The sequence below is a fragment of the Pedobacter alluvionis genome, assembly GCF_003664035.1.
GTDB lineage: Bacteria > Bacteroidota > Bacteroidia > Sphingobacteriales > Sphingobacteriaceae > Pedobacter > Pedobacter alluvionis.
The window spans coordinates 1038090-1095760 of the sequence record NZ_RCCK01000011.1 but is presented as its reverse complement, the minus strand read 5'-3'; the positions used below and the strand labels follow the sequence as shown (position 1 = coordinate 1095760).

The 57671-nt window shown below is 37.8% G+C and carries 55 protein-coding genes (2 of these 55 cut by a window edge); 37 read left to right on the top strand and 18 right to left on the bottom strand.

All coding sequences use genetic code 11. The features are described from left to right. Positions 1-493 carry the 5' portion of an REP-associated tyrosine transposase gene (locus BCL90_RS12510; protein ID WP_121284297.1) on the bottom strand. The gene continues 50 nt to the left of window position 1, outside the view, so 493 of the gene's 543 nt are visible here — the first part of the coding sequence; the start codon lies at positions 491-493; its stop codon lies off the left edge, out of view. A gap of 428 nt (positions 494-921) precedes the next feature. Here BCL90_RS12510 and BCL90_RS12505 point away from each other — a divergent pair, with 428 nt between their 5' ends. Next, positions 922-1281: a hypothetical protein gene (locus tag BCL90_RS12505; RefSeq protein WP_121284296.1), complete on the top strand. Its 360-nt coding sequence runs from the start codon at positions 922-924 to the stop codon at positions 1279-1281. Between the two features lie 227 nt (positions 1282-1508). Here BCL90_RS12505 and thrC read toward each other — a convergent pair whose 3' ends face one another. From thrC to thrA, 4 genes are all read right to left on the bottom strand, one after another. Then, positions 1509-2822, bottom strand: a complete 1314-nt coding sequence (gene thrC, locus BCL90_RS12500; RefSeq protein WP_121284295.1) for a threonine synthase — start codon at positions 2820-2822, stop codon at positions 1509-1511. A gap of 79 nt (positions 2823-2901) precedes the next feature. Further along, positions 2902-3834 (bottom strand): homoserine kinase, encoded by a 933-nt coding sequence (locus tag BCL90_RS12495; protein WP_121284294.1) that lies wholly within the window; start codon positions 3832-3834, stop codon positions 2902-2904. Positions 3835-3855: 21 nt separating this feature from the next. After that, positions 3856-4308, bottom strand: coding sequence for a DinB family protein (locus tag BCL90_RS12490; protein ID WP_121284293.1), 453 nt, complete (start codon positions 4306-4308; stop codon positions 3856-3858). A gap of 4 nt (positions 4309-4312) precedes the next feature. Continuing rightward, positions 4313-6766: a bifunctional aspartate kinase/homoserine dehydrogenase I gene (gene thrA, locus BCL90_RS12485; RefSeq protein ID WP_121284292.1), complete on the bottom strand. Its 2454-nt coding sequence runs from the start codon at positions 6764-6766 to the stop codon at positions 4313-4315. A 936-nt stretch (positions 6767-7702) separates the two neighbouring features. Here thrA and pckA point away from each other — a divergent pair. The 29 genes from pckA (at position 7703) to BCL90_RS12335 (ending at position 33824) form a co-directional block, all read left to right on the top strand. After that, positions 7703-9298, top strand: coding sequence for a phosphoenolpyruvate carboxykinase (ATP) (gene pckA, locus BCL90_RS12475; RefSeq protein WP_121284290.1), 1596 nt, complete (start codon positions 7703-7705; stop codon positions 9296-9298). 298 nt (positions 9299-9596) lie between these two features. Further along, positions 9597-10427 (top strand): MotA/TolQ/ExbB proton channel family protein, encoded by an 831-nt coding sequence (locus BCL90_RS12470; RefSeq protein ID WP_121284289.1) that lies wholly within the window; start codon positions 9597-9599, stop codon positions 10425-10427. Between the two features lie 78 nt (positions 10428-10505). After that, a complete protein-coding gene (locus BCL90_RS12465) occupies positions 10506-11120 on the top strand; it encodes a biopolymer transporter ExbD (protein WP_121284288.1) in 615 nt (204 codons plus the stop codon). Between the two features lie 3 nt (positions 11121-11123). Then, positions 11124-11630 carry an ExbD/TolR family protein gene (locus tag BCL90_RS12460; RefSeq protein WP_121284287.1) on the top strand — a complete coding sequence of 169 codons (507 nt, stop codon included), beginning with the start codon at positions 11124-11126 and terminating at the stop codon, positions 11628-11630. Positions 11631-11647: 17 nt separating this feature from the next. Continuing rightward, positions 11648-12466, top strand: a complete 819-nt coding sequence (locus BCL90_RS12455) for an energy transducer TonB (RefSeq protein ID WP_121284286.1) — start codon at positions 11648-11650, stop codon at positions 12464-12466. Between the two features lie 6 nt (positions 12467-12472). Beyond that, positions 12473-12700, top strand: a complete 228-nt coding sequence (locus BCL90_RS12450) for a hypothetical protein (protein WP_121284285.1) — start codon at positions 12473-12475, stop codon at positions 12698-12700. Between the two features lie 36 nt (positions 12701-12736). Continuing rightward, positions 12737-13615, top strand: a complete 879-nt coding sequence (locus BCL90_RS12445) for a PstS family phosphate ABC transporter substrate-binding protein (RefSeq protein ID WP_244094988.1) — start codon at positions 12737-12739, stop codon at positions 13613-13615. Positions 13616-13693: 78 nt separating this feature from the next. Continuing rightward, on the top strand, positions 13694-15415 hold the full coding sequence (locus tag BCL90_RS12440; RefSeq protein WP_121284283.1) for a tetratricopeptide repeat protein: 1722 nt from the start codon (positions 13694-13696) through the stop codon (positions 15413-15415). 82 nt (positions 15416-15497) lie between these two features. Further along, a complete protein-coding gene (locus BCL90_RS12435) occupies positions 15498-15869 on the top strand; it encodes an NADH-quinone oxidoreductase subunit A (RefSeq protein WP_029274758.1) in 372 nt (123 codons plus the stop codon). A 222-nt stretch (positions 15870-16091) separates the two neighbouring features. Next, positions 16092-16634 carry an NADH-quinone oxidoreductase subunit B gene (locus BCL90_RS12430; RefSeq protein ID WP_057931427.1) on the top strand — a complete coding sequence of 181 codons (543 nt, stop codon included), beginning with the start codon at positions 16092-16094 and terminating at the stop codon, positions 16632-16634. Further along, complete coding sequence (locus BCL90_RS12425; protein WP_121284282.1) at positions 16634-17134, top strand: NADH-quinone oxidoreductase subunit C; 501 nt, start codon at positions 16634-16636, stop codon at positions 17132-17134. Before BCL90_RS12430 ends, BCL90_RS12425 begins: the two co-directional genes overlap by 1 nt. A gap of 3 nt (positions 17135-17137) precedes the next feature. Further along, the gene (locus BCL90_RS12420) at positions 17138-18352 is read left to right on the top strand and encodes an NADH-quinone oxidoreductase subunit D (protein ID WP_121284281.1); all 1215 of its coding nucleotides are present in this window, start codon (positions 17138-17140) and stop codon (positions 18350-18352) included. After that, a complete protein-coding gene (locus BCL90_RS12415) occupies positions 18345-18857 on the top strand; it encodes an NADH-quinone oxidoreductase subunit NuoE family protein (RefSeq protein ID WP_121284280.1) in 513 nt (170 codons plus the stop codon). The genes BCL90_RS12420 and BCL90_RS12415 overlap by 8 nt, the downstream gene beginning before the upstream one ends. 80 nt (positions 18858-18937) lie before the next feature. After that, positions 18938-20305, top strand: coding sequence for an NADH-quinone oxidoreductase subunit NuoF (nuoF, locus tag BCL90_RS12410; protein ID WP_121284279.1), 1368 nt, complete (start codon positions 18938-18940; stop codon positions 20303-20305). Between the two features lie 88 nt (positions 20306-20393). Further along, positions 20394-20933: an ORF6N domain-containing protein gene (locus BCL90_RS12405; RefSeq protein WP_121284278.1), complete on the top strand. Its 540-nt coding sequence runs from the start codon at positions 20394-20396 to the stop codon at positions 20931-20933. A gap of 73 nt (positions 20934-21006) precedes the next feature. After that, positions 21007-22017, top strand: a complete 1011-nt coding sequence (locus BCL90_RS12400) for a 2Fe-2S iron-sulfur cluster-binding protein (protein WP_121284277.1) — start codon at positions 21007-21009, stop codon at positions 22015-22017. Then, positions 22017-23054 carry an NADH-quinone oxidoreductase subunit NuoH gene (gene nuoH, locus BCL90_RS12395; RefSeq protein ID WP_121284276.1) on the top strand — a complete coding sequence of 346 codons (1038 nt, stop codon included), beginning with the start codon at positions 22017-22019 and terminating at the stop codon, positions 23052-23054. Before BCL90_RS12400 ends, nuoH begins: the two co-directional genes overlap by 1 nt. A gap of 2 nt (positions 23055-23056) precedes the next feature. Next, positions 23057-23560 carry a NuoI/complex I 23 kDa subunit family protein gene (locus BCL90_RS12390; RefSeq protein WP_025146332.1) on the top strand — a complete coding sequence of 168 codons (504 nt, stop codon included), beginning with the start codon at positions 23057-23059 and terminating at the stop codon, positions 23558-23560. Between the two features lie 52 nt (positions 23561-23612). Beyond that, positions 23613-24116 (top strand): NADH-quinone oxidoreductase subunit J family protein, encoded by a 504-nt coding sequence (locus tag BCL90_RS12385; protein ID WP_121284275.1) that lies wholly within the window; start codon positions 23613-23615, stop codon positions 24114-24116. Then, the gene (nuoK, locus tag BCL90_RS12380; protein ID WP_055908793.1) at positions 24116-24445 is read left to right on the top strand and encodes an NADH-quinone oxidoreductase subunit NuoK; all 330 of its coding nucleotides are present in this window, start codon (positions 24116-24118) and stop codon (positions 24443-24445) included. Before BCL90_RS12385 ends, nuoK begins: the two co-directional genes overlap by 1 nt. A gap of 13 nt (positions 24446-24458) precedes the next feature. After that, positions 24459-26360, top strand: a complete 1902-nt coding sequence (nuoL, locus tag BCL90_RS12375) for an NADH-quinone oxidoreductase subunit L (protein ID WP_394341704.1) — start codon at positions 24459-24461, stop codon at positions 26358-26360. 20 nt (positions 26361-26380) lie between these two features. Next, positions 26381-27844 (top strand): complex I subunit 4 family protein, encoded by a 1464-nt coding sequence (locus BCL90_RS12370; RefSeq protein ID WP_121284274.1) that lies wholly within the window; start codon positions 26381-26383, stop codon positions 27842-27844. A 3-nt stretch (positions 27845-27847) separates the two neighbouring features. After that, on the top strand, positions 27848-29218 hold the full coding sequence (locus tag BCL90_RS12365) for an NADH-quinone oxidoreductase subunit N (RefSeq protein ID WP_121284273.1): 1371 nt from the start codon (positions 27848-27850) through the stop codon (positions 29216-29218). A gap of 47 nt (positions 29219-29265) precedes the next feature. Further along, on the top strand, positions 29266-29925 hold the full coding sequence (locus tag BCL90_RS12360; protein WP_121284272.1) for a DedA family protein: 660 nt from the start codon (positions 29266-29268) through the stop codon (positions 29923-29925). A gap of 2 nt (positions 29926-29927) precedes the next feature. Further along, positions 29928-30479, top strand: coding sequence for an inorganic diphosphatase (locus BCL90_RS12355; RefSeq protein WP_055908779.1), 552 nt, complete (start codon positions 29928-29930; stop codon positions 30477-30479). Further along, complete coding sequence (locus tag BCL90_RS12350; protein ID WP_121284271.1) at positions 30479-31903, top strand: hemolysin family protein; 1425 nt, start codon at positions 30479-30481, stop codon at positions 31901-31903. Before BCL90_RS12355 ends, BCL90_RS12350 begins: the two co-directional genes overlap by 1 nt. A gap of 8 nt (positions 31904-31911) precedes the next feature. Beyond that, positions 31912-32616: a 16S rRNA (uracil(1498)-N(3))-methyltransferase gene (locus BCL90_RS12345; RefSeq protein ID WP_121284270.1), complete on the top strand. Its 705-nt coding sequence runs from the start codon at positions 31912-31914 to the stop codon at positions 32614-32616. Positions 32617-32702: 86 nt separating this feature from the next. After that, on the top strand, positions 32703-33320 hold the full coding sequence (locus BCL90_RS12340; protein ID WP_121284616.1) for a DUF4159 domain-containing protein: 618 nt from the start codon (positions 32703-32705) through the stop codon (positions 33318-33320). Between the two features lie 3 nt (positions 33321-33323). Beyond that, on the top strand, positions 33324-33824 hold the full coding sequence (locus BCL90_RS12335) for an acetyl-CoA carboxylase biotin carboxyl carrier protein subunit (RefSeq protein ID WP_121284269.1): 501 nt from the start codon (positions 33324-33326) through the stop codon (positions 33822-33824). Between the two features lie 340 nt (positions 33825-34164). Here BCL90_RS12335 and BCL90_RS12330 read toward each other — a convergent pair whose 3' ends face one another. Beyond that, positions 34165-35844: an SUMF1/EgtB/PvdO family nonheme iron enzyme gene (locus BCL90_RS12330; protein WP_121284268.1), complete on the bottom strand. Its 1680-nt coding sequence runs from the start codon at positions 35842-35844 to the stop codon at positions 34165-34167. A gap of 644 nt (positions 35845-36488) precedes the next feature. Here BCL90_RS12330 and porV point away from each other — a divergent pair. After that, the gene (porV, locus tag BCL90_RS12325) at positions 36489-37676 is read left to right on the top strand and encodes a type IX secretion system outer membrane channel protein PorV (RefSeq protein WP_121284267.1); all 1188 of its coding nucleotides are present in this window, start codon (positions 36489-36491) and stop codon (positions 37674-37676) included. Positions 37677-37697: 21 nt separating this feature from the next. Beyond that, a complete protein-coding gene (ispF, locus tag BCL90_RS12320) occupies positions 37698-38174 on the top strand; it encodes a 2-C-methyl-D-erythritol 2,4-cyclodiphosphate synthase (RefSeq protein WP_121284266.1) in 477 nt (158 codons plus the stop codon). Between the two features lie 151 nt (positions 38175-38325). On the opposite strand, the gene BCL90_RS12315 is transcribed toward ispF, so the two are convergent. The 11 genes from BCL90_RS12315 to BCL90_RS12255 form a co-directional block, all read right to left on the bottom strand. Further along, positions 38326-41727 (bottom strand): glycosyltransferase, encoded by a 3402-nt coding sequence (locus tag BCL90_RS12315; protein WP_121284265.1) that lies wholly within the window; start codon positions 41725-41727, stop codon positions 38326-38328. 805 nt (positions 41728-42532) lie between these two features. Then, positions 42533-43402, bottom strand: coding sequence for a pirin family protein (locus tag BCL90_RS12310; protein ID WP_121284264.1), 870 nt, complete (start codon positions 43400-43402; stop codon positions 42533-42535). A gap of 67 nt (positions 43403-43469) precedes the next feature. Then, positions 43470-44000 carry a YceI family protein gene (locus BCL90_RS12305; protein ID WP_121284263.1) on the bottom strand — a complete coding sequence of 177 codons (531 nt, stop codon included), beginning with the start codon at positions 43998-44000 and terminating at the stop codon, positions 43470-43472. A 235-nt stretch (positions 44001-44235) separates the two neighbouring features. After that, a complete protein-coding gene (locus tag BCL90_RS12295) occupies positions 44236-44823 on the bottom strand; it encodes a Crp/Fnr family transcriptional regulator (RefSeq protein ID WP_121284261.1) in 588 nt (195 codons plus the stop codon). A gap of 12 nt (positions 44824-44835) precedes the next feature. After that, on the bottom strand, positions 44836-44994 hold the full coding sequence (locus tag BCL90_RS12290) for a FeoB-associated Cys-rich membrane protein (protein WP_121284260.1): 159 nt from the start codon (positions 44992-44994) through the stop codon (positions 44836-44838). 67 nt (positions 44995-45061) lie between these two features. Next, positions 45062-45613 carry a hypothetical protein gene (locus tag BCL90_RS12285; RefSeq protein WP_121284259.1) on the bottom strand — a complete coding sequence of 184 codons (552 nt, stop codon included), beginning with the start codon at positions 45611-45613 and terminating at the stop codon, positions 45062-45064. Positions 45614-45680: 67 nt separating this feature from the next. Further along, positions 45681-46868: a hypothetical protein gene (locus BCL90_RS12280; RefSeq protein WP_121284258.1), complete on the bottom strand. Its 1188-nt coding sequence runs from the start codon at positions 46866-46868 to the stop codon at positions 45681-45683. A 183-nt stretch (positions 46869-47051) separates the two neighbouring features. After that, positions 47052-47906: a type 1 glutamine amidotransferase gene (locus BCL90_RS12270; RefSeq protein WP_121284256.1), complete on the bottom strand. Its 855-nt coding sequence runs from the start codon at positions 47904-47906 to the stop codon at positions 47052-47054. Between the two features lie 7 nt (positions 47907-47913). Further along, positions 47914-49014: a carboxylate-amine ligase gene (locus tag BCL90_RS12265; protein WP_121284255.1), complete on the bottom strand. Its 1101-nt coding sequence runs from the start codon at positions 49012-49014 to the stop codon at positions 47914-47916. Positions 49015-49042: 28 nt separating this feature from the next. Then, the gene (locus tag BCL90_RS12260) at positions 49043-50116 is read right to left on the bottom strand and encodes an ATP-grasp domain-containing protein (RefSeq protein WP_121284254.1); all 1074 of its coding nucleotides are present in this window, start codon (positions 50114-50116) and stop codon (positions 49043-49045) included. Positions 50117-50240: 124 nt separating this feature from the next. Then, entirely contained in the window at positions 50241-50948 is a 708-nt protein-coding gene (locus tag BCL90_RS12255; RefSeq protein WP_121284253.1) for an esterase family protein, read from the bottom strand. 179 nt (positions 50949-51127) lie between these two features. Here BCL90_RS12255 and BCL90_RS12250 point away from each other — a divergent pair, with 179 nt between their 5' ends. Beyond that, on the top strand, positions 51128-51940 hold the full coding sequence (locus BCL90_RS12250; RefSeq protein WP_121284252.1) for an alpha/beta hydrolase: 813 nt from the start codon (positions 51128-51130) through the stop codon (positions 51938-51940). 132 nt (positions 51941-52072) lie between these two features. Here BCL90_RS12250 and BCL90_RS12245 read toward each other — a convergent pair whose 3' ends face one another. Continuing rightward, positions 52073-52750 carry a TIGR02117 family protein gene (locus BCL90_RS12245; RefSeq protein ID WP_121284251.1) on the bottom strand — a complete coding sequence of 226 codons (678 nt, stop codon included), beginning with the start codon at positions 52748-52750 and terminating at the stop codon, positions 52073-52075. A 143-nt stretch (positions 52751-52893) separates the two neighbouring features. Between BCL90_RS12245 and BCL90_RS12240 the strand changes: the two genes are divergently transcribed. From BCL90_RS12240 to BCL90_RS12225, 4 genes are all read left to right on the top strand, one after another. Continuing rightward, positions 52894-53343: a VOC family protein gene (locus tag BCL90_RS12240; RefSeq protein WP_121284250.1), complete on the top strand. Its 450-nt coding sequence runs from the start codon at positions 52894-52896 to the stop codon at positions 53341-53343. 258 nt (positions 53344-53601) lie between these two features. Then, positions 53602-55398, top strand: coding sequence for a translational GTPase TypA (gene typA / locus BCL90_RS12235; RefSeq protein ID WP_121284249.1), 1797 nt, complete (start codon positions 53602-53604; stop codon positions 55396-55398). Positions 55399-56054: 656 nt separating this feature from the next. Continuing rightward, positions 56055-56981: a lysophospholipid acyltransferase family protein gene (locus BCL90_RS12230; RefSeq protein WP_121284248.1), complete on the top strand. Its 927-nt coding sequence runs from the start codon at positions 56055-56057 to the stop codon at positions 56979-56981. Positions 56982-57064: 83 nt separating this feature from the next. Beyond that, a protein-coding gene (locus tag BCL90_RS12225) for a serine hydrolase domain-containing protein (RefSeq protein ID WP_121284247.1) crosses the window boundary here: on the top strand, positions 57065-57671 show its 5' portion. 584 nt of this gene lie beyond the right edge of the window; the window shows 607 of its 1191 coding nt (coding positions 1-607); the start codon lies at positions 57065-57067; the stop codon falls past the right edge of the window.

The following is a 57671-nucleotide window of genomic DNA, read 5'->3' as shown; positions in this document are numbered from 1 at the left end:
CCGAACTATAGTTATAATGTTCTGCTTCCAAAACAATTCCCGACTCAATGGGATTATTATGAATGTAATCTAATTTTTGATCTTTAAATTCATTTGAATATAAAGCAATTGAATGGAAGCCATCCTGCCAAAATTTATATTCTTTGTTTTTGATATTGATTCGGGCAGCAAATGAAAACTTATCTAAGAGCCATTCTCTACTTTCATTAATTTCTCCAATCGTTTTTATTATCTTTTTAGAGGTGAATTTTTTAAAATCTCTGATAATGTCCGAAAGTTTGTAATTTTCTTTAGCACTAACAATCATGTGTAAGTGGCTTGGCATTAAACACCATGCATAAATAATTAATCCCTTCTCAGATTGGCAGTATTTCAGGCTTTCAATAATAACTTCCGCAAGTTCTTTACGTGTAAAGGCATCAATCCATCCAACTACTGTTGTAGTAATGAAGTAAATGTCGTTTTGATCAGTTATGGAATATTTGAAAGCCATTATCAGTGCCTATTTACCTGTAAGATAAACATTACAAATCTTTAGTCAAAGTTTGTGTTGGACTGAATTTATAATCTGAACCTAGCGTACTCCAAATTTGTAATCTGGTTAAAGGGTAAGGATTACAAATCCTTAGTTCAAAAGTCGGGATTACAAATCCCGACCAACGCTACTTTATATTACCCTTTAAACCCCTCAAAATCCACACCTAACTGAAGTATAAAAGCAAATAAAACAATTAAGGGCAGCAGTAAACAGTTTAAAATCCAGAAATACAAAATAGCTTTTTCAGTTTTATAGCTGATTCAGGCCGGAGTAATGTTCAGGCCTTTTTTTTATTTTTATAAGTAAAACGATCCTACGTAACGCTTAAATTTTTATTTTTATATAATTAACCAAATATAAATCTACAATTAAAAACAATTATTATGAAAAAGCTTATTCAATTATTCCTGTTTTGTACAGTGCTGGCTGTGTTACCTTTGCAAAATACTAAGGCTGAAAATAATGCCAGTAAATTTTTTAGCATTGGTTTAAATTTAGGTAATGGAACTGGTGATAACGGATCTATTTACCTGTACGGACCTACTCCTGTTAGTGCTTATTTTGGCCCAAGTGGAGGTTCATATGGTCCGTTGACGGCCGGCACCTATACTGTTATTATTTATACTGCAGCACCAGGTTCGCGCACTTTTAGATTTAATGGACAAGCGATTACCACCACTGCGGGGAGTGCGACATTTAATAATGTTAGCATTACTGCTACAGCTTTCGCTTCTGTTAATTAAATAAATATTTTCAAGTTGGTCCGGATTTTTAGTCCGGACCTTTGTGCTATTTGACTTTTTTTGGTTAAGGATTACAAATCCCGACTAACTTTAGAGATAGGTCATAAGTTGGTATGGATTTGTATTTTTATAAATCGTCATCTCGACTGTAGCGCAGAGGAACGGAGAGATCTATCTCTAGACAGATTTCTCGGCTTCGTTGCACTCCGCTCGAAATAACGATCAATCTAATTATTACCCTTTAAACAATAACTTTTAAATCCTTCAAAGTCTGTCGCCAATTGATCTGCATGTGTAGGTTTACTTTCCAAAGCTTTTACCTGTTCAGGGATTTCGATTTTAGCTGCAATATCCGCCGGGAAAATATCCGGGAATTTACAGGCGTGTGCAGTAGATAAGAAAACGGCCGCACTTTCATCTGTTGGGTTTTCGTTTCTGTATTTTTCAATTGCCAAATACGCAATCGCTGTATGCGGACAGGCAACATAATTTAGTTTATTGTCAAGTTCTTTAATGCCTGCTAGTGTTTCATCATCAGTAAAACGGTAAGATGTAACCATATTTTTAATTGCCTTTACATCCTGATTAAACAAGTCCATAATACGTACCCAATTGCTTGGCGCACCAACATCCATCGCATTTGAATAAGTTTGTGTAGATGGTTTCGTTTCATATACGCCACTTTCTAAAAAGCGTGGAACGGTATCATTCACATTGGTAGCCGCGATAAATTGTTTAACAGGTAATCCTAATTTATATGCCAGTAAACCTGCGCCAATATTTCCGAAATTTCCACTTGGTACTGAAAATATAACATCACTTAAACCTTGTTTTTTCAGTTGGGCGTAAGTATTGAAATAATAAAAGGTTTGCGGAATTAATCTCGAAATGTTAATCGAATTGGCCGAAGTCAACCTGAATTTAGCATTGAGTTCATCATCTGCAAAAGCCTGTTTTACCAAAGCCTGGCAATCATCGAAAGTACCTTTAACCTCAACTGCCCTGATATTTTCGCCATTTGTGGTTAACTGCAGTTCTTGTATAGGGCTCACTTTCCCTTCCGGATAAAGGATCGTTACCCTGGTGTTAGGTACGCCAAGGAAACCCAGGGCCACTGCGCCGCCGGTATCACCCGAAGTCGCAACTAATACATCTAGCAGCTGTTCGCCATCTTTCAAAAAATAAGCCATCACACGGCTCATAAAACGGGCACCAAAGTCTTTAAAAGCCAAAGATGGGCCATGGAACAATTCGAGTACAAAGGTTTTATCATCCAATTTTACTGCGGGGGCCTCAAAATTAATTGCATCATCAATTAAAGCCTTCAAATCTTCAGCCGGAATTTCATCTTTTAATAGTGTTGAAGCTACTTTGTAAGCAATTTCCGGTAAAGAATATTTTTCAATATTTTCGATAAAATCGGCATCAAGCTGTGGGATTTCTACTGGCATGTATAAGCCTTTATCTTGCGGCATGCTGTTAAAAACGGCTTCTTTAAAAGAAACGCGTAAATCTTTATTGTTGGTTGAGTATAGTTTCATTGTTTAGAATGGATGAGGTAAGATGGATGATGGAAAATGTGGTTTACATCATCCATCTCCCATCTCCCATTTTACATATTTACATTACTCTAGGTCCTTCCGCATTAACCGGAGAAACAAAAGCTTTGCTGTTAATATTTATTTTATGTAGGTGTTGCTGTTGCGATTTGGTTATTTTTCTGGCTGTTTCTTCGTCTTTGGTCAAGGCGAAAACAGAAGGACCGGAACCTGAGATTCCGAAACCGATAGCACCATTTTCCATCGCCAGTTTTCTCATTTCTTCAAAACCAGGGATCAGGATCGAGCGGGTAGGCTCTACCAGGACATCTTTCATGCTTCTTCCAATTAAGTCGAAATCATTCATAAACAATCCACTTACCAAACCGGCAACGTTTCCCCATTGGGTAACCGCATCCTTTAGGGCAACCTTACTGCGGATCATCTGGCGTGCATCTTTAGTCGGTACATCAACTTCCGGATAAACAATTGCCGCATACATTCCGGCAGGCGTAGGTAAAGAAATTACATCAAGTGGTTCATAACTTCTTACCAGTACAAAACCGCCCAATAATGCAGGGGCAACATTATCTGCATGGCCGTAACCACAGGCAAGTTCTTCGCCTTTCATGGCAAAAGGAACCAGCTCTTTAGCTGTTAATAAGTCGCCCATTAGCTTGTTAATGGCAAATAAACCAGCAACAGTACTGGCTGAACTTGAGCCCAGTCCACTACCAATAGGCATTTTTTTGTGCAGTTCAATTTCTACACCAACATCTAAACGGTTAATATGCTGCAGGTAATGCTGAACACTGGCACTAACTGTATTTTTAGCGGCATCTAAAGGCAGGCGGCCATCATCACCTGTAATTCTTTTGATCACCACTCCGGGTGTGTCGGTAAAACGCATCTCAACTTCATCGCCCGGTTCGTTTACGGCAAAACCCAGTACGTCGAAACCGCACACTACATTTGCAACCGTTGCCGGAGCGAAAACTTTTATACTATTTTTCATTATTAATTGGCTTAGCTCGTGTTAAGCGGTTATTTGGTTTAAATGATATTTTAAATGCACAACATAATCTTCAATAAAATAAGAAAGTGTATGCAGTTCTGTTTTTCCTTTTCCGGTATCGCAGTTATTCTGAAGCTTTTCTTCCGGAATGTTTTCAATTATCCGGCTAATCTGATTATTCAACAACTTCCAAAGCATTTTAACATCGGCGATAGCTGTCTCCTGATACTTTTGATAAAGGACCCATTCATCCTGATGATAAACAATTTTAATGCCTTGCTCATACTGACCAATAATTAACCGACGGATATTATTCGATGCACTATCGGTCAAATGACCTAATAATTCTTTTTTAGACCATTTTGAGGGTTGTGGTTTATCATTCCATGCTTCTTCCGTGATGCTTTCAAAATCAATCATTGCCTGATCAACCAAGCTTTGGATCTCATTTTTATGTGCTAAAACCGGATTCATTGTACTAGTTGTTTAAAGTACCTACGTTAATGATATCGGCAAAAACACCTGCGGCAGTAACTTCAGCGCCGGCACCGGGACCTTTTACCACCAGTGGACGTGATTTGTAGCGGTCTGTTGTGAAAGAGATAATATTATCACTTCCCGATAGCATATAAAAAGGATGGTCATCATCCACCATTTGCAGGCTGATCTCTACATTGCCATCTTCCAGTTTACCGATATAGCGTAAAACCTTTCCCTCATTGGCTGCGGTATTCTTTAGATTTTCGAAATAAGCAGCGTTCGCTTGCAGTTCAGAATAGAAATCCTCTACAGAGTTTGCATTTAAACAGGCTTCAGGTAAAATGTTATCGATTTTCACATCACTGGCTTCCAATGGATAACCCGCATCGCGTGCCAGGATCAACATCTTACGCATAAAATCTTTTCCGTTTAGGTCATCACGTGGATCTGGCTCAGTATAACCCAATTCCTGTGCTTCTTTTACGGTTTCGTAAAAACCAGCTTCACCCTTAAAATTATTGAAGATGTATGAAATAGTTCCTGATAAAATAGCCTCAATCCGGGCAACCTTATCGCCGCTCATCATTAATTCTTTTAGCGTACGTATAATAGGTAAACCAGCACCAACATTGGTTTCATAATAAAAATCGACACCGAATTTACGGGCGGTATCTTTGAATGATTTATATTGGGCATAATCTGCCGAATTTCCTTTTTTATTACAGGTTACTACGGAAATGCTGCTCTCAAAAATGCCCTGATAAAATGCTATCGGCGATTCTGCTGCGGTGTTATCGACAAAAACACAGTTGGGTAAGTTTAAAGCTTTCATTTTAGCAACAAAACCTGCTAAATCTGCCTGTTCACCATTTGCATTCAATTCCGGTTCCCAATTTTCTAACGACAGACCGTCAGAATTGAAAATCATTTTTCTTGTATTGCTAATGCCTGCAACCTTAACCTGTAAGTCGTTATTGGCTGCAAGGAATGGCATTTGCTCTTTCAATTGGTTAAATAAGGTTTTACCAATGTTCCCTGTGCCCAGGCAGAAAACATTTAATGTTCTTTTAAGGTCGGTAAAAAAAGCATCGTGTACTGCATTTACGGCTTTCGATAAATCATCTTTGCTGATAATTACCGAGATGTTATACTCTGAAGAGCCCTGTGCAATAGCCCTAACATTAATACCGTTACGGCCAAGCGCATTAAACAAACGACCGCTCATGCCTGGGGTACGTTTCATGTTTTCACCAACAATGGCCAATACCGCTAAATTATTTTCAACTTCTGGTAGTTCCAGTTTTTTCGCATCTAACTCCAGCTCGAATTCTTTTTTGATCAGGGAAATGGCCTGCGAAGCGTCCGTTGGTTTAACCGCGAAAGTAATGCTATGTTCTGATGAAGATTGGGTAATCAATACCACATTAATCTGCTCGCGCGAAAGCAGTGAGAATAATCTCCCGCTAAAACCTGCCTTACCCACCATGCCACTTCCGGTTAGGTTGATGATACTGATCTGATCGATGGAAGAAATTCCTTTTATAGGTAAGTTTGAAGTTTTTACATCACTTTTAATATAGGTTCCTGCAAAATCCGGTTCGAAAGTATTTTTGATCACAATCGGTATTTTTTTCATAAAAGCAGGGATCATGGTGGGCGGATAAATCACTTTTGCACCAAAATAACTCAGTTCCATTGCTTCAGTATAGCTCAGTTCTGGCAAAGAGAAGGCTTTTTTCACGATCCTCGGATCGGCTGTCATCATACCGTTTACATCCGTCCAGATTTCTATTTCCGTTGCATTTAAGGCTGCTCCCCAAACGGCTGCGGTATAGTCAGACCCACCACGACCTAAGGTTGTTACCCTACCTGCCGCATTACTGGCAATAAAACCGGTTACAAAAAGGACCTTGTCCTTATTTTCCTGGTAAAAATTGTTGATCAGCATTTCAGTCAATTCAGTATCTACTTTCGCCTGACCGAAGTTGCTGTCGGTTTTAATCAGTTCAGAACCGTTTACATAAAGCGCATCGCCAAAATTTTGAGATGCAATATGACTGATCATAAAAGTAGAACAACGTTCGCCATAGCTTAAAATCTGGTCTTTGGTCTGCAAGCTCAGTTCACGCAGATTGGTCACTGCCTGTAGTAGATCTTCCAGTTCGTTAAAAAAGATTTTTAAACGCGTAAACACAGGGTTCTGTGCTGCCGCGGGTAACAGCGAACGGATTACAGCAAAGTGTTTTGCTTCAATTTCTTTTAAATGGGCATCGTAATCTTCACCCCGCTCAGCCATTTCAGCCATGTCGGTAAGCAAATTGGTTACGCCGCTCATTGCCGATAATACAACTACCGGGCTGTTCTTCTTTTTTTCTTCGCCAACCAGGCGTAAGAGGGTTTTAATGTTCTCGGCCGAACCTACGGATGTGCCGCCGAATTTGAGTACTTTCATTAGTTTATATTGGGTTTAACTGTTTGTTGCTGCACCGATCTGTGGTTTAAAATGCTCGTTTGTACAGGTTTCATTCAGCATGGTTTAAAAAAAAAGCGTCCCGATTTTCATCGGGACGCTCTCTGTGTTTTATGTTTTTTCAATTTACAACAAATTAGCCCCGCTGGTTTATACCGGTGGTAATAATAATCGTTGTAATAATCGAAGTATTAAAATTCATCTTGTCTTTGTGTACTTTGTAAACCGTAAAGTAGAAGATTATTTTTTTAAAATGCAAATGTTTTTTCAATTTTATTTCGAAATTTCTATTAAAACGTTTAATTAGATAAAATAGCCGTATTATTCCCCTCCTTTGGAGGGGGTGCCCGCAGGGCGGGGTGGTTAAAGAAGACTATGGCCAATCTCCCTCTTAGGGTTTTGCATAATTGCGGACATTACAACGATGCTTTTTATTAGAAAAGATACTGCAGTAATCCTCTTTCAAGTATAGTCCTGCTAACCGCTTTAGCTCCCGATGGTGGTGCTGTTTTGTTGTGGGTGAGATCGGGAGCTGCCGCTTTTATCAGGTTTAGTTAAATTTGGGTTGTGCTACTATTGAAGTGAGTTGCCTTTCCGGCGTCTAATTATTCCCCTCCTTTGGAGGGGTACCCGTAGGACGGGTGGTAAATTGATGTTTTTACCTAAGAATCTTAACTTAAACTCAATCCCTTATAAGTAGGTGTGTATTCAGAAGAATTCAAATAGTAAAACCATTTACCAAATTTAACTTAGTGTATTTTTTTAATTTTTTTTGCGTTCAAAAATACTTTGTAATATTCTGTAAATAAGCGAATTGAGTCATAGTGTATTTGCTACAATATGTAAAAAATTATGTTTTAAAACTCGTTTTTGTGCAACAGAAGTCTTTACCTTTGCTCCACTAACTAACTTATTGTTATGAGCAAAAAGAAACTGCAAACGCCAGATTTAAACTATTTAAATCTAGGCGAGAACATTGCTGTAAAGTACCAGTTGTCTCCAAAAGAGTTGATTGATGAAGCATTATTAAATAAAGAAGGTACAATGGCGGCATCCGGAGCGCTGGCCATCGATACCGGTAAATTTACCGGACGTTCGCCTAAAGACAGGTTTATCGTGTGCGACGACGTAACCGAAGACCAGGTTTGGTGGGGTGATGTAAACATTAAAATCAGTCCTAAAAAATTTGACCAGTTATTTAATAAGCTGACCAGTTACCTTAGCGACAAAAAAATCTATGTGCGTGATGCTTCGGCATGTGCTGATCCGGATTATGCAATATCCATCCGCGTAATTACTGAAACAGCGTATCAGAATCTTTTTGCTCACAATTTATTCATCCGTCCTGATGAAGATGCTTTAACAGGCAGTCCAGAGTGGACGATTATTGCTGCTCCGGGCTTTCTGGCCAATCCTGCTGTTGATGGAACCCGTCAGGAGAATTTCTCCATCATCAATTTCACTAAAAAAATGATTTTGATCGGTGGAACCGGTTATACGGGCGAAATTAAAAAGGGAATCTTCTCCGTGCTGAATTTCATTCTTCCAGTATATAAGAATACACTTTCCATGCACTGCTCTGCAAATGTGGGAAGAGATGGAGATACTGCCATCTTCTTCGGCTTATCTGGAACGGGTAAAACCACTTTATCTGCCGATCCCGAACGCGGTTTAATCGGAGATGATGAGCATGGCTGGGGTAACGATTCCGTATTCAACTTCGAGGGCGGCTGTTATGCAAAATGTGTTGATTTAACAGAAGAAAAAGAACCTCAGATTTTTAAGGCCATTAAATTTGGCTCGTTATTAGAAAATATCAACTTCTTCCCGGGAACAAAAGATGTTGATTACTCCAATATTGAAAAAACAGAAAATACGCGTGTAGCTTATCCAATAGATTATATTGATAATGCTATCCTGCCCTCTGTTGCCGCAGTGCCGAAAAATATTTTTTTCTTAACTGCTGATGCATTTGGTGTATTGCCTCCAATATCAAAATTAAATGTAGAGCAGGCCATGTTCCACTTTATGAGTGGCTATACAGCAAAGGTAGCAGGAACCGAAACCGGGGTAACAGAACCTCAATTAACGTTTTCGGCTTGCTTCGGAAAAGCTTTTCTTCCATTGCATCCTTCAAAATACGCTGCTTTACTCGGCGAGAAAATGAAAAAGCACCAGGTACACGTTTGGCTGGTAAATACAGGATGGAGTGGGGGAGCTTACGGTGTTGGTAAAAGGATGAAATTAAGTTATACCCGGGCAATGATCAAAGCAGCATTAAACGGGGATTTAAATCACCACCATTATAAACAACATCATGTGTTTAAATTAATGATGCCCCTAATTTGTCCGGGTGTGCCAGATAATATTTTAGACCCCTCTAAAACATGGGATAATCAGGAAGAATATTTTTTAAAAGCTTATCAGCTGGCAGATGCCTTCTCAGAAAATTTTAAGCAGTTTGAACTGATAAAAGTACCAAAAAGCAGACACGAAGCGTTAAAATTATGTTAAATGCACTTTAAAATGCATTTTTTGAACGAAAAATTTGCAATTCGATTTTTTTTTAGTTTTTATTGTGAAAGAATTGCCTCGGCTGGGGCAATTTTTTTGTTATACACCCTGGTGAATTACCGAAACAAAATTCTAAGTAACGATTTAATTGCTTATTGATTTATTAATTTGTAATTTAAAATCAATTTATAAATTTGTTTTTCGCAACAATTTCGGATAAGAAACGTTGAGTGTTGTACAAAAGAAAAAAAACAGCTAAAAATTAAAAACAAGAACTAAAACTAAAATTTCAAAAAAAATGGCAAACGCACCAAAACCAACAACTGTTAAAAAAGAGAGCTCTTCTAGTGCTTCAAATGTATTTGCAACATTCGTTATTCCAATTTGTATTATCATTGGATTCTGTGTTTGGAGATTCGTATTCGGAGAAGGAAGTAACTTTATCGATGGTGACAGAGAGAAATTACCATTACCTGGTAACTATCTTGGAACAGCTTACAAAGGAGGCCCTATCGTAGCAATCTTAGTTGGATTACTATTAGTGGTAATTGTATTCTCTATCGAACGTTTCATCGTTATTGGTAAAGCAAGTGGAAAATCTAGCTTAGATACTTTCATCCGCAAAGTACAAAGTTTATTAAGCGCAGGTAACATCGAGGCTGCAAAAGCTGAGTGTGATAAACAACAAGGTTCAGTTGCTAACGTAATTAAATCTGGTTTGAAAAAATATAGCGAAGTTGAAGCTGATACCAACATGGATGTTGAGCAATCAATCGTTGCTATCCAAAAAGAGGTTGAAGAAGCTACAGCTTTAGAAATGCCAATGTTAGAGCAAAACTTAACCGTAATTGCAACTTTGGTATCAATCGGTACATTGGTAGGTTTATTGGGTACAGTAACAGGTATGATCCGTGCATTCGCCGGTTTAGCAAACTCTGGAGCACCAGATCAGTCAGCGTTAGCGGTAGGTATCTCTGAGGCGTTGATCAATACTGCAACAGGTATCTTGGTATCTACTGTGGCAATTATCATGTACAACATATTAACTTCTAAAATTGACAAGTTAACTTATGCAATCGATGAGGCTGGTTTCAGCATCGTTCAAACATACGCTAGTTCGCATAAATAAGAATTTTGAAAAAATTTTTACCGGCTTTATGGAAAACCGGAAAAAAGATCATCATTATTAAAAACTAGTAAAAATATTATGCCTAGAATTAAAGTTAAAAGAACAAGTACCGTAACAGATATGACAGCCATGTGTGATGTGGCATCATTGTTACTTACTTTCTTCATCTTAACTGCTACAGCAAGGCAACCAGAACCACTAGCCGTTTCTACACCTTCCTCAACGTATGAGTTTAAGGTACCCGTAGAAAACAATGCGATTTTAACCATTGGGCAGGGGAAAGTTTTCTTTGAAGTAGCAGGGGTCAAAGTAAGAGCGAAAACATTAGAACTAATGGGCGAACAGTACAAAATATCGTTCACTCCGTTAGAAATACAACGCTTTTCTTCGATAGGAAGTTTCGGTGTTCCGATTCAGAGTTTAAAATCTCTTATTGCCTTAAATGGTGCTGATCGTATGAAACCAGGGGTTCAACCTGGAATACCTTCAGATTCGACTGACAATCAGTTAAATTCATGGGTGTTAAACGCTCGCAAAGCAACTAAAGAGATTAATAATCAGGATATGCGTATCAGTATTAAAGGTGATGCAAAAGAAGAATATCCGGTAGTTAAAAAGATTATTGATGTACTTCAGAAACAAAGTGTAAACAAGTTTTTATTGGTTACCAACTCTGAAGCTAAAAAGAAATAAGAAATGGCAGAATTAAACACAGGCGGGAAGAAAGCCACCCCAAGGGTTGATATGACTCCGATGGTGGATCTAATGTTTCTTTTGGTAACATTCTTTATCTTAACAACAGTAATCTCTACGCCACAAGCGATGGATATTGCAAAGCCGGATAAAAACGAAAAGGTACCTGAGAACAGATTGGAACTGAAAGCAAGTAAAACGATGACTATTTTGTTAGGTAAAAGCAATAAGGTAGCATGGTACATGGGAGTAGCTGGCGAAAGCGCCCCAACTATCGAATCTGGTTCACAAATCGAAGATGCTATTGTTAAAAATAGAAAAGCAGCTGATGCCTCAGGCGTTGCTGGAGACTTTGTTGTACTGGTAAAACCAACATCAGGTTCTACATTCCAAAACTTTGTAGATATGATGGATGAGTTGGAAATTCTTAAAGTTAAGGTTCGTCAGATCGACGATGATAACATCCTTGACAATGAGAAGCAGTTCATGAAAGAAAAAGGAATTTTATAATCAGTAAAACCAATTTTATGTCGAAGTTAGATATATTCAGAAAAGAATGGCTTGAAGTGGTTTTTGCAGATAAAAACAAAAACTATGGTGCGTACCAATTGCGTAAAAGTAATGGTGCAAATACCACCAAAGCCTTAATTATTGGATCTATTATCTTCCTTGTATTATTTTTCTCTCCAAAAATCTATAGCCTGATTAAAGGTTCGATGGATCAACAGGAAGATCAGGTAAAAGCACAGGAAGTAATTTTAGCTCCACCACCACCGGTAAACCCGGAAACACCTCCACCGCCACCGGTAGAGCCACCGCCACCAAAGATTGACCAGGTGAAAATGCCACCTCCAATTGTAAAACCGGATATCGAGGTTCGTGATGAACCACCTACAGTTGAAAAATTGAAAGAAGCTGATCCAGGTCAAAGGGATATCAAAGGTGATCCAACAGCTGATATTGTTATCGCTGAACCAGTAGGTGAAGGACCAAAAAGAGAAGCTGCTGTTGCGGTTGATGATAACAAGGTTTACGACTTTGTTAGTATTGAGAAGCAACCGGAATTCCCTGGAGGTATTGCCAAATTTTATGGCTACTTAGGTAAAGCAATAAAATACCCGCCAATGGCACAGGAGAACAACGTTCAAGGTAAAGTGTTTTTATCTTTCGTTGTCGAAAAAGATGGTAAATTAACAGATATCACAGTTACCCGTGGTTTAGGTAGCGGAACTGATGAAGAAGCCATCCGTGTATTAAAAGCGAGTCCACGTTGGAACCCAGGTATTCAAAACGGTAAGCCTGTAAGGGTAAAATACAACATCAACGTTAACTTTACATTGAACTAATAGTAGATGTTAAATTTTGATATTTTTAAGCAAAAATCGCCTAAACAGCGGTTTTTGCTCATTTTAGGCCTTATCATGTTTGTGTTTTACGTGGTATTGGGTTTGGCGTTCGTATTTTATGAACCTATTGCCCTTCGTTTAAGCACTATTCCGGAATGGGGGCGTATTGCAATCGGTATCTTCTTAATTATTTATGCTTTTGTAAGACTTTTAAGCCTGGGTAGGCGCGATTAATCATTTTGAATGAAAAATTTCCTTTTAATATTTTGTATGCTAGCTTTACTCGTATCCTGCAAACGTAAAAACAAGGTAGATGCAGTTAAAGAAACCAGAACAAGTGGTACCTTAAGAATATTGGTTGATGAAAGTGTTGGACCGATAGTTCAAGATCAGATCAATATTTTTGGTTTAGATTACCCGGATGCAAAATTTGAGGCTACAGTTAAACCTGAAGAAAAATTATTACCTTCATTCCTGAATGATAGCGTAAGGGTAATTGTTTTACCAAGGTTATTAACTAAAGCAGAAGAGAAGTATTATAATCAACGTAATATTAAGATCAACTCTTCGCGGTTTGCTATTGATGGTATTGCTTTAATTACAAATCAGGGCAATATCGATAGTACAATTAACGTTAATGAGGTTATTGATATCTTACAAGGGAAGAAATCAGATAAAAAACTGGTCTTTGATAACGCCTATTCCAGTACCTTTCAGTATTTTAAGGAGTTGGCCCATATCAGCCAGTTTCCAGCTACAGGTGTTTACTCAAAAAATTCCAGCAAAGAAGTAATTAAACTTATTGCAGAAGATAAAAAATTTATTGGTATTTTGGGCGTGAATTGGATCACGGGAAAAGATACAGAGATGAGCGAATACCTTTCTAAGATAAAAGTATTGGGTGTAAAGAATGTAAAGGGAAAGGTTGGAGATGATCAGTTCTATAAACCAACTCAAGATAACTTGATTAACGGCGTTTATCCTTTCTTAAGAAATATAAATATTATAGATTGCGAAGGAAGAGATGGTTTAGGCACAGGATTTGCAACATGGTTAAGAAGTCAGAGGGGACAACTAATTGTACTTAAATCCGGACTTGGCCCACATAAGTTAATGCCAAGACAAATTAACCTGACTAAAGGAAATTAAATTAAAGTTTATAAATTGAACCACGAAGTAAATCTAAAGAGACACTTCGTTTTTATTAAATAAAAAACAGAATATCCGATGAAAATTTTAAAGAAAGCAATAACCTTAAATGTAGGTTTGGTGTTGATGGGTTCTGCAGTTTTTGCTCAAGATTTAAATGACGCGAAAAAAGCCATCGACGCGGAGCAGTATCAAAAAGCATCATCAATGCTTAAATCATTGGTGAGTTCAAAAGCATCAGATGGTGATAACTATTACAATCTTGGATTGGTTTACTTAAAAACCGGTTATATCGACTCTGCAAGAGCTGTATTTACCAAAGGTATTACCGCAGATCCTAAAAACAATTTAAATTTAATTGGTTTAGGTGAAGCAGATATGTTGTCTAATAATCCAACCTCTGCGAAAACAAACTTCGACAAAGCTGTTGAACTTGATAAAAAGAATTACAAAACTTATTTGTATATCGGTAAAGCTTATTTGGCACAGGATAAACCTAGTGATGATGTATCTAAGCCAGATTTTGCCAATGCTTTAGCTAACATTACTAAAGCAGACGAATTAGATTCTAAAGATAAAGATGCTGAAGTTTTCCTGGCGCAAGGTGATGCCTATGCTTTACAAAAGAAAAATTCTGAGGCATTAGGTCCATACATGCGTGTTGGTGATATTGATCCTAACAACAGAAGAGCTAAAACGCAGATCGGTAAAATGTATAAAGAATCCAGGGCTTTTCCTGAAGGCGAAAAAGAATTACAAGATGTGATTGCTGCTGATGCAAACTATGGCCCTGCTTACCGCGAATTAGGTGAGTTATATTTACAATGGAGTAGCTTTGGTACAGATAAAGAAAAAGCAGCCAAAGCGATTGAGAATTATAAAAAGTACATGGATTTAACAGATAAGTCTTTGGAATCTCAATTGCGTTTTGCTCAATTCTTATTTTATGCAAAAGATTTCAAAACCTTAGAACAAGTAGCGACTGCATTGCAGGTTCCTGCAAATGATCCTAAAGGAATTGTTGTTTCAAGATTAAAAGGTTGGGCGGCTTACGAGAATAAAAATTATCCTCAAGCCCTGACTTACATGACAGAATTCTTTGCTAAAGAAAAGGATAAATCTAAGATTTTGGGTAATGATTATCTATATTTAGGTAAATCTCAGTTGCAAGCAGGACAAGATAGTTTAGCCGTAATGAATATTATTGAGGCTGCAAAAATTGATTCAACAAATGCAGATGCCTTGGCTGAAGCTGGTTTGTCTTTAATGAAGGCTAAGAAGTATGGTAAATCTGCTGAACTTTTTCAAATGGCTATTAAGTACAATCCAAATGGAAAAGGATCATTAACAAATTACTATTACCTAGGTCAAACTAGATTCTACGAAGCTTACATTGCTCAGAAAGAGAAAAAACCGTTTAATACTGCTGCATTAGTTGAGGCTGACTCTGCTTTAAGCCATTTAGCTAAAGTTTCTCCAGAATTTGCTTTAGGATACTTTGTAAGAGGAAGAATTGCAAATTTAGTAGATGACAAAGCTAATCCAAAAGGAACTGGAATACCGTATTTTGAAAAATATGTTAGCCTGGTAAAACCTGAAGAAGTAGCTGCAAATAAGACTAATTTATCAGAATCTTATAATAATATTGGAGCTTGGTATTCAGATAAGGATAAAGCTAAGGCCATCGATGCTTTCACTAAAAGTTTGGCATTAGATCCTGCAGACACTTATGCTGCGGCTAGATTAAAAGAATTACAATCGCCTGCACCTGCTGCAAAAGCAAAAGGTAAAGGCAAATAATTAAAAAGTTAAATAATTTAGAAAAGGCAGAGTTTGGTTACTCTGCCTTTTTCTTTTACTTTTGCATCACAAAATAATAATTATGCAAGCGCAAAGTTCGGCTATAGATTTTTTACCAATTATATTTCAAGTAATTGTTGCTTTAGGGTTTGTGGTAACTACATTGGTTGCTACTCACTTTTTAGGGCCAAAACGCAAAACGAGTGATAAGCTAGAAACCTTTGAAGCGGGTATAAAATCAGTAGGTAATGCCCGTCAGCCTTTCTCTATCAAATATTTTGTAGTAGCCATATTATTTGTACTGTTCGATGTAGAGGTGATCTTTATGTATCCATGGGCAGTTAATTTCCGTACATTACGGATGGATGGAATGATTGAAATGTTCATTTTCATGGGTACATTATTGCTGGGTTTTATTTACGTAATCAAGAAAAAAGTTTTAGATTGGAACTAATCAGTTCTCAGTTCACAATTGGCAGTTAGTAGTTCTCGGTTTAAAACTGTAAACTGAAAATTGTCCAACTGAAAACTGAAATGTGTATCACTTACACTAACTTATGACGATTTTAGTTATTTAGAAAGGTTCTAAATCGAGTAAAACTAGTTTATTTGCCTTTAAAATATTGTAAATTTGTTGCTCATTCTGCAAAGGGATGAGCATTTTTTGTTTATAAACATGAGTGAAATTAATATAGTTGATGCGCCTCCAGGAATAGAAGGATCTGGCTTTTTTGCCACTTCTCTTGATAAAGTGATTGGTTTGGCACGCTCAAATTCATTATGGCCATTACCTTTCGCAACTTCTTGTTGTGGAATTGAGTTTATGGCAACCATGGGTTCTCATTACGATTTAGGTCGTTTTGGTGCTGAACGTTTAAGCTTTTCTCCACGCCAGGCAGATGTTTTAATGGTTATGGGTACTATCGCTAAAAAGATGGCTCCTGTATTAAAACAGGTTTATATCCAAATGGCAGAGCCACGTTGGGTAATGGCGGTTGGTGCCTGCGCAAGTAGTGGTGGTATTTTTGATACTTATTCCGTATTGCAAGGTATTGATGAAGTTATCCCTGTGGATGTTTACGTTCCGGGTTGCCCGCCAAGACCTGAAGCTATTTTAGATGGTTTTCAGCGTATTCAGGATTTAGTGAAAAGCGAATCAGGCAGAAGAAGAAATTCTGATTATTACAAGGAACTTTTAGGTCAATACGGCATTAAATAATGGAAGAAACGACACTAAATAACGATATCCACGTTAAGCTGACTGAAAAGTTTGGCGAAAAAGTTACTGCCGTTTCTGAGCCTTATGGTTTTCTAACCTTTGTAACTTATAACGATGTGATCATTAATGTGCTTTCGCATCTTAAAGAAGAATTAAAATTCAATTTCCTTACTGATATCACGGCAGTTCACTATCCAGGTAAAGACCACGGTATTGCTGTTGTTTATCATCTGCATAATATGGTAGAGAAAGTCAGGATCAGGATTAAGGTTTTCATTTCAGAGCAAAATCCAACTATCCCTACAGCGACAACCGTTTGGAAAGGTGCCAACTGGATGGAACGCGAAACTTACGATCTGTTCGGAGTTAAATTTGAAGGTCACCCGGATTTACGCCGTATTTTGAATATGGATGATTTAGGTGTTCACCCGATGTTGAAGCAATATCCATTGGAGGATCCAAACAGAGTAGATAAAAAAGACGAATTTTTTGGAAGGTAAACTATGAATCATAACCATCCGGTATTTACAGATAACGACCCGCAAAGTGAGCTGGTAACCCTAAACTTAGGTCCAACGCACCCTGCAACACACGGCGTTTTTCAAAACGTTTTACAATTAGATGGTGAACGTATTGTAAGCGGCGTTTCTACCATCGGGTATATTCACCGTGCTTTTGAAAAGATTGCCGAGCATCGCCCATTTTATCAAATTACACCGCTTACCGACCGTTTAAACTATTGCTCTTCCCCTATTAACAATATGGGATGGCACATGACGGTTGAGAAGTTGTTAAATATTCAAATGCCGAAGCGTGTAGATTATCTTAGGGTAATCATCATGGAACTTTCGCGCATTGCCGATCACATTATCTGCAACACGATTATTGGTCAGGATACCGGAGCGACCACCACTTTCTTATATCTTTTTCAGTTTCGAGAGCATATTTACGAAATCTTCGAAGAAGTTTGTGGAGCACGTTTAACAACAAATATTGGCCGTATTGGTGGTTTCGAAAGAGATTTCAATGATATCGCCTTTGCTAAAATCGATAAGTTTTTAAAAGAATTCCCTAAAGCGTTAAAAGAGTTCGAAAATCTGTTAACACGTAACCGTATTTTTATTGACAGAACGGCTGGTGTTGCAGAAGTAACTAAAGAAACCGCTTTAGAATATAGCTGGACAGGCCCATTATTGCGTGCTACTGGCGTAGATTATGATGTTCGTGTAAGCGATCCTTACTCTTCCTATCAGGATTTCGATTTTGATGTTCCGGTAGGCACAAGCGGAGATATTTACGACAGGTATTTAGTACGTAACGAAGAAATGTGGCAAAGTGTCCGCATTATCGAACAAGCGCTTGTGAAGTTAAAAACAGAACCAAAAGGTATTTTCCATGCCGATGTTCCTGAATTTTACCTTCCTCCAAAACAAGAAGTTTACAACAATATGGAAGCATTAATCTATCACTTCAAAATTGTGATGGGTGAGATTGATGCCCCAAAAGCAGAAGTTTATCACGCTGTAGAAGGCGGAAATGGAGAATTAGGATTCTATCTGATCAATGATGGAGGCCGTACACCATATCGTTTACACTTCCGCAGACCAAGTTTTATAAACTACCAGATGTTTGCACCAATGAGCGAGGGCATGTTATTGTCTGATGCCATTATCAACATGAGTAGTATGAATATTATTGCAGGAGAATTAGATGCTTAAAGTAGAAGAACAAACACCTGTAGTGTTTTCATCAGAATTGCTAGCCAAATTTGATGAAGTTAAAGGCCGTTATCCGGCAGATAAAAGCAAATCAGCATTGTTGCCACTTTTGCACCTGGTACAGGCTGAATACCTTTGGGTAAGTACACCAGCGATGGATAAAGTTGCCGAATATTTAAATATTCAGCCAATTGAAGTTTATGAAGTGGCCACATTTTATACCATGTACTTTTTAAAACCACAAGGTAAATATGCTTTAGAAGTTTGCCGTACTGGCCCTTGTTGCCTGGTTGGTGCCGAAAAAATATTAAGCCACCTGGAAAACAAGTTAGGTGTTAAAGAAGGTGAAGTTACTGCCGATGGTTTATTCAGCTTTAGAGGAGTTGAATGTTTAGCTGCCTGCGGTTACGGACCGGTGTTGCAAATAAGCCCGGAATATACTTTCTACGAAAACCTGACTGAAGCAAGTGTAGATAAATTGATTGAAGATTTGAAAAATAAATAAGATTTGAGAAACTAGATATGAGATATGAGAATAGGCAATTGGTCTAAAATCTCATATCTCACATCTCATATCTATAAACAATGAGCCGTAAATTACTACTAGAGCATATAAACGTACCGGGCATCAACACGCTTGAAGTCTATCGCCAAAAAGGCGGGTATCGTGCTGTGGAAAAAGCCCTGAAAACTTTAACACCTGAAGAGATTGTTGAAGAGGTTAAAAAATCAGGCTTACGCGGTCGCGGAGGTGCGGGTTTCCCAACGGGGATGAAATGGAGCTTTTTGGCTAAACCTGAAGGTGTTGCACGTTATTTAGTGTGTAATGCTGATGAGTCTGAGCCAGGAACTTTTAAAGACCGTTATTTGATGACTTATATTCCCCATGCATTAATTGAGGGAATGATTGTATCAAGTTTCGCTTTAGGTGCAAAGGTTTCTTATATCTATGTACGCGGCGAAATGATGCCGCAGATTCGCATTTTAGAAAAAGCAATTGCTGAAGCTAAAGCTGCCGGATGGTTGGGAAAAAATATTTTAGGAACAGGTTACGATTTAGAATTATATGTTCAGCCAGGTGGTGGCGCTTACATTTGTGGTGAAGAAACTGCTTTGTTAGAATCGCTTGAAGGTAAAAGAGGTAATCCACGGATTAAACCACCATTTCCGGCAATTGCAGGTTTGTATGGTTGCCCTACCGTGGTTAACAATGTTGAATCAATTGCTGCAGTGGTACCGATTATCAACGATGGTGGCGATGAATATGCAAAAATCGGTATCGGTAGAAGTACAGGTACAAAATTAATATCTGCATCGGGTAATTTAGTTAAACCGGGCGTTTACGAAATAGAATTGGGTTTACCGGTAGAAGAATTTATTTATTCAGATGAGTATTGTGGAGGTATTGCCAACGGTAAACGATTAAAGGCAACGGTTGCGGGTGGTTCATCCGTGCCTATTTTGCCTGCTAATTTAACCTTGAAATATGCCAACGGTGAGCCTCGTTTAATGAGTTATGAATCGTTATCAGAAGGTGGATTTGCTACAGGAACTATGATGGGTTCTGGTGGTTTTATTGCTTTTGATGAAGATCAGTGTATTGTTCGCAATACCTGGAATTTCTCTCGTTTTTATCACCACGAAAGCTGTGGACAATGTTCTCCTTGCCGTGAAGGTACCGGATGGATGGAAAAAGTATTACACAAAATTGAACATGGCCATGGCAACATGGAAGATGTTGATTTATTGTGGGATATTCAGCGTAAAATTGAAGGAAATACAATTTGTCCGCTGGGTGATGCAGCGGCCTGGCCAGTGGCCAGTGCAATTCGTCACTTCAGAGATGAATTTGAATGGCACATTAAAGAGCCTGTTAAGAGCCAAAGTCAAAACTACGGTATCGCAAATTATGCAACTCCGATTGAGAAAGCTCCGGTAACGGAAGAGAAATAAATATTTAGGTATTACGGTTTGTGATACTAAAATCCTAAGGTCGCAAAATGCGACCTTAGGAAAAGAACTTAACACAATGAATATGTAAATGAAAGAAGAAATATCACCCGCAATCATCCCCAACGAAGTAATAGTTAATAAAATATATCTTTTTAGAGGAGTGAAGGTGATGTTAGATTCTGATTTGGCAGAGCTCTTTGGCGTTGATACTAAAAGATTAAAAGAACAAGTTAGAAGAAATATAGAGCGTTTTCCGGAGCACTTTATGTTCGAACTGACGAAAGAAGAAAATGAAGTTCTAAGGTCACAATTTGTGACCTTAGAACAAGGGAAATATTCAAAGTATCTTCCGTTTGCATTTAGCGAACATGGTATTTTGCAGCTATCAAACGTTTTAAAAAGTAAACAGGCGGTAGAAGTAAGTATTAAGATTATTGATGTGTTTGTACAGCTTAGAACGATGGTTTTAAGCAATACAGAAATAAGACTAGAAGTAGAAAAGATTAAAAAGAAAGTAGATAATCAGGATAAAAATATTGAAGTTATTTTCAGATATTTTGATGAACTATTAGAACAAAAAGCACAGCCAAGAAAAGAAATTGGTTATAAAATCTCGAAAGAGAAATAATAAATTGTAAAAAAGATTGCTTCGTACCTCGCAATGACGGTAGAAGTATAAAAATAAAAGAATATCATTAACCATGAGTGAAAAAGTTAAGGTTACGATAGATGGGATAACAGTAGAGGTTGATAACGGAACAACCATTCTGAATGCTGCAAGGCAGATCGGAGGTGATATTGTTCCGCCAGCTATGTGCTATTATTCTAAGTTAGAAGGAAGTGGTGGCAAATGCCGTACCTGTATCGTTAAGGTAACAAAAGGTTCGGAAAAAGATCCTCGCCCGATGCCTAAGTTGGTGGCTTCTTGTCGTACCACGGTAATGGACGGAATGGAAGTACTTAACATCACTTCTCCAGAAGTTTTAGAAGCCCGCGCAGGTGTTGTAGAGATCTTATTGATTAACCATCCTTTAGATTGCCCTGTTTGTGATCAGGCAGGTGAATGTGATCTTCAGAATTTAGGTTATGAACATGGTTTGCAAAAAACTCGCTATGAGTTTGAGCGCCGTACCTTCGAACGTATTGATATAGGTGATAAGATCCAGTTGCACATGAACCGCTGTATCTTGTGTTACCGTTGTGTTTTTACTGCAGATCAGATTACAAACAAACGTGTTCATGGTATCTTAAACCGTGGCGATCACTCCGAAATTTCTACTTACATTACCCAGGCTGTTGATAACGATTTCTCAGGAAACGTAATCGATGTTTGTCCTGTTGGGGCCTTAACTGATAAAACTTTCCGTTTCAAAAACCGTGTTTGGTTTACCAAACCTGTTGATGCACACCGTGATTGCGATCACGAAAAATGCAACGGTAAAGTAACACTTTGGTATAAAGGAGCAGATGTTTTACGTGTTACCGCCCGTAAAGATCAGTTTGGAGAAGTAGAAGAATTTATTTGCAATACTTGCCGCTTCGATAAAAAAGCAACTGCTGATTGGGTAATTGAACATCCAACGCACATTGATGATACTTCGGTAATTGCATCTAACCACTACGAAACATTAAAACCTTTGCATGTTATTCAGCCAAACGAGGCATTACAAGCTGCAAATGAAATTGAATTACATAAAACAGTTAAATACTAATGGATAGCGCTTTTGTTATAGAAAAATTTATCCTGGTAGCTGTGATCTTCGGCATCAGTTTAGTTATTGCCATGTATTCTACTTATGCAGAACGTAAGGTTGCTGCATATTTACAAGATCGTTTAGGTCCAGATAGAGCTGGCCCTTTTGGTATATTACAGCCATTGGCTGATGGTTTAAAAATGTTTATGAAGGAGGAAATTATTCCAACCTCATCAAACCGGTTTTTATTTATTGCTGGTCCGGGTTTAGCATTGCTTTGTGCCTGTATTGGTACGGCGGTTATTCCATGGGGAAGTCCTGTATTAATTGCAGGTAAAACAGTTTCATTACAGGTTGCTGATATCAATGTAGGTGTTTTATACATCTTTGGTGTGGTTTCACTGGGAGTTTATGGTGTAATGATTGGTGGTTGGGCATCCAACAACAAATACTCTTTGTTGAGTGCCATCCGTGCAGCATCGCAGAATATCAGTTATGAAATTGCAATGGGGTTATCAATCATCGCTTTGCTTTTAATGACGAATACCTTAAGCTTAAAAGAAATTGTTGATCAGCAACATGGCTGGAGATGGAATGTTTTATATCAACCACTTGGATTTTTAATCTTTATGGTTTGTTCATTTGCCGAAACCAACCGCGCGCCATTCGATTTACCTGAATGTGAAACGGAATTAATTGGTGGTTACCATACCGAATATTCTTCAATGAAATTAGGTTTTTACCTGTTTGCTGAGTATATTAATATGTTTGTATCATCGGCTGTAATGGCGGCGTTATATTGGGGTGGTTACAATTACCCTGGTATGGATTCGATGGCGGTATGGTTAGGCCCCACCTGGGCACCACTTTTTGGTACAGCAGTTTTCTTCGGTAAAATATGTGCGTTCATCTTTTTCTTTATGTGGGTACGTTGGACAATCCCTCGTTTCCGTTACGATCAATTGATGAATTTAGGTTGGAAAGGTTTAATACCTTTGGCCATTGCCAATATTATAATAACAGGTGTTGTGATTGCGATTATTGAGAAGTTTTAATTATGGAATCATTAAGTAATAAGAAAAAAGTACTGGAACAAAAGCCATTGAGCTTTATGGAAAGGATGTACCTACCAGCAATTGCTAAAGGTATGGGCATTACCATCAGTCACTTATTTAAAAAAGAGGCTACTATAAGATATCCTGAAGTAGAACGCGAATTCTCTACCAACTTTAGGGGGATGCATTCGCTAAAACGCGATGAGAATGGTAAAGAACGCTGTACTGCATGTGGTTTATGTGCTTTATCTTGTCCTGCTGAAGCCATTACCATGATTGCCGCTGAACGCAAACCTGAGGAGAAAGATTTATACCGCGAAGAAAAATATGCAGCAACTTACGAAATCAATATGTTACGCTGTATTTTCTGTGGATTATGTGAAGAAGCTTGCCCTAAAGAAGCAATTTACTTAGATGGACCGATTGTACCTGCTGATTATTTACGTAAAGATTTTATTTACGGAAAAGACAAGCTGGTAGAGGCTCCATTGGAAATGAAAAAATAAAATGATGGTTCGTGAGGACACGAACCATGGATCATAAATAAATAAACAATTAATGAGTACACAAGTATTCTATTTCGTAGCCACATTAAGTATTATCTTTTCGCTGCTAGTGATTTTTGCAAAAAATCCAATCCACAGTGTATTGTACTTAATCCTTACCTTTTTTACCTTTACTGTTCACTACGTGCTGTTAAACGCACAGTTTTTGGCAGTGGTAAACTTTATTGTCTACATGGGGGCAATTATGGTGCTTTTCCTATTTGTACTGATGTTGCTTAACCTGAATAAAGATACCGAGCCGAGTAAATCACCGCTGATTAAAATTGTTGGGGTTATTGCAGGTGGTTGTTTGGTAGTAACTTTAATTGGTTCTTTAAAATCGGCAAGTATTACCAGTCCATTGATTTTGAAAAATCCGGGATTGGGATTGGTAGAAAATCTGGGTAAGGAGCTTTTTGGGCCATTCTTATTGCCTTTCGAATTGTCATCTCTATTACTATTGGCCGCAATGGTTGGAGCCGTTTTATTATCTAAAAGAGATGAGGTAGAAGCATAATGGAAAATTTAACATCACAACTTCAGGGCGTTCCGCTAAACCACTACATCTATTTAAGTGCCATTATTTTTTCTATTGGCGTGATTGGTGTACTTACCCGTAGAAATGCTATTGTAATTTTTATGTCGGTTGAGCTGATGCTTAATGCCGTTAACTTACTCTTAACTGCCTTCTCTGTGCATAGTAACGACCCATCCGGACAGGTTTTCGTATTTTTCATTATGGCATTGGCAGCTGCAGAGGTTGCAGTAGGATTAGCCATCATCGTAATGGTTTACAGAAATACGAAATCGATAGATATTAATGTTTTAAATCGCCTTAAGTGGTAAATATATAATAAGAATGACAATAGAACAATTGATTTGGTTGGTTCCATTACTTCCTTTTTTAGGGTTTGTAATTAATGGGCTAGGCAGAAACTCTTTATCTAAAGGACTTGTTGGTATCATCGGAAGTGGAGTAATCTTAGCATCCTTTATTATCAGCGTAGTTATTTTCTTTAGTTTACAAGGCGACACACAAAGATCTCACGAAGTATTTTTATTCGATTGGATTAGCGCAGGTGCATTACACATTCCATTATCTTTTCTGGTTGATCCTTTAAGCTCAATCATGCTTTTGATCATCACTGGAATTGGTTTCCTGATTCATTTATATTCCACCAGCTATATGCATAATGATGCAGGGTTCGGTAAGTTTTTCGCTTACCTAAACCTGTTTGTATTTTTCATGCTTTTATTGGTATTGGGCTCTAACTACATCGTCATGTTTATCGGTTGGGAAGGTGTAGGTTTATGCTCATACCTGTTAATCGGTTTCTGGTACACGAATAGTGCTTATGCTTCAGCAGCTAAAAAAGCATTCGTAATGAACCGTATAGGTGATTTAGGCTTTTTGTTAGGGGTGTTTTTAATCTTCACCACTTTTGGTAGTGTAGAATTTGCTAAAGTTTTCCCTCAAGCTGCAAATATGTTGCCGGGTAATGATACGCTGGTTTTAATCACCATTTTGTTATTTATCGGTGCCTGCGGTAAATCTGCTCAATTGCCTTTGTTTACGTGGTTACCTGATGCCATGGCCGGACCAACACCAGTTTCAGCTTTAATTCACGCTGCAACGATGGTAACCGCTGGTATCTATATGATTGCACGTTCAAGCGTATTGTTCGATCTTGCGCCGCTTACTCAGCACATTATTGCCATTGTAGGTGCAGCAACCGCTTTAGTGGCTGCAATTATTGCTTTAACACAAACAGACATTAAAAAAGTATTGGCTTATTCAACTGTGTCTCAATTGGGATATATGTTTTTGGGTCTTGGCGTTGGTGCTTATACAGGTTCGTTTTTCCATGTATTAACCCACGCATTCTTTAAAGCATTATTGTTCTTAGGCGCAGGTTCGGTTATCCATGCCATGCATCACGAGCAGGATATGCGTCACATGGGTGGATTAAGGGGGAAACTTAAAACTACTTTTGCCACCATGATGATCGGTACCATCGCCATTGCAGGTTTACCACCATTCTCAGGTTTCTTCTCAAAGGATGAAATTTTAGCACATGCTTTCCAGGCGAGTCCGATTTTATGGGGAGTAGGGGTATTAACCGCATTTTTGACGGCTTTCTATATGTTCAGAATGATGTTTTTAACCTTTTCTGGTAAATACCGTGGAACACATCACGAGGAAAGCCACATACACGAATCGCCAGCAGCGATGACTTTACCTTTAATCATCCTAGCTGTACTTGCTGCAATTGGTGGGGCAATTAATTTTCCTCATGTTTTTGGTGGAAACGAGTGGTTAGCACATTGGCTAGAGGGAGCAGGTGTTGCACAACACGAATTAGATTTAAGCCATACTACAGAATATTCGTTAATGGGTGTTTCGGTAGCAGCAGCTGTAATAGCTTTATTATTTGCTCACACCAGATATGTAAAGGGAGCACGCGTTCCTGTTGCTGATGAAGCGCCACGTTCACCGTTGGCAAAATTATCTTATAATAAATTCTACCTGGATGAGATTTATGATTTCATCATCATTAAACCTTTAGATGCATTATCGAAATTCTTTTATAGGATTATCGATAACAAATTTATCGATGGAATTGTGAACGGATTAGGATGGAGCACCAACGAGGCCAGTAAAGGTGTACGTTTGTTACAGAGTGGAAACGTAGGTTTCTATATATTTATGATGGTATTTGGTATCATCGCATTGCTTGCATATACATTTTATTACATATAAAAAGGGTTCAAAATTAAATAATGGAACAACTTTTACTACTTATATTTCTTCCGCTTGTAGGTGCAATTGTTACTGCATTTGCTGGTAAGTCGGCTAAAATCGTTTCTACCGTATTCTCGGTGGCTTCTTTGGTGCTGGCTTTGGTTATCGCCTGTAATTTCATTCCAAATGCAAGTACCCAGTTTGAGGTTAATTTGCCATGGATTGCTGATCTGGGCATCAACTTCCACGCAGGTATCGATGGCATTAGCCTATTGGTGGTATTGCTTACCAACTTACTGGTACCGATTATTATCTTATCGAGCTATAACCATGAGTATAAAAATCCGGCTGCATTTTATGCCCTGATTTTATTCATGCAAACCGGTTTATTATTGGTATTTACAGCATTGGATGCTTTCTTGTTCTATATCGGATGGGAAGCCGCATTAATACCAATTTATTTCATCTGTGCGATATGGGGCGGAAAAGACCGTATCCGCATCAACATGAAATTTTTTGTGTACACCATTGCCGGGTCATTATTTATGTTGATGGGGATTATTTACCTGTATCTTCAAAACCCTGCACACAATTTTGACATTCAGGCATTTTATGCTTTAAACTTGGATAGTGCACAACAAGGATGGATCTTCTGGGCTTTCTTTATCGCTTTTGCCATTAAGATGCCAATTTTTCCTTTCCATACCTGGCAACCCGACACGTATACCGCGGCACCTGCACAAGGAACCATGTTGTTATCGGGTATCATGTTGAAAATGGGTATTTATGGTGTAATCAGGTGGTTATTGCCAATTGTGCCTGCAGGAGTTCACGACTGGGGACAGTTAGTCATCATTTTATCGATCATTGGTATTGTTTATGCCTCGCTAATTGCTTTTACACAGAAAGACGCGAAACGTTTGGTAGCCTATTCATCAATTGCACACGTTGGATTAATCGCAGCAGGTATATTCGCGTTCAACCAGCAAGGTATGCAGGGCGCTATGGTGCAGATGCTGAGTCACGGTATTAACGTAGTAGGTTTATTCTTCGTTTTAGATATCATCTTTAGCAGGGTAAAAACAAATAAAATTGAAGAGTTGGGCGGAATTGCTAAGGTAGCACCTCAATTAGCCATTGCATTTTTAATTATCGTGTTAGGAACAGTTGCTTTACCGGGAACAAACGGATTTATAGGTGAATTCTTATTACTTATGGGCGTTTATAATTACGGCATCTGGGCAGCTGCAATCGCAGGTTTAACCATCATCTTCGGTGCTGTATACATGTTGCGCATGTATCAGAATGTAATGCTTGGCCAAACCAACAGTTTAACCATCACTTTCACTGATATTAAAGGAACTGAAAAATTGGTTCTTTATACAATTTGTGCACTGATTATTGTTTTGGGTGTTTATCCGAAACCAATTTTGCACTTAACAGAGGCATCTGTACAACATCTATTAGAACAGGTAAATCAAAAATTAAACACAGTAAATTAAGCAATGAATATTATTATAACCATTAGTATAACAGCTTTTATAGTGCTTTATGCAGGTTTGTTTAAGGCAAATAAAGCATTATTACCACTTACCGTTGTTGGCTTACTTACTGCACTGGGATTTACTTTCTGCGCCTGGAACGGCAATGCTGTTCATTTCGGAATGATGCAGACGGATAATTTTGCCCTGGCCTTTTCTGGGATCTGTATTATCGGTACACTTCTAATCTTTTTATTAACACAGAACTATTTTCACAGTAAAAGCGATAACATTGCCGAATATTATACCTTAATTCTTTTCGCACTTGCGGGAATGATTATGATGGTATCCTATAAAAATATGGCCATGCTGTTTGTGGGTTTGGAAATCATGTCGGTGAGTTTATACATCTTGGCGGGGATCCGTAAAAAGGATTTTGCCTCTAATGAAGCTTCTTTAAAGTATTTCCTGATGGGGGCTTTCTCAACAGGCTTCCTGTTGTTTGGTATTACCTTAATTTATGGCGCTTCAGGCTCATTCGATTTAGATAAAATACAAGCTTATCTGGTAAACAGTCAGGCAGTTTCTCCAATATTTTATCCTGGCGTTATCCTGATGATGATTGGTTTATGCTTCAAGGTTGGTGCTGCTCCTTTCCACTTCTGGACTCCGGATGTATACGAAGGTTCTCCGTCTTTAATTACCACCTTTATGAGTACGGTGGTTAAAACTGCTGGCTTCGCTGCATTCTTAAGATTATTTGCTGGTGCACTTGCCCCACTTCACGATTTTTGGGTTGCACCACTTATGGTGATTGTTTGTTTAACTTTATTCATCGGAAACGTAACTGCGCTGTTCCAAAAGAACTTCAAGCGTATGTTGGCATACTCAAGTATTTCCCATGCGGGTTACCTGTTGTTTTCGCTGATTGTACTGACCAAAAATTCTGGTAATAACGTGTTGGTTTACGCAGCGGCTTATACCTTCGCATCAATTATCGCTTTTGCAGTATTAATATTAGTGAAACAAAAAACAGGTAGCGATAGCTTCGATAGTTTCAATGGTTTGGCGAAACGGAATCCATTAGTAGCATTATGTTTAACTGTAGCCATGCTTTCATTGGCAGGAATTCCGCTCACTGCGGGCTTTATCGGCAAGTACTTAATGTTTTTGAATGTAATGACCGAATATAAAACCCTTCTTGTTGCATTTGCGATTTTAAATGCGCTGGTTGGCTTCTATTATTATTTTAGGGTAATTGTAGCCATCTGGTTTAAAGATGGCGCGGAAACAGAGCTATCAACCCCGGTACAGTACAAAGTTGTTTTATTGGTTTCTGTTGCAATTACATTGGTATTGGGTATTTATCCAGCAATTATTTTAAACCTGATATAGGTATGCTGTTGTTTAATAATTATTTGTAGTTTTACGAATAATTGAATATGCACGATTTTTGGAATAACCTGCATCAGCTACTTGATCCCGAGAAATTATTGAGGGAAGGCGGATTCTATCTAGTCGTATTCGTTATCTATGCAGAAACTGGCCTTTTTTTTGGTTTTTTTCTTCCCGGTGATTATTTATTGTTTTTAGCGGGAATGTTTGTGGCGACAGGTAAGCTTGATGTGAACATTGCGGTACTTTTAGCTGGTTTATGTATAGCGGCCATTTCTGGGAATTTTACCGGCTATTGGTTCGGGCGGAAAACTGGCCCGGTATTATACACCAGAAAAGACAGTTTCTTTTTTAAGAAGAGATATTTAAAAGCTGCAAAGGAGTATTATCAAAAACAAGGTGCCTTTGCATTAATAATGGGAAGATTTGTGCCTATTGTTAGAACTTTTGCACCGATTTTTGCTGGTGTTGTAAAATTAGATTTCAAAAAATTTGCTTTATATAATATCTTAGGTGGAGTACTTTGGATCTGTTCCTTAACTTTGCTGGGTTATTTTTTAGGCAGAAGATTTGAAAAAGAAATAAACGATTATTTATTATATATTATTATTGGCTTTATCCTTATTACAACTATACCATTATTAATTACCTTTGTAAAAAGTAAAGTAGTAAGTGGCCCTGAAGAGGATAAAACAGATTTAAATTAAAAATGGCAAAAGACGATCATCACGCATGGCATAGCGTATCTCCTGGTTCAAACCTTCCAGAGGTTGTAAACGCGATTATTGAAATTCCAAAAGGTTCAAAAGCAAAATACGAAATAGATAAAGAATCAGGTCTGATTAAATTGGATAGGGTTCTTTTCTCGTCAGTAATGTATCCTGCAAATTATGGCTTTATCCCACAAACTTATTGTGATGATAAAGATCCATTAGATATTTTAGTGCTTTGCTCAGTGGATGTATATCCAATGACATTGATTGAGGCTAAAGTAGTAGGTGTAATGCACATGGTTGATAATGGAGAACAGGATGATAAAATCATTGCTGTAGCTGCTCACGATATGTCTGTAAATTACATCAACGATTTAGATGAATTGCCTCCGCATCAAATGAAAGAGATTGTTCGTTTCTTTCAGGATTATAAAGCATTAGAAGATAAAAATGTAACTATCGAACATTTACTTGGTGTTCGTTATGCGCATAAAGTAATTAAAGAAAGCATAGAACTTTATAACACAACATTTAGAGAATTGGCTTAATGGATTTACCCACGGTATGTTTGTTTTTAAATTTTGACTTAAGTGCAATCCTGCCCACAAACGTAGTTTTGGTTGCTCTACAAGAACCTGATACAGGTTCTGTAGGCTGGCGATTATTTTTTGCATTATTTTTGGTGTTACTTAATGGTTTTTTTGTTGCAGCAGAGTTTGCAATTGTAAAAGTCCGGGCATCACAAATTGAAATTAAAGCAAAAACGGGCAGCCGTGTAGGCAAAATGGCCAAAGGCATTATTCATAACCTTGATGGATATTTAGCCGCCACACAGCTAGGCATAACGCTCGCATCACTTGGCTTAGGCTGGGTAGGTGAAGGCGTTATGCATACCATTTTCAAAAATCTTTTCGATAGTCTGGAATGGGGGTTAAGCGATGCTTCTATTCATACCGCATCTACAATCGTCGCCTTTTCGCTTATTACCGTTATGCATATTGTATTTGGTGAGCTTGCTCCGAAATCGTTCGCTATCCAAAGACCTGTGGCTACAACGCTTTTCGTTTCTATACCGCTTCAAATATTTTATGTGGTGTTTAAGCCATTTATTTGGACGCTAAATAGCCTTGCTGCCATTATCCTTAAGCCATTTGGCATTGATACCTCCGCAGGACACGAATCTATCCACAGTACTGAAGAATTACATTACCTGCTCGATCAGGGTAAAGAAAGCGGTGCATTAGATAATAATGAACATGAGCTGATTAAAAACGTATTCGATTTTAATGAGCGCGTGGTGAAGAATATCATGGTGCCTAGAACCAAGATTTCGGGTATTGAACTAACTTCTCCAAAAGAGGAAGTAATTGATACCATTATTAAGGAAGGATATTCGCGTTTGCCTGTTTATGATGATATTATGGATAAAATTGTAGGGATTATCCATGCGAAAGACATTTTACCATTGGTTGCAGCAGGTAACCAGCACTGGACATTAAATGATATCATCCGTAAACCTTATTTCGTTACAGAAACTAAAAAAATTAACGATCTGATGAGCGAATTGCAAAGTAATCGTATACAGATTGCTATTGTATTAGATGAGTTTGGCGGTACAGCGGGTATGGTTACCTTAGAAGATATTGTAGAAGAGCTTGTAGGAGAAATACAGGATGAATACGATGAAGAAAAACCACTGGTAGAAAAGGTTTCCGATAATGAGTTTATCGTAAATGCTTTCGCTACCGTATATGATGTGAATGAACATTTACCTCATGATTTACCAGAGGATGAAGATTTTGATACGGTTGGTGGATTGGTTTCTCATGTTTTTGAACGTATCCCTGAGGTAGGCGAAAGCAACGAGTCGTACGGATATCTGTTTACCATCCTTAAAAAAACAGAGCAGAATATCGAAACAATCAAGTTAGAATTGGTAATCAATAAAGCAGATATGGTTGATAATCATTAATTTCAACTATGCATATTTTTTATACACCAGATATAACCCAAAATACCTATACGCTTAACGAAGAAGAGAGTAAACATTGCGTTAGGGTGCTTCGCCTTACCATAGGCTCTATCGTTAACCTGGTTGATGGGAAGGGTGGTTTTTACACTGCTGAAATCACTTCCGATAATCCGAAAAAAGTTTCTTTATCCATTTTAAAGATAGAAACAGAGTTTCATAAAAGAAATCATTACCTGCATATTGCTGTTGCGCCAACTAAAAATATCGACCGCATAGAATGGTTTTTAGAAAAAGCTACAGAGCTGGGTATTGATGAAATTACACCAATTATTACCGATCGGTCGGAGCGCAGGGTAGTTAAAGAAGACCGCCTCAACAAAGTGATTACGTCTGCAGTAAAACAATCCATTAAAGCTTATCATCCCAAATTGAACGATGCCATTTCTTTTGATACTTTTTTAAAAGAACCATTTGATGGGGATAAATTAATAGCGCATTGTATCGATAATAACGCGAAACAATATATATCCAAACTAGTAACTCCACATCAAAAATATTTGATTCTTATTGGTCCCGAAGGCGATTTCACACCTGATGAAGTTAATTTAGCTTTGAACAAAGGCTTTAAAGCATTAACTTTAGGTGATAACAGATTACGCACAGAAACTGCTGCATTATCTGTTTGTTTTGAAATCAATTACCTTAACCGATAATCAATTTGAAGTTTTCAGTTTTCAGTTTTCAGTTTTCCAGGTTTAAGCTTTGGTCTTTCAGTTTTGGTCTTTTAGCTTTTAGCTTTATGCTTTTCGCTTTTATTCCACCAACCTACCGTATGGCTAAATTAAAGTATAATGGTGGTGGCGATTGGTATGCGGACAGGACAGCTTTGCCCAATTTAATTGCCTACTGTAATGCCAATCTGAAGACTAATTTTTATGCTGAAGAAAGCATCGTAGAAGCAGGCTCAAAAGAGATTTTCAATTACCCCTTTATTTATATGACTGGCCACGGAAACGTCGTTTTTAGTGATCAGGAAATCAAAAATTTAAGACAGTACCTCACTGGTGGAGGATTTCTTCATATAGACGATAACTATGGCTTAGACAAATTTATCAGACCACAGATGAAAAGGGTATTTCCGGAACTTAGTTTTGTCGAATTGCCTGCTAATCACGCCATTTATAATCAGAAGTTTAAGTTTCCGGGAGGCTTGCCAAAAATCCATGAGCATGATAATAAACGTCCGCAAGGATTTGCCTTGATTTACAAAGGAAGAGTAGTTTGTTATTACACCTATGAGTGCGATTTGGGCAACGGTTGGGAAGATCTTGGTACTTATCCTGAAGATACTCAAGAAACGCGGACAAAAGCACTTAAAATGGGCGCTAATTTAGTTCAGTATGCTTTAACTCAATAAGCTATGTATAAAGTAAAAGTAAACGATCAGTTTTTATTTGAGGTTGAGAATAAGGATTCGGCTTTTTTTGTAAATGGAGAACAGATCCAATTCGATCTGAGTTCAATAGCGAATAATAGTACGCATGTTATATACCAGAATAAATCTTTTAATACAGAGCTGGTTGAGCTGAACAAAGGAGATAAAACCTGTAAAATAAAGGTTAATGGTAATATTTATCAGATCAGCATTGAAGATCAGTTTGATGTTTTATTAAAACAACTTGGTCTGGATAATTTAGCAACTAATAAAGTTTCAGAAATTAAAGCACCTATGCCTGGTTTAGTACTTAAAGTTTTGGTTGAAGAAAACGCTGAAGTAAAGAAAGGCGATAACCTTTTGGTGCTGGAAGCCATGAAAATGGAAAACATCCTAAAATCATCAACCGATGGTACGGTTAAGAAGGTTTTGATTAAACAGGGGGATAAGGTAGAAAAGAACCAGATCTTAGTTCAATTTAATTAGTTTTAACTCTGGATATCGTCATTGCGAGAAGGCTTTTTCAGCCGACGAAGCAATCTTAGATTCTACGGGTTGTAACTATCGTTGTAAAATTGCTTCGTACCTAACCCTTACAGCAATGACGATCCGTCTAAATAAAAGAAGAGGAGTGCAACGCAGTTGAGAACTATAAAGTGCTCAGCGAAGCTAAATCTGTATAGATAGATCTCTCCATTCCGCTACGCTTCATCCGATAACTATCGGATCGAGATGACGATTTTCTTTGAATCCGTCAAACTTAAATTATCTAAAAAAATATAAAACCGCATTAAAAAGTCCCGATTTTATCCGGGACTTTTCTTTTTTATTTATCTCTACTTATCCTGTAAGGTTTTTGAGGAGGGGTTTTAAAACTTCTTTTGCCAAGAGTACTAATTTCTGGAGCACCAAGCATGGTCATTGCACAACGGAAGCCCACTTCAGCAGATGATTCATCTTGTTGCATAAAGCGACGTGTTGCGGGGTTTAACCAATAAGCCATATCATTCCACGAACCGCCTTTATAAACTCTTGATTTATCGTTTACAAGCGTTACACCTTCTTCATTAAGTAAAGTGTTTTGTCTATCATGATAACCTCTTTGATCGGCCTGATAACTGGTTGAGGCTACCGGAGATTGTGGATCAGTTGATTTTGAAATCGAATCAGAACGTTTTGCTTGTGCCTGTTTTTCGGCCCAGGTTTGTTTTCTTCCGGTGTAAGCATTTTCCTTAATCGGATTCCCATATTTATCTAATGCAATTTTACCGCTTTGAGAATCTTCTAACTTTTTATTGGTGAAATAATTACCACGGTAAGGGTTAAAGGCATCTGCATCAGTAAATGTAGCTGTTCTGTATACATCATTCACCCATTCATTCACGTTTCCTGCCATATTATATAAGCCGAAATCGTTTGGTGTGTATTGAATAACCGGAACGGTCAGATCTCCTTTATCGTTTAGCGAACCGCCAACACCCATATAATCACCGGGAGCTCTTTTAAAGTTGGCCTGGATCATACCTCTGGTTTTCTTTTTAGCAGAACTAACACCTAAACCATTCCAGGGGTAGATTTTATTCTGATTGATATTCTCGTATTCCGTATTGCCAATTAAACCTAAAGCAGCATATTCCCATTCTGCTTCTGTAGGTAAGCGGTAAGGTTGCATAATTACACCATCTTCAAGCGTTGCAGTTCGTCTCGGTTGGTTATTTCTTCCGCCTGTTGCAGCTGTCGCTGCTCCGGCAGTTGCTGTAGCAGCACCTGATTTGGTATTATAATCGATCGGGGCATTTTTACCTTTGTCATCATACTGGCCATTTAAATAGGCATCAGTATTAAAAGGTTTGTCTGGTTTTGGAGCCGCTGCAGCTGTAGTAGTGGCATTTCCTTTTCCGTTACGAGCTAAAGTTTTATAATCAGTTAAGATTCCCTTTTCGCGTAGAATAAATTCGTTGGCTCTTGAAGTTCTCCACTCACAATAACGTGATGCCTGCTCCCATGAAACACCTACAACAGGATAGTCACGGTAAGCCGGGTGCCTTAGATAGTTATCTACATAAGGTTCGTTATAAGATAATGCACGGCGCCATACTAAAGTATCAGGAAGCTCATTGTAATAAAACTCACGATCTTCAGGGTAGTTGTATCTGATCCAGTGTAAGTATTCTAACCAATCGGTATTCGATACTTCTGTTTCATCCATATAAAATGAAGGAACGGTAACCTGTCTTTTATAGTTGTAGATACTTGGTTCAACACCTGGTACATCGATGGCACTACCACCAACAACTAAAACCCCGCCTTCAATTGGAATTAAACCAGGCCCTGGCGCTCTTTTATATTGGGTAGCCACAGCAAAAGCACCAGATTGGTTGTTTTTACTTTTCCTATTGGCATAAGGAACACCTGTTTTGCTGGAACTCTCGCTTTTTGAGCTACAACCTGAAAGCAAGGCGGCTAATGATAAACAAGTAAAAGAATATAGTAATAGTTTTTTCATATAGTATAACGGAGGATATCGTCCCTACAGGGATTCAATCGATAAAATTAAACAATTATAAATGAATATATAAATATATGAGAATAAAATATTGATTATATACTAAGCCGTAATGTATCATTTTTAATGATGTAGAATCTGTTTTCTTCCAAACGAAATTTTCGCTAAATAATTATAAATAAGCGAGATAAAATTTTTAAACTAAAATTCTGTATTGTTTTAGTGTTCAATTAAAATTTGCTTACATGTGAATTTTATAACATTATAATTGATTAAAACTGGTTTGGTAATTTAATACATGAGCTTTGATTAAGGTTATGATAATTATGAATTAAAAATATAATACACTAACATTTTGATGAAGTTATAATGTTTACTTATTGCTTGGCCGCAATTAAATCGGATAAAACAGTAAAATAAAGATGTGAAATCGTGAAAGAAATAGATTAGATTATTTACTAAATGGCTATTAATTTTGTGCTTATAACTTTTCACTAACACCCGTGTGTAAAAAATCGTAGGTTTAATTAGTAAATAATCATAGAATTCGTATTTTGGTGAAATATAAGTTTTGGTTTTACGTTACAGATATATTCTCCGGTTATTGCTAAACACCAAGATCTAAAATTACGTACCTTTAAAGGATGAATTTCAAGTACATCAGTAAACTTGCTTTTTCTGCACTCTCTATGGCCTTGGTGTTTGGTAAAACAAACGCGCAGGTTACTATAGGCAATACTCAAACAAATGGTAGCGAGGCAAACAACATTGTAACAGCAGTTCCATTTCTGCTCATTACGCCCGATGCCCGTGCCGGTGCAATGGGTGATGCTGGCGTAGCCGTAGCTGGTGATGTAAATTCTGCCAGTATTAATGCTTCTAAACTTGCTTTTCTAGATAAACCTTATGGCTTTTCGGTGTCATATAGTCCATGGTTAAAAAGTTTGGTGCCCGATATTAATCTCGCTTATTTAAGTGGATTTTATAAATTGGATGACCGCAATACCATTGGCGCATCTTTAAGATATTTTTCTCTGGGCTCCATTCAGCTTACAGACATTAACCAGCAGGATCTTGGGATCTCCAATCCAAATGAATTGGCTTTTGATGTTTCTTTTGCCCGTAATTTTGGTAAAGAGTTTTCACTGGGAACTTCATTAAGGTATATTTATTCAAATTTGGCTTCCGGTCAGTTTTCTTCTACGGGGCAGGTACATAGTGGAAATGCAGTAGCAGTTGATGTTTCTGGTTTGTATAAAACAGCCACAACATTGTTTGGTAAACAGGCTATTATTTCTGCTGGTGCAAATATTTCCAACATCGGAACAAAAATGAGCTATTCCGATGGGGGAGAGAATTTCTTTTTACCTACCAATTTTAAAATCGGAGGTGCATCTACATTTACTGTAGACGATTTGAGTACTTTAACCTTTGCGCTTGATTTTAACAAATTGTTGGTACCAACCCAGCCTATATACGATTCGAACAATAATATTGTAAGCGGAAAAGATCCGAACCGTTCAGTACCCGCCGGAATTTTTGGCTCATTTAGTGATGCACCGGGTGGTTTTAGCGAAGAATTGAAGGAAGTCGGAATCTCAACAGGCCTTGAATACTGGTACAATCAACAGTTTGCGGTTCGCGCAGGTTACAACTATCAGAGCCCAATGAAAGGTGATAGCCGCTATTTTACTTTAGGACTTGGTTTAAAATACAATGTTTTTAACATTGATTTCTCTTATTTAATTGCAAATGCACAGACTAGTCCACTTGCAAATACCCTTCGTTTTGGTCTATTGTTTAACTTTGGCGAAAATAAAAGCAAAAGATAAAAAAGATTAAAGCAAATAAACATGAAAATTAGAGTAGGTTTCGGATTTGATGTACATCAATTAAAAGATCAGCATCCTTTTGTTGTTGGTGGTGTTACGTTAGATCATCACAAGGGTGCTTTTGGGCATTCGGACGCTGATGTTTTACTTCATGCCATTTGCGACGCACTTTTAGGGGCGGCCAATTTACGTGATATCGGTTTTCATTTTAAAAATACAGATGACAGGTGGAAAGGTATTAGCAGCTTAATCTTGCTGAAGGAAACGGTTAAATTACTGGCTGAAAAAGGTTGGAGTATTGGTAATATCGATGCCATGCTTTGTTTAGAAGCGCCAAAAATTAATCCACATATTCCTGCTATGCAGCAAAACATTGCTGATGCCATTGGAATTTCTACTGAAGATATCTCAATAAAAGCAACCACCAACGAGCAAATGGGCTTTATCGGTAGAGAAGAGGGGGTTGTTTCTTATGCGGTTTGCTTAATCGAAAAGTAAAAGCTGCTGTTTTTAGATAGTGCAGGAGTTTGGTTAAATATCTTTCCATTAATAATGATGTTATTATGGATGAGGTGATAGCCAGAGAAGTCAAGTTTTTTATAACACATTGGCTATTAAAACTTGACTTCTTTTAGAGGATCGGACTGTATTAGGCTACCTGTTCCTTAACATTTCCTGTTCTTTTTATTGTACCCCAGGTTTCCAGCTCGCCCTTTATTGCTTTTCTGAACGAACGGAAGAGCACAACATACATTAATTGTCTCCAGAAAAAACGCTGAGGGAAAATGTAAAGTAAATTGGTATACTTTTCTTTCTCCATCCGGAAAGCAATTGCAGCAAAGATCATATCGACAATGATGAAGATAATGTAATAGAAGAGTACCTGGCCAAAACCATTATGGAGGCTTAAAATTCCTGAAAATCCGGTTAGCGTTAAATTATTAATGGCGCTTAGTGAAAAGATACCGCTGATTAAAGAAATAAGCATAAAAAGGTCGGCAAGCGGCGAAAATAATGGCAAAATAATCTGATAGATCAGGATATTTGGCATTCCTACCATTCCAAAATATCCGTACTTCTTGTTAAGCAATGTTTTTCTGTTTTTCCAAAAACTTTGCATTACCCCAAAACTCCAGCGGAAACGTTGTTTTAGCAGCATATTTACTGTCTCTGGTGCTTCGGTATAGGCAATTGCACTGTCACAGTTCTTAACTTTGTAACCTGCCCTTAAAATGCGCATGGTTAAATCACAATCTTCAGCAAGGGTATCGATCGTAAAACCACCGATTTCAAGGATGACATTTTTTCTAAAGGCACCTATTGCCCCCGGTACAACAGTAATCGTATTTAATAAATCGAAGGCCCTTCTATCCATATTTTGAGCGGTGATATATTCGATTGATTGCCATTTAGTAATGATGTTATTGGCATTTCCAACTTTCACAGTTCCGGCTACGGCTGCTATTTTATCGTTATAGAAATAGCGCATCAGTTCGGTAACCGCATCATGTTTTAATTGCGTATCGGCATCTATACAGACTACAAAGTCAGCAGTAGCCTTTGATATACCATAATTTAAAGCAGACGCTTTACCTCCATTTTCTTTACGGAAAACCTTTACCATAGGGTGATTGCCAAAGTGTTCACTAATGATATCAAAGGTTTTATCTTTTGAACCGTCATCTACAAAAATCAGTTCAAAATCAGGGTAATTGGTTTTTAAAAGACTGTTAATGGTTTGCACAGCAGTAACTTCTTCGTTGTAAGCCGGAATGATAATGCTTACCTTTTCTGAAGGGTGCTGGATTAATTTACTCACAGTGCGTTTTGCTCTTTTTCGCTGTCTGATCGCTAAGTAGGCGATAAATATGGTCCTTAAGATCGCAAGTACAATCGCCACAGAAAATACAATGTTTAAAATCATATTTCCGTAGTAAAAGAAATTGATGAAAAAGTAATCACCAGAGCCAGAAAAGCCACTGTTTGCGGTAGATTTTACTGCAGGCATGAGTTCTGATCTTTTTTTACCCATTAAATCGCCTACCGTGGTAAATGTATAACCTTTTGCTTTAAAAAATTTTATAATCCGGGGTAAAGCCGCAACAGTCGCTTCACGGTTTCCGCCGGCATCATGCAATAAAAGAATATTGCCATTATCCTGTTGCTTCACTACTTCATTAAATATCTGATCGGCAGTTTTACCCGGCTGCCAATCTTCGGGATCGATATATTCTCCTATATTGATGTAATTCTCTTTGCGACTTTGTGCAACGGGTAAAATTTCAGAAATGTTTTGTGGCTCGGCATCGGCATTAAACGGAGCGCGGAAAAGGATCGTGCTGTGTCCGGTAACGGCCTCAATTAACCTACGGGTTGCATTCAGCTCAAATTTTACGCGGGTTGGACCAATAGCAGACATATCTGGATGAAAAAAGGTATGGTTTCCAATTTCGTAACCATCATTATATTCCTGCCTTAACAATTCCATGTTCTTTTCAGCCATAATGCCAACCACAAAGAAACAGCCGGGTACTTTTTCCTGTTTCAAAATATTCAACACCTGTGGGGTATAAACAGGATCGGGCCCATCATCAAAAGTTAAAGCGATTTTTTTGTCGGCCTCTCCGAACCTTTTAATTACGTATTGTTCCGGAAGTCTGATATACTTTTGATCGGCAATGGAGAAATTTTCTTTATTTAGAGTGAATTTCACACTACCTGGCGTAGGAGTAGAAATGAGATCCAGTATTTCGCCATCACCTAAATAGGAGATCCCGCCCATATTTAACGAAGCAATTTTGCGTAAATCGAAGGGCTTTTTCTTTAGTGTATCCAGACTAAGATCATTAGAAATAAATGACCATAAACGTTTATCTTCTGAACCTAAACGCCATAGGGCTATACCAGCAATATCCCAATCATCAGCTTTTCGGATTAAATTAAAATAGGTTGCTGCATCGGTAAAGTAAACTTCATGTTTAATCCCACTGCCATCGTTGTACGTATAGTTTAAATTGGCAGAAGCTGGATCGTAGTTTATTTTACTTTTATAATTAACAGCCGTTGTCATGGCCTGCTCGTAAGTAACCGGTTGCCCAATTCTATTTTTTGGCCAATCGTAACCGTAGCAAGCTAAGGCAAGGATTACTTTACCAGCATCAACTTTACTGCAAATATCGTCAAGCTTTTCTTCTACCCATTCCTGATGGGAGATATCGCCTGCATTACTTTGTTCGGTATGCTGATCATAAGCCATTACTACAAGATAATCGTTGTATTTTTGAAGGATTTCTGGCTTATAATCGTCGTTTTCGGGTGAAATATCCTGAGAAACAATCAGTTTTTTGGCATGAAACTGAGTATATAGATTCTTCATAAAAGCGTTAAAACCATCGTTATTTTGGAGGTTTAGTTCTTCAAAATCTATGTTGATCCCACTATAACCATATTTTTTGGTAATTGCTATTAGATCGTTGATCAATTTTTGCTGAGCAGGTTGATCATTTAATAATCTTCTTACTGCTGCACCATCCCAATGGTCTTTATTATAATTTGAAACCACAGCAAGAGCCGATTTTTTGCCGGCATGTATTACTTTTAACGCCGCTGTATCTGCCTTATCTACAATAGAATCACCATTTAAAAAGAACGATTCTGTAGCCACCATATCCAAATGGCTGATGTTGCGTCTTAAATCTGATATTGATTCTTTACTTCCTGCCCAACTCACGTAAAAGGCCATATTGATGCGCTTATTGTTGCCACGATGAGTTAAAATGCGGTGTTCACGATCTTTTTTGATCTTTTGCAGCTTAGATTTTTCTATGGTGAAATCTTTATACCGTTGCGATTTTTTTAATTTCTCTAATTGTTTTTGTGTTAATGGCGTATTTGTATTGATAAAAGGCAAATTGGGTGCCTGTACTGAAGACAGCGTATACGCTACGCAGATGATTGCGATAATGAAGACTAAAAAAAAAGTACGGCTTACCCATGTAAATGCATGCCAGCGCCTTTTAGTCTCAGTTTGAAATATTTGTTTTCCGGACATTTTTCTTTTCTGATTTATTAATCAAATGTCACTAACGAGTATGAAGATTGGATGAATGATTTAAAATTAAGCGCTGTGAAATTAGATCGTTAGTTCTTATCTAAGATACTAATTTATTGGTCTGTTTATCAGTTGAAAAATAAACTTTCGGATAGGAGATACTATGGCTGAAGCGAACAAGCGCAGCAAATGAATAAACGATGTTTCTTTCAAGATACTTGCACCCCTAAAACCATTTTTACAGAAAACAATTTAATTAGCGCCATATAACTTCCCGCGCCAATTGTATAAAAGGTTTTTTGGAAATGTACAGTTCTGTGCTTGTGGAGGACTGCGGCCCCGCTATCCCTACTGCCGATAGAAAAAATCGGCATTCGTACTATCGGGTTTAGATGATTCCTGTTCTTGCTACTATGAGGGGTTTTCCTTCCAAAGGCCCAACCAGTTTAGCCCTTCGCGGAGCGGTACCCTGCAGGCCCGGAGGTACTATGGCTGAAGCGTACAAGCATAGCAAAGGAACAAACGATGTTTCTTGCACAGTCCTTGCGCTCCTAAAACCATTTTTACAGAAAATAATTTAATTAGCGACATAACTTCCCGCACCAATCGGATAAGAGACTTTTTGGAAATGAACATTTCTGTGCTTTTGGAGGACTGCAGCTTATCATAACGCAACGATTGGACTCTGTTGTAATATAAAGTCACAAAAAAAGCCGACAATTACGAAAATGCCGGCTAATTTATTTATTCAGTATGATGGATGCTGAAACCATTCCAATAACTTTCGGATCAGCATGATTTTCCGTTACTCTTCTAAATAACCAAACCTGCCTTGGTTATAATCTTCAATGGCCTGATGGATTTCAGCTTCAGTATTCATTAAAAAGGGACCGTACTGAGCAATTGGTTCGTCGATTGGTTCTCCGCTCAATACTAAAATTACACTGTTTTCTAAAGCTTCGATCTTAATCTCTGTACCTTTGTTGCTGAAGTGGACAAAATTATCTGCTATAGCAGTTTCGGATGCGTTTATTTTAATCGAGCCTTCAATCACCATAAATCCGGTATTAAAATTCTCAGGGAAGTTAAACGTAACTTCGCCACCTTTCTTTAGCCGTGCATTATACACTTCTATAGGACTAAAAGTGTTTGCATTGCCTTTTATTCCTTTATAATTACCTGCGATAATTTCAATTTTTCCTCCATTTTCCGGTAAATCAAAATGGGTCATATCTGCCTGCTTAATTGCCTGATATCTTGGTTTACCCATTTTATCCTTTGCAGGAAGATTAACCCAAAGCTGAACCATTTGAAATGGACCGCCATTGAGGCTGTATTGTTCTTCGTGATATTCTTTGTGTAATATGCCGCTCGCGGCAGTCATCCATTGTACATCTCCGGGATAAATCACGCCACTGTTTCCAGAGCTATCGTGATGGGCAACCGCGCCGTGATAGGCAATCGTTACCGTTTCGAAGCCCCGATGGGGGTGAACACCAACACCCCTTGGCTCTTTCCTTGCTGAAAATTCGATCTTTGAGCCATAATCCATCAGGAAAAAAGGACTCATATTGAGTTGATATCCGCTTGGAAAAAAATTGTGTACCCTAAACCCATCGCCAACCATATGCGGCGCCGGAGCTTTTAGCACTTTTTCTATTTGTTTTGTTTCCATTACCTTTTATAGTTAGATAAGGCATGGGGCTAAGCGCATAGTGCCGCCATACGCTTAGCTCTACGCGCTACGCTTGTTTCACAAACTGTAATTCGCCTAAAATGCGAACTTCTTCACTTACCATTACGCCACCAGTTTCTAATGCAGCATTCCATGTTAAACCGAATTCAGAACGGTTAATTTTTCCACTTAAGGTAAAACCTGCTTTGGTATTTCCCCAAGGATCGGTAGCAATGCCACCAAATTCTGCGGTTAATTTTACAGGTTTAGTTTCGCCTTTAATAGTTAAATCGCCTTTAACGATATAATCGCCGCCATCTTTTTCTACTGAACTGGATTTAAATTCGATGTGTGCAAATTTTTCTGCATCGAAAAAATCGCCACCTTTTAAATGGTTATCGCGGTCAGTATTTCCGGTGTCAAGAGAGCCTATATCACCTTTGAAAGAAATCTCTGCATTTTCAAATTCATCACCTTCAGACAATAATTCTGCTGAAAAAGATTTTAAACTACCTGTTACAGTAGTAATCATTAAGTGTTTTACTTTAAATTGTAATTCGCTGTGGGTTGGATCTAATGTCCATTTTGTAGTTGCCATATCTTTTGTTTTTGAGATGTTTAATATTTACAACACAAAAGTACAGCGCAGGTTTTTATTAGATATTGATGTATGGTAAGAAAGGGAAATAATTGAATGAGAGAAGGATAGAATGATGGAATGAGAGAATGATGGAATGAGAGAATTATAGAATGAGAGAAAGGTTGAAACGTTGAAAGGTGAGATTTGACAATGCCATTCACTCATTCAAAATTCAGTCATTCAATAACTCAGTCTAAGGTCTGAAATGTTTATTCGCAAGTTCCTTTCTCACGCGGCTAAGCGATTCGGGTGTAATGCCCAGATAGGATGCGATCATCCATTGTGGTACACGGAGTGTAAGGTTAGGGTAAAGTTTAATAAAATCAAGGTATCTTTCTTCCGCTGTTGCGCTTAATAACATGTTAATTCTTTTCTGCATAAAGCGGATCGAATTATTTAACAGTTTGATTTGCATGGGCTGTAAGCAAGGTACCTTTCTGGCTGCTTCTTCCATGAAATTATTAGGCATTAATACCGCTTCGGTTGTTTCAATAGCATCGATAAAAAATATTGATGGCTCATTGTTCATGTTGTTACGATCAGAAACTAGCCAGTTTTCTGGGGCGAACTGAAGAATGTGTTCTTTACCTTTTGCATCAATCGAATAGGCACGCAACAAACCTTTGCCCACAAAATATCCGTGTTTGAAATTATCGCCGGTATATTGAACTATTTCGTTTTTTTCGAATTTTTTAATCTTTAAAACAGACGATATGCTTTCGAACTGTTCATCAGTGATCTCTATTTTTTCCTGTAAGTATTTTTGGAACTGATGAATCATAAATGTGGGATACTATTTTTTTACGGGCTTAATATCGGAAAAATCTACACCACATTTGCAATTAACACCACACCCATCTTTTTTTACCTGTAAAGATTTGAAAACCAAACGGCCAACATATACCAATGCTACCGCAAAAAGTAAAAAGACTAAAATTGTTTGAATATCCATAATACAAATATAAGGGCTTTTAGCATTTTGGTGTTCAGATGAATGTAAAAAGGTAGGGTTTTATATCTCAATCAAATTTGGATATAAGGAGTTTACATATCTTAATAGCTTCTTTAGCATTTAATTCGCAAGCATCTAGTTTAACTATAATACGGTTCGTGCTATTCTGAAATTTCACAGAATCACTGCTTCTATATATTGTAATGTCAGCATATTCAGTAGAATAATCTGAAGGAGTTTTTGCTGCTAACAAATCAATTAAACTACATAGATTATAATATTTAATAACAGCCTCATTATTTGACTTATTTTCAAAAAATAACCTATACCTTTCTGATTTTAGTATTGTAGAATGAACATTTTCACATGATTTGTAGCTAACTGATATTGTCTCAATTCCTTTTTGAGCGTGTTTTGTCATGAAAGATTTGATAGCATTTGCTGAGAAATTATAATCACTAATATCTCTAATTAAAGTAGTCAAATAATTCTTTATTAACCATTTTGTCCTAACATTATAGATGTGATCAGAAATTATTTTTTGTAAATTTTGGATTAAAAATAATATGATAGCACCTATAAATCCACTTAAAAGATTATCTAGAGTTAGTATTGGCATATATGTTAAGTGTAATATTCAATAACAATTAGATTTATATTTAAATATCTTGGAAAATTAAGATGCATTACTCCTCCATAAAACCAATCGTTCCCCCAACCCAATCAAAGTCGGCGTTGTAACGGACGCCGATCATTTTTCCTTTGCTTAACCTTGCCAGGTTAATACAAAGCTGAGGCTCACCACCGTCAGGCCATAAATACATCATCCTGATTTCGACCTTTACCCCACCATCAGGTGCCTGTACGGCTGGCTCGTAATTTACTTTTCTTTGTAAAATCCAGTTTTCAGGATCTTTGATGTTGGAAATGTCCGCTTCGGTTACATCAATAATAACGCCCATGCCGGCGAAGGAAAATAGCGGCTTTAATACATAGTTTTCTAAATCGCCGGGAATCGCTTTTTTTTCGTTTAAAAAACGTGTTTCGGGTACAAATTCGCTTTTTAAAAACGGCATAGTGTATTTGCTGATCCGGTAAAACCAATTGGGATGTGCTACCCATTCGATATCCAGTTCGTCGCGCGGATCGAAACTGTTGTTAAAAATTTCGGCGTTATCTGCTACTTCGTCAAAAATTAAACGGTTATAAATTCTTTTCAACTGGATCTTTTTGCCATCTTCTTCGTAAAAAAGCTGCTTGCCTACCTTTTTGATGTCTTCCAGTGCCAAAATCTTAATGTCCAATAATTTTTGGGTGACAAAAAAATCGATGGCTGTTTTTTGGTTAGGTGCATCCACATCCATCAAGGCCACTTCTTCTGGCTGATGTTTGCCAATAATCACTTCTTTAAGCAGCTTAATGTATTTTTCTTCGTTAAAGCCGTTTAAAAAATAATTAACCGAATGATCTATTTCAAAACTGGTTTGAAAGGTTTTTGCTAAATGATGCTGAAATCCGTACAGAGAAGGGAAGCCCTGCATTTCGATCAACATAGGGGTGAGTTCTCCATTTTTATCTTTACAAATGCCAAAATCAAAAGTTAAAAAATGAGGCTGTTCATTTTCATTAGGTACGTTCCAATCTGTTGGAATTGCTTTTTGAGTAAGCGCTTTGAAATTGGGTTGCTTAATCAGGTTTATAATTTCTTCTCCTGCTGCAATTAATTTTTCTTTTAAAGCTTTCGGAACAAAAACAGGTGTTTCTGCGACCCGGAAAGGAATTGAGGGATAGCCAATTTGTAATTCGGTAAGGAAGTTTTGATACTTCTCTTCGGTAAACTGCAGGTTATATTTTTGGCGTTGAGCAGGTATCATAGGTTTTTGTGTTTGATTTCTGTTGCAGAATCCGTCATTTCAAGAGAGTGATCGTCATTTCGACCGTAGTGGAGAAATCTTTTAAGCTTCTTTAATAGATTTCTCCATTTCGCTACGCTCCATCCGATAGTTATCGGATCGAAATGACGGCTATATGCAAGAAAGATTGCTTCACTCATTCGCTCAATCCACTTCTTCAGTTCGCAATGAAGATTGTGTTTGCAAATCTCCAATTGCTTTTTGTAAGAAATTAGGTAAAATAACGCTTTGCGTAAGCACAATCCTTGCCGGATCGTCTAAGCTGTTTAACATATCCAGGTATTTTTGTTCGCCATGCATGTCAACAATTGCTTTTTTCTTTTCTTCCTGAAGTAAGTACATCTTCATACCCACCGGATCGGCTTCTGGATGGAACTGTGTGCCAATGATTTCATCTGAAAAGCGGATCGACATCATACAGCGTTCTAAATCGACATGTTTACGTTCCTTTTCGATGGCTAACAGTTTTGCGCCTTTTTTCTCAAAAGCAGCAAAATCTGGTTCTATTACTTGCCAATCTCTGCTGTCGACAGAAAAGAAAGGGTTGGTGATGCCATTAAAAATTTCGTCTCTTTCTCCATCTTCAGTCAAGGTGATCGGGAAAATACCAAAAGCATTCGATCGTCTTTCTGTTACATTGCCCAACTCATATTTTCTACAAGCCAATTGAAAGGAATGGCAGATCAAAAAAGCATATTTTTTTCTTTCGTCGCTTTTTTGGTTAAAAACTTCAACCTGATCGAGCAGATTAAAGAAAGCATTTTCCCATTGTTCGCCCTTACTTTCAATCGGGCTTCCTGGTCCGCCGCTAGAAATATAAGCATCGTAACCAATGTCCGGGATTTCTCCTTTTTGCCTTAAATCAAAAATATCAAAGGTTAAATCGATATTGTTTTCAATTCTGAAACGGGATAAAATTTCTTGAATTCCCCGCATGCCCTGATTAGGTGCGCCGTTATTCATGTCAATAACGGCTACCTTTAACGCTCTTTTATCCATTATAAAATTACTTTGCACCAATAAGTGTTTGAGTAGTAATATAATCTACCACTGCCTCAAAGCTGCCAGTTTGCTGGTAAACAGCCAACTGTCTGTCTGCACCGGTGCCATGTTCCAAGATTTTGTGGACATAACTAATATCTTCGCGGCAGCCCAAATCATCCACCACATCATCTACAAAATCCAATAGTTCTAAAACAAGGTTCCGGCAGTTAACTTCCATTTCTTTACCAAAATCGATCAAATTGCCATCAATCCCATAACGCGCAGCCCGCCATTTGTTTTCGTTAATCAATGCTCTTGAATAACTGATAAACTCCATATTCTGCAAACGCAGTTTATACAGTTTAGCACATAAAGCCTGAAATAATGCGGTGAAAGCCATGGTTTCATCAATCAGCATTGGGCAATCGCATATTCTGAATTCTACGGTATCAAAAAATGGATGTACGCGGATGTCCCACCAGATCTTCTTTGCATTGTCCATGCAATTGGTTTTGATGAGCAGTTTTACATAATTATCGTAATCTTCAATGCTATTAAAAATATCAGGGATGCCTGTACGTGGGAATTTATCGAATATTTTAGTCCTGAAAGATTTATAACCTGTGTTCCGCGATTCCCAGAAAGGAGAATTGGTTGATAAAGCAAAAACGTGTGGTAAAAAATACCTCACCTGATTGGCGATGTGAATAGCCAGTTCGCGCGATTGGAAGCCTACATGTACGTGCAAGCCAAAAATAAGGTTAGAACGTGCAGCCTCCTGTAATTCGTTCACAATCTCGTTATAACGGGGATGTTCAGTAATTAACTGTTTTTCCCAGTGCGAGAAGGGATGCGTACCAGCAGCTCCAATCCTTAAGCCTTGTTCTCCGGCAAGCTGTGAAACTGTATAACGCAGTTGAGAAATCTCTTTGCGCGCTTCTGTAGTGGTTTTACAAATACCCGTTCCAACTTCTACTACCGCCTGGTGCATTTCTGCTTTAACCTGGTCTTTGTGAATCTTTTGGGCAGCTTCTACAATTTTTTGATCATGAGAAGTAAGCTCTCTGGTAACGGGATCAATTACCATATATTCTTCTTCTATGCCCAGCGTAAACTCATTCATGTTATATTGATTAGAATTTAAATCCCAATTATTTTTTTGCCGCTGCCTTTTTAGGCTTTGCAGGCGCTTTCTCTGTTGTTGCAGTTTTAGCCTTTTCAGTAGCGGTAACTTTTTTTGGTGCGGCTACTTTAGCAACATTTGAGTTGGCTATTAATGGTTTACCACCAACTGACGATTTGATGTATTCACCCCAGGTTAAATTGTCTTGTCCGTCTTTTTGTGCTTTAGCCCTTTCAATGGCATAATTTGCAGTGGTTTCTACTACCCAGTCAAAATTTTCCTGACCAACACTTTTAATGTCCGCATCAGGTGCAGGGTTACAGAAATCGATTGCAATAGGCACTCCATCGCGCACAGCGAATTCAACAGTATTAAAGTCGTAGCCCAAATATTTGCATAATTTTAAGGTGTATTCTTCTACTGTTTTAAGCAATTTCGGATCCGGTGATTTACCTTCTGTTGCATAACGTAAATGATGTGGATTGCGTGGATCGTACTGCATAATACGAACGTATTTGCCGCCTATACAATAACACCTAAAGTATTCTTCGAAAATAATTTCTTCCTGCAAAAGCATCACCAGTTGTTGGGTGCCACTGTGTTTATCAAAAAAATCTTCTTTATCATGAAGTTTATAAACATCTCTCCAGCCACCACCATCGTAAGGTTTCATATAGGCGGGAAAACCAGTATACTCAAAAATGGCATCCCAATCTAAAGGCATGGTGAGGTTTGAAAACGATTCCCCGGTTGTTCCTGTAGGATGCTCGCGTGATGGGATTAAAGCTGTTTTGGGCACGGGTACACCAATTTGTTCGGCCAGCGCGTTATTGAAAAATTTTTCATCGGCACTCCACCAAAATGGGTTGTTGATTACGGCAGTTCCGGTAATGGCAGCATTTTTTAACGAGGCGCGGTAAAATGGTACATCCTGCGAAATACGGTCGATAATTACGGAATAACCCAGTGGCACATTCTGAAATATTTTGTCTATTTTAACCGCTTCTGCGGTAATGCCTTTTTCTGCTTTTTGATTGATCCTTTCGATTACTGCTTCAGGAAAAGAACGCTCCTGTCCGAATAAAATCCCTATTTTTTTCATTGGTATATTTTAAGTTTAATTGTTTAAGCATTATGGTTAATTGCTTAACTGGTTAATCGATTAATTGTTTGATGATTATATCCTAAATCGACTCGGGACTTAAGATTGCCGACTTTAGACTAAACTAAAGCTGTGCAATATAATTAGGAAACATTTCTCTCCAGATAGGCCAATCATGATCAGCATTTTGTCTGATATCTAACCAGTGGTCAATGCCCTTCTTGTTTAAAATATCCGATAGGCGCTCATTATCTGGTCTGCACATATCACGGTCTGTTGTACCCAACACAATTTTCATGTAATGCAGTTCTGGGTTGCTGTTGTTTAAAAGGTTATCTACAGGATTATTAAAATAAACATCATCATTGTAAAAACCTTCCAGCTGGCCGGAGATATCGAAAGCGCCACTCATGCTAAACATATGGCTAACCAACCAGGGATGTCGGAAGGCAAAATTTGCAGCATGATAACCTCCAAAACTGCAGCCAGCAGTAATAATTTTACTATGCCCGGTTTCGTGCCTTGCCAAAGGCGCTACCTCTTCCAGTAAATACTTGTCGTACCAAATGTGGTTTTTGACCCTGTCGGCAGGATGGATACCTTTGTTGTACCAACTCAATTTGTCAACGCCATCAGGACAATAAATTTTGATTTTTCCTTCGTTGATAAATCCCTCAACAGAATCTATCAATTTGAAATCTTTAGTTTCAAAATATCGACCCATACTTGTTGGGAACAGTAGGACAGGTATACCACCGTGACCAAAGATGAGCATGTCGATTTCGCCGTTTAAATTCGGACTATACCATTTCTTATGTTCTTCTTTAACCATAATAAAAATTGAATGATTAAGGTATAAATTAAAATCTACAAAAGGAATTGTTTAAGGAGTAAAATAATACAAATTAAACGCTATTGTAAAAATTAACCCATGATAATTAATAGTTTACAGAGATTTGTACCTTTGCAGCCTAATTCTGAGGCAATAGCCACGTGATAGGGGATTTGATTATGATGTACACCACAATTTTATCGGTAAAAGTTAATACCAGTAACTTTAAAATACCCTCTGCTTACTTAAAGCATGAGGTAGAAATAGATATTTATACACCTGAAGGTATTTTAGGAAACGAGAAAATAGAGCTTCTTTTATTAAATGACGGACAGGATGTAGCCAAAATGAATTTCCGCCGGATTTTGGAAGAAGCGCACCATGGTAAAAGAAACCATAGGTTAATTGTTGTGGCCATTAAGGCTTCGGAAGAACGACTGATGGAGTATGGTGTTGCTGGGGTTCCTGATTTTAAAGGCCGGGGTGCAAAGGCTGACTTATACGCCGATTTTGTGATCAAGGAACTTTTACCTTTCGTTAAAAAGAAAATTGCGATGCCGATAACAGGCAAGGTAGGTTTTGCAGGATTTTCTTTGGGTGGCTTATCTGCGTTTGATATTGCCTGGAATAATCCTTCGGCTTTTGATGCTATCGGTGTTTTTTCGGGTGCATTCTGGTGGAGAAAAAAAGACCTGGCCGAGGGTTATACCGATGCTGACCGCATTATGCACCAGCAGTTGGAAAATACTTCTACCAAGCCGGATATGAAATTCTGGTTAATGACGGGAACAGAAGACGAAAAGGCCGACAGGAATAAAAACATGATCATCGATTCTATAGACGATACCATTGACGTTGTTAAAATCCTCCTGAATAAAGGTTACAAAAGACCAGAAAATGTTTTTTATTATGAAAAAGTTGGTGGCAAACACGATGTTCCAACCTGGGAAAGTGTAATGCCAGCCTTTTTGGACTGGGCGTTTGAGGTTTAGTTAGAACTTCGTAAAATCCCAAGAGGTCGTCATTTCGAGCGGAGTGCAACGAAGTCGAGAAATCTATCTTGAGATAGACCTCTCCATTCCACTGCGTTTCAGTCGAGATGACGCTTGTTATAAAAAAAATATTTACTCATACTTCAAAAAAATACCGGTATCAAATATCGTCCATAGACAGCTGCGTTGACCGCAGGATTTTAAAGCCGCATTTGCCCAGGTATTACAGGTTTTAAATATGCTATAACTTCCTTTGGCTTCATAAAACGCATCTCCAATATCATAATGGATGTTTGATTTCACATTGATCAAATGGCCTGCTGCATCTTTTTTGAAGCTATTTAAGATATACTCAACAAGTTGTTTGTATTGTACATGGCTAATCATAATTTTTTTGCAGCTGGCATCTTCCCCTATGTTTTTGTAATAAGTGATGTGCATCGCCGATGTGCTTAATCCGGATATTGCCCTTAGACCATTGCTTAGTTTAAGGTCAGAAAATTCCGGCGTTTCGAGGTAGAATTTTTTATCACCCCAGCCTATAGCCAGGAATTGATAAGTGCTATCGGCTTCAAGCGTATTTTGATAATTGATTTCTTTTGTCCAGTTGATCTGTTCGGTAACCGCAGGAACAACAATATCTGTGTGTACGCCATTTGTCATAATATAAATGGCAATTTCTTTTGGGTTTGTTGGATTGGCATTTACGGTAATACGTGAGCAGCAAAAAGCAGTGAGGAAGTAAATCCCAATCAATGCGATAAAAGCCATTAAAAACCTGCCTGTATATTTTAAAACCTTTTTATTCATTCCGATCTATTTGTTTACGATTAATACGCCAGCGGCATTTTTGGTAACCCAATCTGCTGAATAATTTTGTCTATCGATTTTATTGATGGCAGTATCGAAAAACATGATTTTTTGTGGCTTTAACTTATTCCTATCTTAACAACATGATAAAAGGATTATTTGAAACACATATTTACGTAGAAAACTTAGAAAGATCGATCGAATTTTATAGCAATGTTTTAGGTTTAATACAATGCCATTATGAAGAAGAACGCAGAATTGCCTTTTTCTGGGTAGGCAAACCCCGGGAAGCCATGTTGGGGATTTGGGAAAAACCAAAAACCGAAATTGATATCAGGCATTTTGCATTCCGTTGTGAGGTGGATGATGTGCTGAATAAATCAGTTCAATTTCTCGAATCTAAAAACCTCCAGCCTTATAATTTTCTTAAAAGTGGAAATCACGAACCTATGGTTTTCGCCTGGATGCCGGCTTTAGCTATTTATTTTAACGATCCTGATGGGCATGCATTGGAGTTTATTGCCATTTTGGAAGGAGAAGCGAAGCCGGAGCTGGGGGTGATTTCTTATTCGGAATGGATGAGCGCTAATTAAGGCTGATTAGCACTTGGTTTGAAAACATTAATAGTATGAGTAGCCGAGTGATTTAAACCCGATGGAAACGGCAGCTCCGAATTTTTTATGAGGACTATAGTGCACAGCGGGGCCGAAGCCAACCTAAGTGCTACTACAATTGCTTTTCTAATTAAAGATGAGATAATTACAACATTATCATAGCATTAAATAGCGAGCCATATAGTAGAAATACCATTTTTAAACACTATCTTTGCGCCAAATTTATAGGCGCATTTTATGCAAAAGATTAGAAATATAGCTATTATAGCACACGTTGACCACGGTAAAACCACTTTGGTTGATAAAATTTTACACTCTTGTTCTGTTTTTCGTGATAACGAACAAAAAGGAGAATTAATACTAGATAACAACGATTTAGAGCGTGAACGTGGGATCACTATCGTATCTAAAAACGTATCGGTACAATATAAAGACGTAAAAATTAACATTATCGATACACCTGGTCACGCGGATTTCGGCGGTGAGGTTGAGCGTGTATTAAAAATGGCTGATGGTGTACTTTTACTTTGCGATGCTTTTGAAGGTGCAATGCCTCAAACACGTTTCGTAACGCAAAAAGCTTTGGCATTAGGTTTAAAACCAATCGTGGTGGTAAACAAAGTGGATAAAGAAAACTGTCGCCCGGAAGAGGTTTATGAGCAGATTTTCGAATTATTCTTTAACCTTGAGGCAACTGAAGATCAATTGGATTTCCCGGTAATCTATGGTTCATCTAAACAAGGATGGATGAGTACTGACTGGCAGAAACCAACTACAGATATTTTCGCATTGTTAGATGCGGTTGTGGCTAATATTCCACCTGCACCAATTAACGATGGAACTTTACAAATGCAAATTACTTCGTTAGATTATTCTTCTTTCGTAGGTCGTATTGCAATCGGTCGTGTTCACCGTGGTACAATTAAAGAAAACCAACCGGTTACTTTAATTAAACGCGATGGCAAAATCGTTAAAACAAGAGTTAAAGAACTTTACACTTTCGAAGGTTTAGGAAAAATCCGTACTCAGGAAGTTAGTTCCGGCGATATTTGTGCAGTTGTAGGTATTGATGGTTTTGATATTGGTGATACCATCGCTGATTTCGAGGCACCAGAGCAATTACCGGTAATTAGCATTGATGAGCCAACAATGAATATGTTGTTCACCATTAACAACTCCCCATTCTTTGGTAAAGAAGGTAAATTAGTTACTTCTCAACGTATCAAAGATCGTTTGATGAAAGAAATGGAAAAAAATCTTGCACTTAAAGTTGTTGAAACCCAAGGCGCAGATTCATGGTTAGTTTATGGCCGTGGTATTCTCCATTTATCGGTATTAATCGAAACGATGCGTCGTGAAGGTTACGAGTTACAAGTTGGTCAGCCACAGGTTATCGTTAAAGAAATCGATGGTAAAAAACATGAGCCAATTGAAACTTTAATCGTTGATGTACCGGGTGAGGTTTCTGGTAAAGTAATTGAATTGGTAACCCAACGTAAAGGTGAGTTGCTGATTATGGAGCCAAAAGGGGATTTACAACATTTAGAATTCGAAATTCCGTCTCGTGGTATTATCGGTTTACGTAACAACGTATTAACTGCTACTGCTGGTGAAGCGATTATGGCTCACCGTTTTAAAGCTTACGAGCCTTGGAAAGGTGTAATTCCTGGTCGCTTGAATGGCGTTTTAATCTCTATGGATAAAGGTATGACTACTGCTTATTCTATTGATAAATTACAGGATAGAGGTCGTTTCTTTGTAGATCCAGGAACTGATATTTACGAAGGTCAGATTTTAGGAGAGCACATCCGCGATAACGATTTAGTTATTAACATCGTTAAAGGAAAAGCATTAACCAACATGCGTGCTTCTGGTACAGATGATAATGCTCGTATCGCACCTGCAATTAAATTCTCGTTGGAAGAGGCTATGGAATATATCCAGGCTGATGAGTATATCGAAGTTACGCCGCAAAGCATGCGTTTACGTAAAATTCTTTTAACAGAGCAGCAACGTAAAAATAACGGTAGATAGTACGCTTAACCCCTAAATCCCCTAAAGGGGGATTTACAATATAGCTTACTAAAGCCTCGATGTAAATCGGGGCTTTTTTGCGTTTTACCAATTAGTATTAATAATAGAGCATAACAAATTGCTGTCTGTTTTACCACTTGAGGCATCTAAGAACATCTGAGCTGGGTGTCTATTTCTAGTGTGAACTAAGATGGCTTAGGTGGTCAGAAATAGAAAAACAAGTTTGCTTTTTGTTTAATCAAGTCTAGGGCGAATTTAGGAGGTGTAAAAATAATTAGGAAAGCAATTTGAATACCTTTTTTAAAGTCAGTCCTTCTTTTCGCTAAATCCCCGATGAAACCTGTGAAACAAGCAAGTACACCATAAAAAAACAAAAAATAGTGCTTAAATCGGGGATACCGCTGCAATAAGGTTTAGAATCGTCAGGGCTGTGCTCATAGGTTTGGCTGTCATTAAGTGTATAGCCTTAGGATTTTAATGGGAAGAACAGAACTTGAGGTGCCTAGTTTGCCAATTGATTTTTAATCAGATCTGCCATTTTCTGTCAGCATTTTTTCATAAAACTTATGGGAATAAAAAACTAACAATCGGATGGCAATTAATTTTGCCCTCAGCTTTAATTTTGTGTCTTTCCAAGCAAACTAATCGTTCCCATCATGATTAATAAAGGGTTATCCAAAATGGGTATATTTTTATTAAATATGCTCTCGCTGTTTCCGCTATTTATTTTATATAGATTGGCAGATGCATTTTATGTGTTAATTTTTTATGTTTTTGGCTACCGTAGAAAAGTGGTTAAAGAAAATCTGGTTAATGCTTTTCCAGAGAAAACCACCACTGAACTTTATGCTATAGAAAAACGGTTCTATAAATTTTTGGCTTCACTTTTTATCGAAGTGATCAAAATGAAAAGCATCTCCAAGAAAGAGCTTAATAAAAGGGTGAAATTTAAAAATACCGATCTGGTAGAAGCCTATCTTAAAAATAACGAAAGTGTAATTTTCTGTTCATCACATTATGGCAATTATGAATGGGTATGCATGGCTATTGGTTTAAACTTTTCCGGCAAACATTACCCAATTTATAAACCGCTGAGTAGTGAAGCTTTTGATAATTGGTTTTTGACCATGAGAAGTAAATTTGGCAACAATATGGTGTCGATGCGCCAAACTTTAAGGGCTATACAGGCGAGTAAAAATGAACCGACCATGTTTACTTTTGGAAGCGATCAGGCGCCTTCAAAAGATGAATCGAACTACTGGACAATGTTTTTAAATCAGGAATCTTCCATCCAGTTAGGAGTTGAGAAAATAGCCAGAAAAACAAACCGTCCTGTTTTTTACCTAAAAATAAATCATTTAAAAAGGGGCTATTACGAAGTAGACTGTGTTCCGATCTGTTTAAATCCTGCTGAAACTGCTGAATTTGAAATCACTGAAATGCATACCCACTTTTTGGAAGATATGATCAAAGAAGCGCCGGCTTATTGGTTGTGGAGCCACCGAAGGTGGAAATATAAACCAGTACCGAAAGTTTCGAAAGTTACTGCCGAAGATCAGATTATAATGGATACAATGGCTTAAGGCATTACTTTGTTTTAAGTGAAATCTAATATTGTACAGCATAATTTTTAAATATTTTATATTTGGGAGTATAAAAGCTGCCGATGAAAATCTTCAAAAAAATACTCTTAACCCTGATATATTCCTTCTTTTTATTGCTTTTTGCGCTCCTGCTTTGGAAGCCATACCTCAGAAGGGTATTAAGATATAGAACGCCCAGCGCCGAAACTTATAAAGTTTTTCCACAGGAAGTTTCGCATAAAAGTGATTCGGCTTTTCATTTTATCAGACCTGTAAAACAACGGAACGATCTGGATACACTTCATGTATTAGATGGAAATAACCGATCCATTCCCTTAAAAGACTATTTAAAAAATGGACATGTCAATGTTTTTATCGTGATCAGGAATGATAGTGTTTTATATGAACGATACGATAAGGGTTATAGCGATAGCACCTTAAAGAGTATATTTTCAGGAGCTAAGAGTATGATTTCTATTGCTATTGGTCAGGCATTGGCAGATCATAGTATTAAAAGCTTAGATGATAAAGTAACACAATACATTCCTGAATTAAAATCGAACCCTGCCTTTGCGCAAATTACTTTAAAAAATCTCCTGGAGATGAAATCGGGGCTTGAATTTCAGGATGCGTTGGGTGGGATTGTAAAGGCATTTTTCTCTGATGAAGCCAAATATTATTATACTGATG

Excerpts from the sequence above, each read along its gene's own strand:
- BCL90_RS12505 (WP_121284296.1), top strand. The coding sequence starts at position 922 with ATGAAAAAGCTTATTCAATTATTCCTGTTTTGTACAGTGCTGGCTGTG.
- thrC (WP_121284295.1), bottom strand. The coding sequence starts at position 2,822 with ATGAAACTATACTCAACCAACAATAAAGATTTACGCGTTTCTTTTAAA.
- BCL90_RS12495 (WP_121284294.1), bottom strand. The coding sequence starts at position 3,834 with ATGAAAAATAGTATAAAAGTTTTCGCTCCGGCAACGGTTGCAAATGTA.
- BCL90_RS12490 (WP_121284293.1), bottom strand. The coding sequence starts at position 4,308 with ATGAATCCGGTTTTAGCACATAAAAATGAGATCCAAAGCTTGGTTGAT.
- thrA (WP_121284292.1), bottom strand. The coding sequence starts at position 6,766 with ATGAAAGTACTCAAATTCGGCGGCACATCCGTAGGTTCGGCCGAGAAC.
- pckA (WP_121284290.1), top strand. The coding sequence starts at position 7,703 with ATGAGCAAAAAGAAACTGCAAACGCCAGATTTAAACTATTTAAATCTA.
- BCL90_RS12470 (WP_121284289.1), top strand. The coding sequence starts at position 9,597 with ATGGCAAACGCACCAAAACCAACAACTGTTAAAAAAGAGAGCTCTTCT.
- BCL90_RS12465 (WP_121284288.1), top strand. The coding sequence starts at position 10,506 with ATGCCTAGAATTAAAGTTAAAAGAACAAGTACCGTAACAGATATGACA.
- BCL90_RS12460 (WP_121284287.1), top strand. The coding sequence starts at position 11,124 with ATGGCAGAATTAAACACAGGCGGGAAGAAAGCCACCCCAAGGGTTGAT.
- BCL90_RS12455 (WP_121284286.1), top strand. The coding sequence starts at position 11,648 with ATGTCGAAGTTAGATATATTCAGAAAAGAATGGCTTGAAGTGGTTTTT.
- BCL90_RS12450 (WP_121284285.1), top strand. The coding sequence starts at position 12,473 with ATGTTAAATTTTGATATTTTTAAGCAAAAATCGCCTAAACAGCGGTTT.
- BCL90_RS12445 (WP_244094988.1), top strand. The coding sequence starts at position 12,737 with ATGCTAGCTTTACTCGTATCCTGCAAACGTAAAAACAAGGTAGATGCA.
- BCL90_RS12440 (WP_121284283.1), top strand. The coding sequence starts at position 13,694 with ATGAAAATTTTAAAGAAAGCAATAACCTTAAATGTAGGTTTGGTGTTG.
- BCL90_RS12435 (WP_029274758.1), top strand. The coding sequence starts at position 15,498 with ATGCAAGCGCAAAGTTCGGCTATAGATTTTTTACCAATTATATTTCAA.
- BCL90_RS12430 (WP_057931427.1), top strand. The coding sequence starts at position 16,092 with ATGAGTGAAATTAATATAGTTGATGCGCCTCCAGGAATAGAAGGATCT.
- BCL90_RS12425 (WP_121284282.1), top strand. The coding sequence starts at position 16,634 with ATGGAAGAAACGACACTAAATAACGATATCCACGTTAAGCTGACTGAA.
- BCL90_RS12420 (WP_121284281.1), top strand. The coding sequence starts at position 17,138 with ATGAATCATAACCATCCGGTATTTACAGATAACGACCCGCAAAGTGAG.
- BCL90_RS12415 (WP_121284280.1), top strand. The coding sequence starts at position 18,345 with ATGCTTAAAGTAGAAGAACAAACACCTGTAGTGTTTTCATCAGAATTG.
- nuoF (WP_121284279.1), top strand. The coding sequence starts at position 18,938 with ATGAGCCGTAAATTACTACTAGAGCATATAAACGTACCGGGCATCAAC.
- BCL90_RS12405 (WP_121284278.1), top strand. The coding sequence starts at position 20,394 with ATGAAAGAAGAAATATCACCCGCAATCATCCCCAACGAAGTAATAGTT.
- BCL90_RS12400 (WP_121284277.1), top strand. The coding sequence starts at position 21,007 with ATGAGTGAAAAAGTTAAGGTTACGATAGATGGGATAACAGTAGAGGTT.
- nuoH (WP_121284276.1), top strand. The coding sequence starts at position 22,017 with ATGGATAGCGCTTTTGTTATAGAAAAATTTATCCTGGTAGCTGTGATC.
- BCL90_RS12390 (WP_025146332.1), top strand. The coding sequence starts at position 23,057 with ATGGAATCATTAAGTAATAAGAAAAAAGTACTGGAACAAAAGCCATTG.
- BCL90_RS12385 (WP_121284275.1), top strand. The coding sequence starts at position 23,613 with ATGAGTACACAAGTATTCTATTTCGTAGCCACATTAAGTATTATCTTT.
- nuoK (WP_055908793.1), top strand. The coding sequence starts at position 24,116 with ATGGAAAATTTAACATCACAACTTCAGGGCGTTCCGCTAAACCACTAC.
- nuoL (WP_394341704.1), top strand. The coding sequence starts at position 24,459 with ATGACAATAGAACAATTGATTTGGTTGGTTCCATTACTTCCTTTTTTA.
- BCL90_RS12370 (WP_121284274.1), top strand. The coding sequence starts at position 26,381 with ATGGAACAACTTTTACTACTTATATTTCTTCCGCTTGTAGGTGCAATT.
- BCL90_RS12365 (WP_121284273.1), top strand. The coding sequence starts at position 27,848 with ATGAATATTATTATAACCATTAGTATAACAGCTTTTATAGTGCTTTAT.
- BCL90_RS12360 (WP_121284272.1), top strand. The coding sequence starts at position 29,266 with ATGCACGATTTTTGGAATAACCTGCATCAGCTACTTGATCCCGAGAAA.
- BCL90_RS12355 (WP_055908779.1), top strand. The coding sequence starts at position 29,928 with ATGGCAAAAGACGATCATCACGCATGGCATAGCGTATCTCCTGGTTCA.
- BCL90_RS12350 (WP_121284271.1), top strand. The coding sequence starts at position 30,479 with ATGGATTTACCCACGGTATGTTTGTTTTTAAATTTTGACTTAAGTGCA.
- BCL90_RS12345 (WP_121284270.1), top strand. The coding sequence starts at position 31,912 with ATGCATATTTTTTATACACCAGATATAACCCAAAATACCTATACGCTT.
- BCL90_RS12340 (WP_121284616.1), top strand. The coding sequence starts at position 32,703 with ATGCTTTTCGCTTTTATTCCACCAACCTACCGTATGGCTAAATTAAAG.
- BCL90_RS12335 (WP_121284269.1), top strand. The coding sequence starts at position 33,324 with ATGTATAAAGTAAAAGTAAACGATCAGTTTTTATTTGAGGTTGAGAAT.
- BCL90_RS12330 (WP_121284268.1), bottom strand. The coding sequence starts at position 35,844 with ATGAAAAAACTATTACTATATTCTTTTACTTGTTTATCATTAGCCGCC.
- porV (WP_121284267.1), top strand. The coding sequence starts at position 36,489 with ATGAATTTCAAGTACATCAGTAAACTTGCTTTTTCTGCACTCTCTATG.
- ispF (WP_121284266.1), top strand. The coding sequence starts at position 37,698 with ATGAAAATTAGAGTAGGTTTCGGATTTGATGTACATCAATTAAAAGAT.
- BCL90_RS12315 (WP_121284265.1), bottom strand. The coding sequence starts at position 41,727 with ATGTCCGGAAAACAAATATTTCAAACTGAGACTAAAAGGCGCTGGCAT.
- BCL90_RS12310 (WP_121284264.1), bottom strand. The coding sequence starts at position 43,402 with ATGGAAACAAAACAAATAGAAAAAGTGCTAAAAGCTCCGGCGCCGCAT.
- BCL90_RS12305 (WP_121284263.1), bottom strand. The coding sequence starts at position 44,000 with ATGGCAACTACAAAATGGACATTAGATCCAACCCACAGCGAATTACAA.
- BCL90_RS12295 (WP_121284261.1), bottom strand. The coding sequence starts at position 44,823 with ATGATTCATCAGTTCCAAAAATACTTACAGGAAAAAATAGAGATCACT.
- BCL90_RS12290 (WP_121284260.1), bottom strand. The coding sequence starts at position 44,994 with ATGGATATTCAAACAATTTTAGTCTTTTTACTTTTTGCGGTAGCATTG.
- BCL90_RS12285 (WP_121284259.1), bottom strand. The coding sequence starts at position 45,613 with ATGCCAATACTAACTCTAGATAATCTTTTAAGTGGATTTATAGGTGCT.
- BCL90_RS12280 (WP_121284258.1), bottom strand. The coding sequence starts at position 46,868 with ATGATACCTGCTCAACGCCAAAAATATAACCTGCAGTTTACCGAAGAG.
- BCL90_RS12270 (WP_121284256.1), bottom strand. The coding sequence starts at position 47,906 with ATGGATAAAAGAGCGTTAAAGGTAGCCGTTATTGACATGAATAACGGC.
- BCL90_RS12265 (WP_121284255.1), bottom strand. The coding sequence starts at position 49,014 with ATGAATGAGTTTACGCTGGGCATAGAAGAAGAATATATGGTAATTGAT.
- BCL90_RS12260 (WP_121284254.1), bottom strand. The coding sequence starts at position 50,116 with ATGAAAAAAATAGGGATTTTATTCGGACAGGAGCGTTCTTTTCCTGAA.
- BCL90_RS12255 (WP_121284253.1), bottom strand. The coding sequence starts at position 50,948 with ATGGTTAAAGAAGAACATAAGAAATGGTATAGTCCGAATTTAAACGGC.
- BCL90_RS12250 (WP_121284252.1), top strand. The coding sequence starts at position 51,128 with ATGATGTACACCACAATTTTATCGGTAAAAGTTAATACCAGTAACTTT.
- BCL90_RS12245 (WP_121284251.1), bottom strand. The coding sequence starts at position 52,750 with ATGAATAAAAAGGTTTTAAAATATACAGGCAGGTTTTTAATGGCTTTT.
- BCL90_RS12240 (WP_121284250.1), top strand. The coding sequence starts at position 52,894 with ATGATAAAAGGATTATTTGAAACACATATTTACGTAGAAAACTTAGAA.
- typA (WP_121284249.1), top strand. The coding sequence starts at position 53,602 with ATGCAAAAGATTAGAAATATAGCTATTATAGCACACGTTGACCACGGT.
- BCL90_RS12230 (WP_121284248.1), top strand. The coding sequence starts at position 56,055 with ATGATTAATAAAGGGTTATCCAAAATGGGTATATTTTTATTAAATATG.